The following is a 55,175-nucleotide window of genomic DNA, read 5'->3' as shown; positions in this document are numbered from 1 at the left end:
CGTGGGCCAGCATCAGCCCCGTCGGCCCCGCGCCGGCCACGATCACGTCCGTCCCCACGTTGTTCATACCACTCCTTAACGACGTTAAATTGACCGGCGCCCAGCGTGCCCTTAACATTGTTAAATTGTCAAGGAGCTTCCGCGGGAAAGAGGGGTAAAAGTGGGTCTGACCAGGCAGGACATCGTCCACGCCGGGCTTCGGCTGCTCAATGACGTCGGGCTCAACGGGCTGACGCTCCGCCTGATCGCCCAGGATCTCGGCGTCAAGGCGCCCGCGCTGTACTGGCATATGAAGAACAAGCAGGAGCTGCTCGACGAGATGGCGACGCGGATGTACGCGGACGCGATGCCGGGCCGTGTGCCGGAAGGTATGGGGGAACGGGAGTCTCTCGACCTGGCGGCGCGGGCTTTGCGCCGGATGATGCTCGCTTACCGTGACGGAGCGAAGGTCTTCGCCGGCACATTTCTGACCGACGACAGCCTGTTCGGTGACAATCCGCTGCAGGTACGGGTCGACGCGGGGCTCGAACCGTACCTGGCCGGACGAGCGTTGTTCACCGTCTACAGCTTTGTCATCGGGTTCACCATCGAAGAGCAGGCCGTTTATCCGGTTCCGGGCGAACGGGACCCCCGTTACGACGCGACACCCTCGCCGTGGGTCTTCGACGAGGACGTCGAAGGCAGGTTCGACGACGGGCTGGCCATGGTGCTCAACGGCGTCTTCGCTTGGCTGGATGACAAAGTCGCGTCATAAAGGCTGGTCAAAGGCCCTTTGTAGAGTTAGGGGTACCCCCGTGAAACCCGGTCGGAGTCCCGTGTAATCTATTAACACAACGACGCGGGGTGGAGCAGCTCGGTAGCTCGCTGGGCTCATAACCCAGAGGTCGCAGGTTCAAATCCTGTCCCCGCTACTTCGAAAACGAAGCGCGGATCTGCGGAAATCGCAGATCCGCGCTTCTTCGTTTTCCGGTTTCGTGGCTCGTGCGCCCTCCGGGGCGATCACTCCCTGTTGTTGGTCGGGGCGGGGGACGCGTACCGCTGTCCGTGGCGAAGGCCGGTTGCGTAGCGTGTTCGGTCCATTGTGGACAGGCGTAGTGCGTTGGGCCGAATGAGCGCATATCACTAGCCACAATGGACAGATGTGTTGACCACAGTGGACACAGGTTCCGAAAAGTGGGACCGTAGAGGACGTGTCCGAATTGAATGCAACAGCCGCCGCACTGCTCGGTCTTCTCCACGACGGTCCCGCCACGGGCGGGCAACTGGTCGCGGGGGCGGGTGAGCGTTTCGGCGCCTTCTTCAGCGTGACTCGCAGCCAGGTGTACCGGGAGCTCCCCGCCTTGTCGAAGGAGGGCCTCGTCCGCCTCGGCAAGCAGGGGCCGCGGTCGAGCCAGCAGTACCTCATCACCGCTGCGGGCAAGAAGGCGTTCAAGACGTGGCTGTCCTCCGAAGCCGGTCCTGACCACCTCCGTAGCCCGTTGATCCTGCGTCTCGTGCACGCCGGTTCGTTGACGGTGAAGCAGCGCTCGACCCTGCTCGACTCGGCCCGTGCGAGCTACACCCAGCAGCTCGACGAGGCGAAGGCCGCCACCAAGGCCGCCGACGGCCCGTACGCCAAGGCGGTCGCCGAGTTCGCTCAGGCGCAGGCCAAAGCCGCACTGAAACTGCTGGATTCCATCCCCCAGTCCTGACCCGGACAGGTGCCCACGACCGGTTCCCCGCAACCGGTCGTGGGTTTTGCCGTAACCTTGGCCGACGTGAGTGATGAGTTCGATGCGGCACTGAAGGACCTGGCCGGCAAGCTGACGCAGATCGAGTCGGTGATGGACCTGGATGCGCTGCGTGCCCAGGTGGCGGAGCTGGAGGAACAGGCATCCAGCCCGAACCTCTGGGACGACCCCGAAGCGGCGCAGAAGGTCACCAGCCAGTTGTCCCACCGGCAGAGTGAGCTGCGACGCATTTCCGAGCTGCGGCAGCGGCTCGACGACCTGGGTGTCCTCTATGAACTGGCCGAGGCCGAGGGCGACTCCGCCAGCGTGGCCGAGTCCGAGTCCGAGCTCACGGCGCTCACCAAGGACATCGACGGGCTCGAGGTCCGCACCCTCCTGTCGGGTGAATACGACCCGCGGAACGCCGTGGTCACCATCCGGTCCGAAGCGGGTGGCGTGGACGCCGCCGACTGGGCCGAGATGCTGCTCCGGATGTACCTGCGGTGGGCGGAACGCCACAACTACCCGACGGATGTCTACGACATCTCCTACGCCGAAGAAGCGGGTATCAAGTCCGCCACCTTCAAGGTGAGCGCCCCGTACGTCTACGGCACGCTCTCGGTCGAGCAGGGCACGCACCGGCTGGTGCGCATTTCGCCGTTCGACAACCAGAGCCGTCGCCAGACCTCCTTCGCGCACGTCGAGGTGATGCCCGAGGTCGAGGAGGTCGACCACGTCGACATCCCCGAGAAGGACATCCGTGTCGACGTATACCGCTCGTCCGGGCCCGGTGGCCAGAGCGTGAACACGACGGACTCCGCGGTGCGGATCACGCATATCCCGACCGGTGTGGTCGTTTCGTGCCAGAACGAAAAGTCGCAGCTGCAGAACAAGGCGGCCGCGATGAAGGTTCTCCAGGCGCGGCTGCTGCAGCGGAAGAAGGAGGAGGAGCGCGCCGAGATGGACGCGCTCAAGGACGGCGGCTCCAGCTGGGGCAACCAGATGCGCTCCTACGTGCTGCACCCGTACCAGATGGTCAAGGACCTGCGGACCGAGTTCGAGGTCGGCAACCCGTCGTCCGTGCTCGACGGTGAGATCGACGGCTTCCTGGAGGCGGGCATCCGCTGGCGCAAGCAGTCCGGAGCCGCGTAACAACCCTGCGTGAGAGAGCAAGGGACCTTTGCTACCACTTTCCGAAAGAGAGTGATAGCAAAGGTCCCTTGCTCGCTTGGCCGCCGGGACCGGGCTACCCGGGCTTAACGACGGGCATGGGTAGTATGCCGAACCGTGATCCGGCTCGAAGAGGTTTCCAAGGTCTACAAGACCTCGACCCGTCCCGCCCTTGAGCGGGTGTCGGTCGAGATCGACAAAGGCGAGTTCGTCTTCCTGATCGGTCCCTCGGGATCCGGGAAGTCGACCTTCCTGCGTCTCCTGCTGCGCGAAGAGGTGCCGAGCAAGGGTCGCGTCATGGTCTCCAACTTCGACGTCGCCAAGCTCGCCCGTCGCCGGGTGCCGCGGCTGCGGCAGACCATCGGCTGCGTCTTCCAGGACTTCCGTCTGCTGTCGAACAAGACCGTCGCCGAGAACGTCGCCTTCGCGCTCGAAGTCATCGGCAAGCCGCGCCCCACGATCCGCAAGGTCGTGCCCGAGGTGCTCGAACTCGTCGGCCTCGACGGCAAGGCCGACCGCCTCCCCAACGAACTCTCCGGCGGTGAGCAGCAGCGCGTCGCGATCGCCCGCGCGTTCGTGAACCGCCCGCTCGTGCTGCTCGCCGACGAGCCGACCGGGAACCTGGACCCCGACACCAGCCAGGACATCATGTTGCTGCTGGAACGGATCAACCGCACCGGCACGACGGTGCTGATGGCCACCCACGACCATTCGATCGTGGACTCGATGCGGCGAAGGGTCGTCGAGCTCCAGCTCGGCAAGGTCATCCGTGACGACGCCCGAGGCGTCTACGGCATCGGCCGCTGACCGGCCCCGCCCTCCTCCGTAACCCACGACTTCCAAGGGACATCAACCCCGATGCGCGCCAGTTTCGTCTTCAGCGAGGTAGTCACCGGCTTGCGCCGGAACGTCACGATGACCATCGCGATGATCCTCACCACCGCGGTCTCCCTCGCCATGCTCGGCTTCGGTCTGCTGGCCGTCGGCACGATCGACAAGATGAAGGCCAACTTCCTCGCCGACGTCGAGGTTTCGGTCTATCTGGTCAACGACATCAGCGCGGGTGACCCGAACTGCTCGCAGTCCGCCTGCCAGACGCTGCGTCAGGAGCTGCAGGGCAACGAAGGCGTCGAGTCGGTCGTCTTCGAGAACCGCGAGCAGTCCTACGAGCGGTTCAAGAAGATGTTCGAGAGCCAGCCGGAACTGCTCGCGCTGACCGGGCCGGAGGCGCTGCCCGCGTCGCTGCACGTCAAGCTGAAGAACCCCGAGCGCAGCCAGGCGATCATCCAGGAGTACACCGGCAAACCCGGCGTCTCCAAGGTCGACGACCAGCAGAAGGCGCTGGACCGCGTGTTCAACGCGCTCAACGGTGTCCGGAACCTGGCCTTCGGGGCCGCGCTGATCATGGCCATCGCGGCGCTGCTGCTGATCGCCAACACGATCCAGGTGTCGGCGTTCACCCGGCGCACCGAGGTCGGCATCATGCGGCTGGTCGGCGCGACCCGGTGGTACACGCAGCTGCCGTTCCTCCTGGAGGCGGTGGTCGCCGGCCTGGTCGGTGCCATCATCGGTATCGTCTTCCTGGTGCTCACCAAGGTGCTGTTGCTCGACTTGGTGCTCACCGGTGACGTGTTCCCCGCGGTCGGCATGCTCGAATTGCTGTTCCCGGTGGCGCCGATCCTGCTCGCCGTTTCGATCGTCATTTCGGCGATCACCGGCTACGTGACGCTACGCCTGTACGTGCGCCACTAGCCGCCCCGATAACCACCTGCCCGAACACAGAAACTCACGTAGAGTCGCCGTCATGCCCAAGGAACGTGGACACAAGGTGATCGTGTCGAACCGCAAGGCTCGCCACGATTACTCCATCCTCGACACCTACGAAGCCGGTCTCGTGCTCGTCGGTACCGAGGTGAAGAGCCTGCGTGAAGGACGGGCATCGCTGGCCGACGCGTTCGCCACGGTGGACGACGGCGAGGTCTGGCTCCGCAACGTGCACATCCCGGAGTACGTGCAGGGCACGTGGACGAACCACACGCCGCGGCGCACCCGGAAACTGCTGCTGCACCGCCAGGAGATCGAGAAGCTCATCGGCAAGACCAAGGAGAGCGGCCTTTCGCTGGTCCCGCTGTCGATGTACTTCAAGGACGGCAAGGTCAAGGTCGAGATCGCGTTGGCGAAGGGCAAGAAGTCCTACGACAAGCGGCAGGACATCGCCAAACGGGACGCGCAGCGCACCATCAGCCGGGCCATGGGCCGGGCGCTCAAGGGCCGGTACAACGATTGATCCACGGGCCCGCGTCGGACGCCGAGATCCCCGGGTGGATCTCTGCGCTGGGCATCGACGGGCTCGTGGACCTGCACCTGCACTTCCTGCCGAAGCAGGTCATGGACAAGGTGTGGGCCTATTTCGACCAGGCCGAGGAGCACTACGGCATGGCCTGGCCGGTGCATTACCGCACGCCGGAGGAAGAACGCGTCGAAACCCTGCGCTCGTTCGGCGTGCGCAGGTTCGCGCCGCTGGTCTATCCGCACAAGCCGGGCATGGCCGAGTGGCTGACCTCGTGGGCGCTGGAGTTCGCGGAGCGTGTGCCGGAGGCGGTGCCGACCGGCACGTTCTACCCGGAGCCCGGCGCGCTGTCCGTTGTGGACGGTGCGCTGCGCGCGGGCGCACGGTGTTTCAAGGCGCACGTCCAGGTCGGCGCGTACGACCCGCGTGACGAGCTGCTCGACGGCGTCTGGGGCGCGCTGGCCGACGCGGGTGTCCCGGTGGTCGTCCACTGTGGACACGGACCGTTGAAGGGTGCCTACACGGGGCTACGGCTGTTCGAAGAGATCCTGGTGCGGCATCCCAGGCTGACGCTGGTACTCGCGCACGCCGGGATGCCGGAGATCGACTTCGCTTTCGAGCTGGCCGGGAAGTATCCGCGCGTGTACCTCGACACCACGATGGTCGGGGTGGAGTTCACCCAGCGCGGTAACCCGCTCCCGCCGGACTGGACGGACCTGCTCGCGGAGTTCCCCGATCGCGTCGTGCTCGGCACCGATTTCCCCAACATCCCGTACTCGTACGCCACACAGCTGCAGGCGATCGCCGGCTGGGCCGCCGACGATCGCCTGGGTGAGCCGTTCCTGCGGGCGGTGCTGCACGACACCCCCGCGAAACTGCTCAGCGTTTGAGCTGTGCCACCTCGGTGACCGAGACGGCGCGGCCGAGCAGCCGCGTTCCCAGCTCCGAAACCGGGATCTGCTTGCCGGCCAGCAGGAATCCACCCGTCGCCAGCGCCACCCACGGCACCGGGCCCTGCACGAGACCATCGCTCAGCGGGGCGAAACCGTGCGCGGCGAGGCCGAGCAGACCACCGGCGATCGCCAGCCCGGCCACCACGAGCTGAGGCGTGTGGGCGGTCGACGCGGGGCCGGAACCCTGCGTTTCGAAGCGGGCGAACATCCGCAGCAGACCGAACAGCACGAGCCCGCAGGCGCCGAGCCAGGCCGGGAGCATCGTCAGCCACAGCACGGAACCTGGTTCGGGGGTTTCGTAACCGAGGCCGTAGACCGCGACACCGGAGACGACGATCAGCGCCGGCATGTGCCACAGGTAAACGCTCATGAACCGCGGGCCGATCCACTTCAAGGCTGCGTCGAAGCTCGGTCGCGTGGCCAAGGCGTTCAGCTGAGGTTTGAAGGCCAGCAGCAGCCCGATCTGGCCGATCGCGAGGAAGGCCAGCAGCACGGTCGGCGGGCTCATGTTCGACACCGGGGCGCCTGGCATGCCGATCATGCTCGCCGGGTACGGGCCGAAGGCGACCATCAGCGCGGTGATACCGAAACCGGCTGCGGACATGCCCAGCGCGGCGTTGCGGCCGAGCGATCCGAGACGTCCTCGCGTGTAATGGAAACCGAGCTGATGCACGGCCATCCAGACGAAGACGGCGTTCGCGAAACCGATCAGGCCGAGGTCGTTGAAGCGGGCGACATCGACGAGGACGGCGGCGGCGAGCATCACGAGCGGGACCTTCAGACCCCAGCGGCGATGTGCCGCGGCCAGCATCGGGGTGAGCAGCACGGTGAGCACGTACACGGCCAGGAACCACAGCAGCTGCGCGGCGATCGCGCCGCCGACCTGCAGCGGCTGCTCCGGAACACCCATGCCGCGCAGGATGTCCGGGACGAACAGCCAGACCGCCACCAGCGGCAGCACCGGGATCATCAGCCGCTTGAGGCGGGCCGCGAGCCAGGAGCGAGAGCTTTCCGCGCGGCTCAGCGAGATCAGGTTCGCCGCGCCGCCGGCGAAGAAGACGAGCGGCATGACCTGGCTGAGCCAGGTGATGACCCACCAGCCGGGCGTCGCGAGGGCGTTCCCGGTGGAGAGCCGGCCGTCGGCGTAGGAGAGCACCGGCATACCCCAGTGCTGGACGACGACCGCGAGGATCGCGACCGCTCGGACGATGTCCAGGAACCTGTCCCGGCCCTGTTTCCCGCTTGTGTGCATGGAAAGAAGCCTGCTGCTTCGGGGCCGCGAAAACAGTGGTGCGGGCCGCCGTATCGCTCTTCGGGGTTTTCGCCCTCGGAAGGTGGAGTTTTCCCTACCCCACGCCGTCGGTCTCGGGCTCGGGGAGCGGGGCGGGGCACAGCCGGAATTCCCAGCGGTCGTCTTCGGCGCGGCCGAGTTCGTACCGGGTTTCGATCTTCGGCCCGTCGTGCAGATGGACGTGTTTGACGACTGTGCCGACGATCGGTTCCGTGTCACCGAGTTCCTGGACGCGGCCGTCGAGGGGCCCGCCGAAGAAGCGGACGCTGCGGGAGGTCCGGTCGGTCATGGGGCCTCCTCGGCTCGGCTCGTTCCCTCCCCAACAGTCTGCCCATGTTAGGTGAGTGACGGCTTCGCCACCAAGAGCTACTTCAGCGTCCTAAGTAGGTGAGCACCGCGCGGACCCGGCGGTGTTCCACCGAACTCGCTTCGAGACCGAGCTTCGAGAAGATGTTGCCGATGTGCTTCTCGACCGCGCCGTGCGAGACGACGAGCGAGTTCGCGATCGCGGTGTTCGACAGGCCCTGTGCCATCAGGCCCAGCACCTCGGACTCGCGGGCGGTGAGCGCGTCGAGCGGGTTCTTGCGGCCGCGTGCCATCAACTGCGCGATGACGTCCGGATCGATGGCCGTGCCGCCGCCGGCGACCCGTTTGACCGCGTCGAGGAAGTCGCCGACGTCGGCGACGCGTTCCTTGAGCAGGTACCCGACTCCGCCCGCGCCGCCGGACAACAGCTCGACGGCGTAACTCTCTTCCACGTACTGGGAAAGCACGAGCACCGGAAGGCCGGGAACGACCTCACGGGCGCCCAGCGCCGCGCGCAGGCCCTCGTCGGTGAACGTGGGCGGCATCCGCACGTCGACGATCGCGAGGTCCGGCCGGTGCTCCTTGACCGCGACAAGCAGGTCTTCGCCGTTGTCCACGGCGGCGACCGTCTCGATGTCCTCGTCGGCGAGCAGTCGGATCACCCCCGCGCGCAACAGAACCGCGTCTTCGGCGATGACAACCCGCATGCTGCCCCCAGCGTCGTGAGTGAATGGCAGAGCCTATTCACTCACGAGCGGGTCACCATTGGCACGGCAGGTCCGCGCGAATCACCGTCGGGCCACCGGGCGGGCTGACGACGGTGATCACGCCGTCGATCGTGGCCGCGCGGTCGGCGAGCCCGGCGAGGCCGCCACCTGGCCGGACTTCGGCGCCGCCGTGCCCGTTGTCGGTGATCTCGACGATGACCATCGAATCGGTGCGCCACACCTTCACGCCCGCTTCGGTCGCGCCCGAGTGCTTCGCGATGTTCGTCAGTGTCTCGCCGACGATGAAGTACGCCGTCGTCTCGACCGCGGCGGGCGGTCGCGGCTCGACGTCCACCTCGACGTCGACGTGGATCGGCGATTTCGCGGCCTGCGCGGACAAGGCGGCGTCGAGGCCGCGGTCGCCGAGCACCGCCGGGTAGATCCCGCGGGCGAGATCGCGCAGTTCCGACACCGCGAGCTTGGCGTCGAGGTGCGCTTCGTCGATCAGCTCGCGCACGGCGTTCGGGTCCTGGTCGAACTTCGACTTCGCGCGGCCGAGGCTCATCGCGACGGCGACCAGACGCTGCTGGGCGCCGTCGTGCAGGTCGCGCTCGATGCGGCGGCGTTCGGCCTCGGCGGCGTCGACACCGCGAGCCCGCGACGCCTGCAGCCGCTCGGCCTTCTGTTCCAGTTTCCGGGTGCGGTTCGGTCCGAGGAGGGAGTACGCCAGGTTGCCGTGCAGCCACCCGATCCACGGGGTGACCCAGATCGCCATCGGCAGCAACACGACCGACGCGATCGCGATGGGCAGTTCCAGGCAGGCCAGCGGGAACGCCGCCATCAGGTAGGCGAGGTCACGCCAGGTCGTCGCGTCGGTCAGGCGGGTCAGCCAGCGCTTGACCAGCGAAAGCCCTTCGAGGGGGAGGCGCTCGACCGGCTCCAGCGGGGTTTCGAGCATCGTCCGCGCCCAGCCGCGCTCCCGGTCGGCGGACCAGCGGATGAAGCTGGTCGTGGCCATCAGGATCGGGAAACCGATCCACACCACCGCGGTCCCGATACCGACCGCCAGGCCGACGACGATGAGGATGAACTGGAGCAGCCGGAAGAAGAAGCTGACGAACATGTAGGCGATCGATCGCATCGGCCGCGGCCGCGGGATCCCCACCTGCTGTACCTGCTGGTCGATCGTCATCCGTGAACCTCGCCCCAAGAATTTTCCAGACGGCGGCGCTGGGCGTAGGTCGGCCCGAGCAACGCCGTCGCCAGCCGGGCATGCATCCCGGCCAGCGCCTTCGTCAACGCTACCGAGAGGGCGACGCAGAGGACTCCGAGCGCCGCCCAAGGCAGTGCCGAGACCGTCGAATCGACGGTGAACCACGCGTTCTCCCAGGTCGGGAAGCGGTACTCGCCGCCGGGCAGGAAGCGGTAGTAGATGGGTAGGCCCGCGAGGCCGAGACTGGTCGACCAGAACACCGTGACCAGGACGAACTCGATGATCCCGAGCGGGAAGAGCAGGAAGAAGTAGCCGAGGTCGCGCCAGGTCGAGCCGTCCTTCAGCCGCGCCTTCCAGCGCACGGACTGGCCGGCGACGGGCAGTGGGAGGTACGGCAGGTCGATGTAGCGGTCGAGCAGCGCGTACACCCTGGCGCGCTCCATCCGGGCCGCGCCGCGGACCGTCAGGATCACGAGCGCGAGGATCGGCAACCCGATCCAGACGACCGCCGTGCCGATGCCCGCCGAGATGAAGGACACCAGAAGCGCGAAGGCCAGGACGCCCATCGGCAGGTTCATCAGCAGGTAGACCAGCGAGCCGCCGAACGACGGATCGGACCTGCTCAGCTCCCGCTCGGCCGCCAGCGAACTCATGGTCGTGCTCCTCTCCTGTTCGAGGAGTCAAGCATCGCGCTCAGGGACGTCCGCTGACATGGTGCTCGCGGGCATCTCCCAGGTAGGGCTAGCCCCACCTGCGGGAACAACCCGGTTGCCGACCGCGTTATGCTGTACAGGTTGTATCCCACCAAGGGGGTGAACGGTTTCGACTTTGGACGTTGAATCAGGAGAAGCGTGCCGGTGCAGGCGAGAGACCACCGTAAGCGTCATCGCAAACCAATAAGCGCCGAGCCTAAGAGCCAGCGCGAGTTCGCTCTTGCTGCCTAAGCAGTAGAGCAACTCTGTCGGTCCGGGGTCGCCTCCGACCCGGTCACCGGCATCAGCTAGGAGGCTTACCGTCACACTCGGCTACGGGGTGTGGTTGGGAAACAAACAGTGGCTGGGCTCGTCACTTCAGCTTGTTCGCGTGACTGAAGGGGCCAAGTAGAGACATAGCGGACTGCGCACGGAGAAGCCCTGATGATTCGCCAGAGGACCCGGGTTCAATTCCCGGCACCTCCACCGTTGGAGTGGCGAGTGCTCGTGACGAGCACTCGCCATTCGTCGTTTTGACGGCGGTGCGACATGGACGGAGCGGGCATTCGTTTCTGGCGGAAGGCGTCGAGGTCGATCGGCTCTACGACGTGGAGCTCGAAGTGCTCGAACGGCACGGCTTCGATCCTGCGCTCGCGGGCGGATGTGCCCGATCAGGCGGGCTCGATTCGTGAGAACCCCATAGCCTCGGAGCCATGCGTCTTCATGTGCATCAGTGGGGATCCGGGCCGCGTGTCGTTCTCGTGCACGGCGTGCTGCTCGGCGGCCGCGAGGCGTGGCGGGCTCAGCGCCCGTTGACCGAGCGGTGGACGTTGCTCGCGCCGGACCGCCTCGGTCATGGGAAATCGCCGGACGGTGTGCAGGATTTCGAGGTCGACGCCGAATTGATCGCGGAGCAGGTGCTGGACGAACCCGCGCATCTGGTCGGGCTGTCCTACGGCGCGATCGTCGCGATGCTGGCCGCCGCGCGGCGGCCGGAGATGGTCCGGACGCTCACCGTGGTCGAGCCGCCCGCGGCCGGGATCGTCCGCGGTGACGAGGTCGCCGACGCGTGGGACGCCGAACTGCGACGATTTCTCGACGGGCCGCTCGAAGATCCTCGCGAGGTGTTCGAGACGTTCTTCCCGCTCGCCGGCGTTCCGCTGCCCATCCCGGACCCGGTGCCGGAGACGCTGCGGCGCGGGGCCCGCGCGCTGGTCGGGATGCGTCCACCGGGTGACGCGGAACTGCCGCTCGACGCGCTGGGCGAAGCGGATATCCCGATGCTCGTGGTCACCGGCGGTCATCGGCCGGAGTACGAGATCATCGCCGACGCGATCGTGGACAGGGCCGGCGCCCGGCGTGAAATCGTGCGTGGGATGGGGCATTTGGTGCCCGACACGGGTGCGCCGTTCAATGAGCTTTTGGAAGGGTTTCTGAAGCACGGAGAGTAGCTGAAGCAAGGTCGATTTCATCTCGATTCACCCGCAATGGCGATCTTGTTCCGGCGAAGTGTCATGCTGTGTGTCCGACCATGGCTCTCTTTCGAAACGACCCCGTGTCGCCGGAGAGCCGGAAGAAGGTGGCAGATGACCTGGGCCAGGCATTCCAGTCGTCCCGACCCCGCTGAAGACCAGAGCCGGATGGCCGGCGTGCGTGCGGAGGAAGAAGTCCGCCTCACCCTGCAGAACGGCAGAGCCGCACGAACCGTCGCAGGGCACGCCTCGGACGCCATCGACTGCGCGGAACTGCTGGCGATGCTCGGACTCGAGGGAGTCCAGAAGAAGCACGCTCAGCGCACCTGACCCCCGATCCGGGTGGTCAATTCGGCCGCGGTCGGACGGACCTCTTCGGCGAGATCGGGCCAAGTCTCCTCGCATCCCTCGGCCCCCGGGCAGAGGTGGCGGAGAGTCACGCTTATCGCGGCCATCGGCCGGCCGCCGTGGTCGAAGACCGGGCAGGCCACCGAGGCGAATCCTTCGGTGACGTGACCGTCTTCGACCGCCCAGCCGAGCCTGCCCTCCGCGTTCAGCGTGCGGCGGAGTTCGGCGAGGGTGCGCGGGCCGCGACCGGTGCGCAGGACGAACGCCGACGCGGCCGGGAAGAGCGCGCGCACATGCGGTGAGGGCAGGTGCCGCAGGATCGCCCTGCCCGATGCCGTGAGCTGGCCCGGCAGCCGCACGCCGACCTCGGTCACCAGGGTTTCCGGGCGCGTGGGGCGCTCTTTGACCAGGTAGAGCGACTCGTTGCCGTGCAGCACGCCCAGATGTGCGGTGTGGCCGACGCGGTCGGCGAGTTTGCGCAGCAGCGGGACCGCGAGCCGTTCCAGCGGGTCGTGCCGCAGGTAGGCCGAGCCGAGTTCGAACGCGGCGATGCCGAGGCCGTAGCGACGCTCGGCGGGCAGGTGCGCCACGAAACCGGCGGCTTCCAGCTCGGCGAGCAGGTGATACGTCGTCGAACGCGGGAGGCCGAGTTCGCGCGCGATCGCGGCCGCCGACACCGGGCCCGGGCGCGCGGCGAGGGCGCGGAGGATGCCGAGGCCGCGTCGCAGGGCCGGTACTTCGCTGCTCTCGCCCATGTGCGACCTCCTGTTTGGCTCGGTGGGGGAGCAAGGGACCTTTGCTACCACTTACCTCAATGTCGAGAGAAGTGGTAGCAAAGGTCCCCTGCTCTCTTTTCGCAGGTGGGAGCTGTGGCTGTGTGGATTTCGGGTCGTCCAACGCACCGAAATCCACACGGTCCGTACTCATCGCTACGCGGGGTAGGGGGTGTGTGGATATAGGGACGCTCAACGTCCCTATATCCACACACCCCCCGCCCCGGCGGCGAACGCGGTAGCAAAGGTCCCTTGCTCTCGTCGTGCGGAGACTGTGTGGATTTTGGGACGTCAGATGTCCCGAAATCCACACAGTCAGGCTGCGCAGCTGCGCAACACGGAGAAATGTCACCCAAGGTATCGGCGCCAATACGCTCCGCATGTGGTAGCAAAGGTCCCTTGCTCCCACCCTCCGTGTCTTGGATACCAGACACAACCACCGGTTGGCGCCGCCCACCAGCGGGCATGGCGTTGTCCAATGGGGCTATGCCGGAAACCGTACTTCTGGGGTCCGAACCGCTTCGGCCCGAACAGGTCGTCGCGGTCGCCCGTGACCACTCGCCCGTCGCGGTCAGCGAAGCGGCCGAGAAGAACCTTGCCGCGACGCGTCAGCACATCGATGACCTCGCGCACGCCGAGACGCCGACGTACGGCGTTTCGACGGGCTTCGGGGCGCTCGCCACCAGGCACATCCCGCTCGAAAGCCGCACCGCGCTCCAGCGGTCGCTGATCCGGTCGCACGCGGCCGGCGCGGGCCCGGTCGTGGAGACCGAGGTCGTCCGCGCGCTGATGCTGCTGCGCCTCCGCACGCTCACCAGTGGGTACACCGGCATCCGCCCGCAGACCGCGCAAGCGCTTGCGGACCTGCTCAACGCCGGGATCACCCCGCTCGTTCACGAGTACGGCTCCCTCGGCTGCTCCGGCGACCTCGCGCCCCTCGCCGCCGTCGCGCTCGCGTTGATGGGAGAAGGCGAAGTCGAATACAACGGCGAAGTCGTCCAGGCCGCGGTAGCGCTGAAGAACGCCGGGATCGAGCCGGTCGTTCTCGCGGAGAAGGAGGGCCTCGCCCTCACGAACGGGACCGACGGCATGCTCGGCATGCTCCTGCTGGCCGCCGCCGACCTGCGCAAGCTGCTCGACACCGCCGACATCACCGCGGCGATGAGCGTCGAAGCGCTCCTCGGCACCGACCGCGCCTTCGCGGCCGACCTTCAGGCGCTGCGCCCCCACCCGGGCCAGGCGCTGAGCGCCCTCCGCATGTGGACGGCGCTGCAGGACTCGAAGATCGTCGAGAGCCACCGCGGCCCCGATTGCAATCGCGTCCAGGACGCGTACTCGCTCCGCTGCGCGCCTCAGGTGCACGGCGGCGCGCGGGACAGCCTCACGCACGCCGAACTCGTCGCCGGGCGTGAGCTCCAGTCCGCGGTCGACAACCCGGTCGTGTTGTCCGACGGCCGCGTCGAGTCGAACGGCAACTTCCATGGTGCCCCGGTCGCGTACGTGCTCGACTTCCTCGCCATCCCGCTCGCGGACGTCGCGAGCATCGCCGAACGCCGCACGGACCGCATGCTCGACAAGGCTCGTTCGCACGGCCTGCCGCCGTTCCTCGCCTTCGACCCCGGCGTCGATTCCGGCCACATGATCGCCCAGTACACGCAGGCGGCCGTGGTCAGCGAACTCAAGCGTCTCGCGGTGCCGGCCTCGGTCGACTCGATCCCGAGCAGCGCCATGCAGGAGGACCACGTCTCCATGGGCTGGTCCGCCGCGCGCAAGCTGCGCAAGGCCGTCGAGGGCCTCAACACCGTCCTCGCCATCGAACTGCTCACCGCCGCGCGGGCACTCGACATGCGCGCGCCCCTGGACCCGTCGCCGGTCACCGGCCGGGTCCGGGATCTCGTCCGTACCAAGGTCGAGGGCCCCGGCCCCGACCGTCATCTGGCGCCGGAGATCGCCGCCGCCGAAGAACTCGTCGCGTCGGGTGCCGTCCTCGCCGCGGCCCAACTGGAGGTCTGAGCCCATGACCCGCACGGTCCGTGCCGCCCGAGGCACCACGCTCACCGCGAAGAACTGGCAGACCGAAGCCGCGCTGCGGATGTTCCACAACAACCTCGACCCCGAGGTCGCCGAGCGCCCCGAGGATCTGGTGGTCTACGGCGGCACCGGCAAGGCCGCCCGCAACTGGGCCAGTTTCGACGCGATCACCCGCGAACTGACCACTTTGGACAATGACGAGACGCTGCTCGTCCAGTCCGGCAAGCCGGTCGGCGTGTTCCGCACGCACGAATGGGCGCCGCGCGTGCTCATCGCGAACTCCAACCTCGTCGGGGACTGGGCGACGTGGCCGGAGTTCCGCCGCCTGGAGGCGCAGGGCCTGACCATGTACGGCCAGATGACCGCGGGATCCTGGATCTACATCGGCACGCAGGGAATCCTGCAGGGCACCTACGAGACTTTCGCCGCCGTCGCGAAGAAGCGGTTCGGCGGCAGCCTCAAGGGCACGCTCACCGTCACCGCCGGTCTCGGCGGCATGGGCGGCGCGCAGCCGCTCGCGGTCACGATGAACGACGGTGTCGCGCTCGTCATCGAGTGCGACCCGCAGCGCGCTCATCGCCGTGTCGAGACCCGCTACCTCGACGAGGTCGCCGACGACCTCGACGACGCGATCCGCCGGGTGGAGGCCGCCAAGAAGGAGAAGCGCGCGCTGTCCGTCGGCGTGGTCGGCAACGCCGCCGAGGTGCTGCCCGAACTGCTGCGCCGCGGTGTCGAGGTCGACATCGTCACCGACCAGACCTCCGCGCACGACCCGCTTTCCTATCTGCCCAAGGGCGTCGGCGTCGACGAGTGGCAGGACTACGCGGACAAGAAGCCCGACGAGTTCACCGAACGCGCCCGCGAGTCGATGGCGGAGCACGTCGAGGCGATGCTCGGCTTCCTCGACAAGGGCGCCGAGGTCTTCGACTACGGCAACTCGCTGCGAGGCGAGGCGAAGCTCGGCGGTTGCGAGCGCGCTTTCGATTTCCCGGGATTCGTGCCCGCCTACATCCGCCCGCTGTTCTGCGAGGGCAACGGCCCGTTCCGCTGGGCGGCGCTGTCCGGCGACCCCGAGGACATCGCGGCGACCGACCGCGCGATGCTGGAACTGTTCCCGGAGAACGAATCCCTCGCGCGCTGGATCCGGCTCGCCGGGGAACGCGTCGCCTTCCAGGGGCTTCCGTCGCGGATCTGCTGGCTCGGCTACGGCGAGCGGCACCTCGCGGGCCTGCGGTTCAACGAGATGGTCGCCAGCGGCGAGCTGAAGGCGCCGGTCGTCATCGGCCGTGACCACCTCGACTCGGGCAGTGTGGCTTCGCCGTACCGCGAGACCGAGGGCATGGCGGACGGTTCCGACGCGATCGCCGACTGGCCGCTGCTGAACGCGCTGGTCAACACCTCGTCGGGCGCCAGCTGGGTGTCGATCCACCACGGCGGCGGCGTCGGCATGGGCCGCTCCATCCACGCGGGCCAGGTCAGCGTGGCGGACGGAACCCTGCTGGCGGCGCAGAAACTCGAACGTGTGCTCACCAACGACCCGGGCATGGGTGTCATCCGGCACGTCGACGCGGGCTACGACCGTGCCGCCGACGTCGCCGACGAGCGCGGCGTGCGCGTGCCCATGCGGGACGCCGAGTGACCGCGTCCTCGCTGCTGGAGGAGATTTCGGACGTCGGCCGCGACCCGAAGCGCGGCGGCTACTCCCGCCACGCCTTCGACGCGGCCGAAACCGAACTGCGCGCGTGGTTCGTCGAGCGTGCCGGGCGGCTGGGACTGGGCGTCGAGACCGACCGCAACGGCAACATCTGGGCCTGGTGGGGCACACCCGGCCCGGACGCGGTCGTCACCGGGAGCCATCTCGACTCGGTGCCCGGCGGTGGCGCCTTCGACGGCCCGCTCGGGGTCGCGAGCGCGCTCGACGCGGTGGAGATCTTGCAGGCCAAGGGATTCCGCCCAGCCAAGCCGTTCGCCGTCGTGGTCTTCGCGGAAGAGGAGGGCGGCCGTTTCGGCGTGCCGTGCCTCGGCTCGCGCCTGCTGACCGGGACCATCGACGCCGACAAGGCACGCGGCCTGCGCGACCCGGACGGCGTCACGTTCGCGGAAGCGGCGGCGAAATCCGGTCTCGATCCCGATCGGGTCGGCCGCGATTCCGAGCGGCTCGGGCTGATCGGGCGGTTCCTGGAGCTGCACGTCGAACAGGGGCGCGGGCTGATCGACCTCGGCTCGCCGGTCGCCGTCGGCAACACGGTGATCGCGCACGGCCGGTGGCGATTCTCCTTCCAGGGACAGGGAAACCACGCCGGTGCGACGCTGCTCGGCGATCGTCGTGACCCGATGATCCCGGCGGCGGAGACCGTTCTCGCCGTGCGGAAACTGGCGAAGGTGACCGCGGACGCGAGGGCCACTGTCGGCAGGCTCGTGCCGACGCCCGGCGGGACGAACGTCATCGCGTCCACTGTGGACCTTTGGCTGGACGCGCGGGTGCCGGGCACGGATACACCCGAGCTGGTCGCGGAGATCGCGAAGCTGGCCGAAGAGGCGGCCGGGCAGGAGGGCTGCCGGGTCGAGGTCACCAGGGAGTCGTACTCGGACGACGTGGTCTTCGACGACGCGCTGCGCCGAGACCTGGGCACCTGGCTGGGCGGGCCGCCGGAACTGCCGACCGGGGCCGGGCACGACGCGGCGATCCTCGCCGGGTTCGTCCCGTCCGGGATGCTTTATGTGCGTAACCCCACCGGGATCAGCCATTCCCCGGAGGAGTTCTCCGAAGCGGAGGACGTCGACCACGGTGCCCGCGCGCTCGCGGAGGTCCTGGAGAAACTGTCGACATGACGACATATTGGTGTGAACGTGCCTGGCTGCCGGACGGGATCGCCGATGCCGTCCGGATCGAGGTCGACGGCGGCAAGATCGCTTCCGTGACGGCGAACGCGCCCCGTGAGGGGGCCGTCCTGAGTGGACTGACCTTGCCAGGCTTCGCGAACGGGCACTCGCACGCGTTCCACCGTGCGCTGCGCGGGCGGACGCACCACGACCGCGGGACCTTCTGGACGTGGCGCGAGCGGATGTACTCGCTCGCGTCCCGGCTGGACCCGGACTCGTATTACCGTCTGGCGCGCGGGGTCTACGCCGAGATGGTGCTGGCCGGCTACACGAGTGTCGGCGAGTTCCACTACCTGCACCACGCACCGGGCGGAAAGCCTTACGCCGCCCCGAACGCGATGGGCGAGGCGCTGCGGCAGGCCGCCAGGGACGCCGGGATCCGGCTGACCTTGCTCGACACGTGCTACCTCGCGGGCGGGATCGGCATCGAACCCGACGAGGTGCAGCGGCGGTTCTCCGATGGGACGGCCACCAAGTGGGCGCAACGAGCCGGTGAATTGCGGGAGGACGGGACGTTCCGGGTCGGGGGCGCGATTCACTCGGTACGCGCCGTTCCCGAGGACGAATTGTCCGAAGTGGACAACGGGACGCCAGAGAATCGTCCGCTGCACATCCATCTTTCCGAGCAGCGGGCCGAGAACGAGCAGTGCATGGCGGCCTATCACTGGACTCCGACGGGCCTGCTCTGGGACAATGGAGTGCTCACCGATCGCCTCACCGCGGTGCACGCGACGCACCTGACACCGGGCGACATCAAATGGCTCGGCGAGGCCGAGAGCCGGGCCTGTTTCTGCCCGACGACCGAGCGGGATCTCGGCGACGGCATCGGCCCCGCGCGGACGCTGCTGGACGCGGGGGTGCGGCTCTCGCTCGGCAGCGACAGCAACGCGGTCGTCGACGCGTTCGAGGAGACCAGGGCGCTGGAACTGAACGAGCGGCTCGCCAGCGAGAAGCGCGGCCGGTTCACCGCGGAGGAACTGCTCGCGGCCGCGACGGATCACGGCGCGGTCGGCTGGGACGAGGTCGGCGAGCTGGCTCCGGGCGCGGGCGCGGACCTGGTCACGGTGGGGCTCGGTTCGGTGCGGACTGCCGGGATCGAGCCGTCCGGCGTGGTCTTCGCCGCTTCCGGTGCGGACGTCCGAGACGTCGTCGTCGCCGGGCGTGAGATCGTCCGCGACGGCGTGCATCAGCTGATCGACCGGCCGGAAACGGTCTTGGCCAAGGAGATCGAGGCATTGTGGCAGTCCTGATCACGGGAATCGGCGAGCTCACGACGAACGACGCCGAATTGGGCAAGCTCCGCGACGCGGCCGTCGTCATCGATGGCGAAGCGATCGCGTGGGTCGGTTCGGCGGCGGGCGCGCCCGACGCGGACGAGCGGGTCGACGTCGAGGGCCGTGCGGTGCTGCCCGGTTGGGTGGACAGCCACACGCACCTCGTGTTCGCCGGGGACCGCACCGCCGAGTTCGAGGCGCGGATGGCCGGGAAGGCGTACAGCGCCGGGGGGATCGCGGTCACCGTCGACGCGACGCGGTCGGCTTCCGACGAGCGGCTGGCGGCGAACCTGCGGCGTCACGTCGACGAAGCGGCGAGGCAGGGCACGACCTGCCTGGAGACGAAGACCGGATACGGGCTCAACGTCGAAGACGAGGCTCGTTCCGCGCGGATCGCCGCCGAAGTGGCCGACGAGGTGACGTTCCTCGGCGCGCATCTGGTGCCGCCGGGCGCGGACGCTGAGTCCTATGTGGACCTGGTGTGCGGTGACATGCTCGACGCCGTGGCGCCGCTCGTGCGCTGGGCCGACGTGTTCTGCGAGACCGGCGCTTTCGACGAGGCGCAGTCCGGGCGTGTCCTGAAGGCGGCGCGGGAGCGCGGGCTCGGGCTGCGGGTGCACGGAAACCAGCTGGGGGAGGGGCCGGGTGTGCGGCTCGCTGTCGAGCTGGGAGCGGCGAGTGTCGACCACTGCACGTACCTGAGCGAAGCGGACGTCGAGGCCCTCGCTGCTTCGGAGACCGTCGCGACTTTGCTGCCGGCGTGTGACCTGTCGACCCGGCAGCCGCTGGCGCCCGCGCGGCGGCTTCTGGACGCGGGGGCGACGGTCGCGCTGGCGAGCAACGCGAACCCGGGCAGCTCGTACACGACGTCGATGGCGTTCTGCGTGACGACCGCGGTGCTCCAGATGCGGATGACGATCGACGAGGCGGTGTGGTCGGCGACGGCGGGCGGTGCTCGCGCCCTGCGGCGCGACGACGTGGGCTTCGTGCGGCCGGGGGCGCGGGCCGATCTTCACGTGCTGGAGGCGCCCTCGACGACGCACCTCGCCTACCGGCCGGGAGTTCCGCTCACGTCGTCGGTGTGGCGTCGGGGGATCCGCTTGTGAGCGCGTGTTCGAACTTGCGGTTCGGCCCGAGAATCCAGACCTTCTTGGGATCGAGGTAGCCGATCAGGTCGATCAGGGCGTTGTAGACGGTGGTGAGCCGTGCGGCGCCTTCCTCGGGGTACTTCAGGATCTTGGTGGTTTCTTCGAGCAGCGGTGCGAACCAGCCGGCGAATTCGGCGTCGTCCCGGTACCTGCGCCGGAACTGCACGTAGCCGAGACATCGAGGGCGATCCGGGCTGTCCGGATCGATCATCAATTCGCCGATCGCCTGCTGTTCACCGCCGAGCAGCAGGAACACACGCGCGTCGCTTTGCTCGGTGTGACCGGACAGCGCCCCTTTGACCTCGCCGAGACGGCGCATCAGCCGCCGGTTCCGGCCGCGGCTCCCCATGTCCAGGAAATGGGCCTCCTGCTGCAGGATCTGCACCCAGCCGAGGTAGGCGGAAAGCCGGTAAAGGCTCTCATAGCGGTTGTATTCGTCTTGGCGCTCGGTGCCTGGCGCCGCCTGATGGACTTCTTCGCCGGACAGCAGGCGAATCGCGTTCCGCAGCCGCGCGGCCAGCGACGCCGCCGACTGCAGCAGTGGATCCCGGTACCGGCTGACCAGGTCCCGGCGTAGCTGCTCGCGGTCGGAGCGGCGCCGGCGCGCCTCGAATATCCCGCCGAGCACCGCCGTCAGCACCGCGCCGGTCACCGAGACCACCGCGGAGATCACCGAAACGTTGTTCATGTCGTATCACCCCGGCGTGGAGCGTACTGAGAACCGCGCTATCGGATGGTCTCTTCGACGCGGATCCGCAGCTTCGGCGGGAGTTCGCCGAGCAGGTGGGACCACTGCTCGATCCGTTTCTCGCTCAGGTGGGTGAGCAGGTCGAGCACCGGCGCCCACAGGTCCTCGTCGGCGGCCGCGACCCCCAGGAGACCGCGGAACCGGGCCTCGGACAGCAGCCCGAGGACGTGATCGATCCGGCTCTTGTCGTCGAGGACGAACGCGATCCGGATCAGCGCCTCGTCGCCGATGACGGCCAGCGCCCGGCGCACCGTCGGATCGGGCAGGTGGCCGACGAACCGGCCGACGGTGATCCAGTCCTCGCGGCGCACCAGTTCGCCCGCCACCTCGACGACGGTGTCGAGCGGGATCCGCGCGATGATCGCGCTCGCCCGGCGCGGGTCCAGTTCGGCCGCGACGTCGGCCAGGAACGGCGGCTTCAGCCGCTTCGCGACGTCGACGCCCCGGGAGACATCGACCAGCCCGGCGATCCGCGCGCACAGAAGCGGGCCGAAGACCCTCTCGGCGATCTTCGCGAGGATCGGGCTGGGGACGAGCTTGCTCGCCATCGCCATCCGCTCCAGGGCCGCGAGGTTGGCGTCGAACAGCGTGTCCGTGACCTGCTCGCGGAACGCCTGGAGTTCGGCCGCGTCCACGTTCTCCAAGTACGAGAGCCGCTCCGGGGTGGTGCCGAGGACGCGCGCGAGTTTGAGGATCTCCGCCTGGGAGGCGAAGTTTTCGGTGGTCACAGGCCCACCACCTTGCGAACGGTGCCACGCAGAAGCGCGGGTACGTACTTCAGGCCCTCTTCGCCCGCTTCGGCCAAGGCCTTGGCCTGGCGGTGGCGCGCGTCGCGCAACGCGTCGGAGAGGTCCTGTTTCTCGTGGTCGGCCAGCGCTTCGATGCCTGCCGGGACAGGACCGCCTAGCTGACCGGTGAGTGTGCGCTCGGCCATGGTCGATCATCATGCCTCATCGGGCCGGGGAAGCAGGGGACCTTTACTTTCGTCCATGGCGGACCGCTCGTCACGGCTTGTAGCGTCCAGGTCTGTGATGGACGGAGAGGAGCCCGTGCGGCGCGGGCGGCGACTGTTGCTGGACGTCGCGCTGTGGCTCGGGCTCTGCGGCTGGGTGGTCATCGACGCCGGATCCAGCACGAAGCACTGGGAACTGCTTTTCGGGCTCGTCGCGACCACGGCCGCGATCGCGGTGGCTCGCCGGTACCCGCTGGTCTCACTCGCCATCGCCATGGTCGCGAGCTTCATCGTGCTGGGCAGTTTCGGTGGCCGTGTGCCGATCTGGGAGGGCTTCGTCCTCGTCGCGGTGAGTTACCTCGCCGGCTATCGGCAGCCGGTCGCGAAGCCGATGCTGCGCCTGTTCGCCGTCGTTTCGGTGCTGGCGGTGCCGGTCGCGCTGCTGTGGAGCAAGGACGGGTTCGCGTCGTGGGGTGCGCTGCTCGGCGTCCTGGTCTTCGCTGGAGTGACGCCCTGGCTGCTGGGCAGGTACGTCCGGCAGCGCGAGGACATGGCGCGCGACGGCTGGCGCCGTGCCGAGGAGATGGAGAGCCGTCAGCGGCTCATCGCCGACCGTGCGCGGCTGCGCGAGCGCACCCGGATCGCCAGCGACATGCACGATTCGCTGGGGCATGAGCTGAGCCTGATCGCGGTGCGCGCGGCGGCGCTGGAGGTCGCGGGCGGACTCGACGAGCCACAGCGGCAGGCCGCGGGCGAGCTGCGGCAGAGCGCCGCGACGGCGACCGAACGGCTACGCGAGATCATCGGCGTCCTGCGCGAGGACGACGCGCCGACCGAGCCGGTGCACGAGAGCATCGACGAGCTCCTCGACCGGACCAGGGCTTCGGGTGTGCTGATCGAATCCTTTGTGGACGAACCGGTCGACGGTGAGCCGCCGATGGTCGACCGTGCGGCGTATCGCGTGGTCCAGGAATCGGTCACGAACGTGGTGAAACACGCGCCGGGCGCCGCGGTCACCGTCCGGGTCGTGCGGTCCGAAGGGCGGACGGACGTCGTGGTCACCAACGCCGCGCCGCCGGCGGGACCGTTGCCGGGCAGGACGTCGGGCAAACGCGGGCTCATCGGCCTGCGCGAACGGGTCCGGCTGGTCGGCGGGACCCTGCGGGCGGGCCCCCGTGACGGCGGATTCGAGGTCGGCGCGACCCTGCCGCACGACGCGGCACCGGCTGAGGAGTCGCCGGAGAGCCAGGCGGCGATGGACGCCGAGGTGGGGCAGTCGACGTCGGCTCGGGAGCTGGAACGGGCCCGCCGGGACGTCCGGCGCAGCCTGATCCAGGCGATCGTCGTGCCGATCGGGCTTTTCGGCCTGGTGGTCGGGATCAGCGGGGCCGTGTTCGTCGTCAAGTGGTACGGCTCCGAACTCGCCGATGGTGACTACGACCGCATCCATGTCGGCCAGTCCAAGGCGGAGATCGCTTCCCTGCTGCCCGGTGCTCAGCGGGCCGCGCGACCGCGCACGGTGGAGCCTCCCGTGCCGCCGGGGGCGACATGCGAGTACTACGGCACCGAGCGCAGCGTGTTCAACTTGAACTACGAGGCCTACAGGCTGTGCTTCGCCGACGGGAAACTCGTGGCGAAGGACGTGATCAGTGAAGACGAGCAAAGGGGGGACCCGGATGATCCGGGTGGTGCTGGCCGATGACGAGGCGATGATCCGCGCCGGCGTGTCGGCGATCCTGGCCGCGGACGCCGGGATCGAGGTGGTCGCGGAAGCCGAGGACGGGCGCGCCGCCGTCGAGCAGACCCGCGCGACCAGGCCGGACGTCGTGCTCCTCGACATCCGCATGCCGGTCATGGACGGGCTCAAGGCGGCCGAAGAGATCCGGCGGCTGCTGCCCGAGGTCGGCGTCATCATGCTGACCACGTTCGGCGAAGACGCCTACATCGAACGCGCGCTCGGCCTCGGCGCGAGCGGTTTCCTGCTGAAATCCGGCGATCCCCGTGAACTGCTCGGCGGAATCCACGCGGTCGCGGGCGGCGCGGCGTTCCTTTCGCCGAAGGTCGCGCAGCGGGTCATCGCCCGCTTCTCCGGCAACCAGGTGTCCCGCGCCGAAGAGGCGAAGGCGCTGATCGGAAAACTGACCCCGCGTGAGCAGGAAGTGTTGGCGCTGCTGGGTTCCGGACTGTCCAATGCGGACATCGCCGCGAAACTGTTCGTCGTCGAGGGCACGGTGAAGGCCTACGTGAGCACGATCCTCAACCGGCTCGGCGCGCGGAACCGGGTGCAGGCGGCGATCACCGCGTACGAGGCGGGGCTGGTCGGCGGGGGACGGGAGGAGTCCAGCCGCTGACGCCGGCGCCGATGCGGGCGGTGAGCGCGCCGGGGAGCAGCCGGAACACGCCGTTGCGAACGGCCACGGCGAGCGGATTGCGCAACTGTGGCCCGACTTTTCCCGCCTGGACCGAGGCCTTCACGACGCTTTGGCTGCGTGGGCGGCGCTGCTCGTCGTAACTCTTCAGCGCCGCGTCGACGTCTTCGGTGGTGCTGAGCGCGGCTGCGAGGACGACGGCGTCTTCGATCGCCTGGCAGCCGCCCTGGCCGAGGAACGGCGGCATCGCGTGGGCCGCGTCGCCGAGCAGCGCGACGCGGCCTTTCACGTATGAGGGCAGGGGAGTGCCGAGCAGGTAGAGATCGTGGTGGAGCAGTGTCTCGGGCGCGGTCGCTTCGATGAGTTCGGGAATGGGGTCGTGCCAGCCGCCGAAGCGGTTTCGCAGATACGACTTCGGGTCCTCGTGCCGGATGCCCGCTTCGGCGACGTAGCTCGCCCACCAGTAGACGCTGTCGTCGTGCAACGGGATGACGCCGATCTCGGCGCCGTCGTCCCAGCTCGTGCTGAGCTCGATCTTCCGGTCGACGGTGGTCACCGCGCGGAACGCCGTGCTGCCGCTGTAGACCGGTTCGGGGTGCCGCGGCCACAGCTGTCCGCGGGCCGTGCTGTGGATGCCGTCCGCGGCGACGATGACGTCGGCGTCGAGGTCGTCGAGGCGGGTGACCTCGGTGCCGGTGCGGACGCAGCCGTCCGGCAGGGCGTCGCGGAGCGCGCCGATGAGATCCGCGCGGTGAACGGCGGCGAGCGGGCGGCCGTGATGACGGCGGAACGCCTCGGCGTCCCATCGGGTGATGCGGCGGCCGTCGCGGTCGTGGAGACCGCCTGACGACTGTTCTTGTTTTTCGGCGAGGTGGACGCCCAGCGTCTCCAGTGAACGCAGGGCGTTCGGCCACAGGGAGATACCCGCGCCGACGGCGGTGAGTTCCGGTGCTCGTTCGAGGACGGTGACCTCCCAGCCGATGCCGTGCAGCCCGATGGCGGCGCTCAGTCCGCCGATTCCCCCGCCGATCACGATCGCTTTGCGCATGTCGACCTCCTCTACATCTGTAGAGTACTACTACACTTGTAGAGTGCGAAAGGCGACGATCGGGGACGCGGCCATCGAGGTGATCGCGGCCGAGGGGATGCGGGGGCTGACGCATCGCGCGGTCGACCGCTTCGCCGGGCTGCCGCCGGGTTCGACCTCGTACTACGCGCGGACACGGGCGGCGCTGCTGGAACTGGCGATCTCGCGGATGGTCGAACTCGACGAGGTCACCGTCGACCCGCCGCCTGGACGACTTGCCGAGTACGTGGCGGGGTTCGCCCACGCGGCGATCACCGGCGGGCGGACGCGGATGCTCGCGCGATACGAGTTCGCGCTGGAGGCGACGCGGCGGCCGGAGCTGCGGGAGGCCTACGACCGGGGTGGGCTGGTGATTCGGCGGCGGTGCGCGGAGGTGCTCACGGCGTGCGGGTCGGCGGAGCCTGAGCGGCACTCGCGGGTGCTGGTCGCGTGGCTGGAGGGGACGGTCTTCGACGCGCTGGCCGGTACCGGTTCGCTGCGGCCGCCGGGGCTGGAGGAGCTGACGCGGGGGGCGCGGGAGGTTTTGGCGGGGCTCGGGGTGGCGGGGTAGCAAGGGACCTTTGCTACCACTGGGGCCGCTGACCTGCGGAAAGTCAGCGGGGGACCTTTGCTGTCGCTCGCGGGGGCGGTATCCGGTGACCGTGTGGATTTTGGGACATCTGACGTCCCAAAATCCACACGGTCACCGGTGCCCACCTGCGGAAAGAGAGCAAGGGACCTTTGCTACCACTTGGGGCGTCGGCCCGGCGGTCCTGGAACGAGGTGTCGCGAAAGCCACTTTCGGGACGTCTGATGTCCTGAAAGTGGCTTTCGCGACATGCCCGGGCACCCAAGTGGTAGCAAAGGTCCCTTGCTCCCCGTCAGGCGTCGCGCCGCTGCAGCACGGTGGAACCGGTGGCAAGACCGGCCGCAGCCCAAGCCGCACAGAGCGCGACGCCGACCCAAGGCGCGTAGGGCGCGACGCCGCCGAAGATCGGGTTCGGCTGCCCGGGGGTGACCATCGCGTTGACGCCCGCGAAGCCCGGGAAGTAGTTCACGAGGTCTTCCCAGCCCAGCGAACCGGCGAACATCGGGATCATCACCAGCAACACGAACACCGTCACGATCGTCCCCGCCGTCGAGCGCAGCGCCGTCCCCAGACCGAGGCAGAGAAGACCCAGCAGCGCGAAGTAGCCGCCCATCCCCGCCGCGGTCGCGAGGATTTCGCCCACCGAGGAATCGGGCGCGGGGATCAGCGGCGCCGAGACCGCCACACCGGCGAGCGCGTTCAGCGCGCCGTAGCCGAACAGCACCGGCAGCAGGACGGCCGACTTCGCCACGAGGACCCGGTTCCGCACCGGGACCCACTGCAGGGTCGAACGGATGCTGCCACTGGCGTATTCGCTCGTGATGAACAGCGTCGCCAGCGCGACCACGGCGAACTGCGTGAGGTAGAACGCCGCCCCGGTCACCACGGCGTGCGGGGCCATCGGGCGGTCACTGCCGTCTCGCAACGCGAAACCCAGAGCCGCCGAGTAGGCGAGCATCAGGAAGACGCCGCTGATCAGGCACCACCAGGTCGACCGGACCGACCAGAACTTGGTCCATTCCGAAGAGATCGTGTTCATCGTGCGCTCCACTGCTTGAAGAAACCGGTCAGCTCGGTACGGAAGAACTCCAGCGCCTTCCGCGAGTCGATCGAGCCGTACTGGTTTTCGATCTCGGTCGGCGGGAGCTGCGGTCGCAGCCCCAGCTGGTCGATCAGGATCGCCGCGTCGGTCACCGACGAATGGCCGCTGTTCTCGACCAGGTCCTGCTTCTTCGGGCCGGTGAGCCGCGGCCAGGTCTCGTCCCAGGACGCGCGGAAGTACTTCTCGCCGGTCGGGCTGGTCAGCAGCAGGAACGGCCGGTCGAGCGAGACACTGCCGTAGAACGGGCCGTCGACGTTCACTCCCGCCTTGATCCGCCGGTCGGCGACCATCGCGGCGGCGGTCGCCGAACCTCCGGCCGAGTGACCGGCCATCCCGATCTTCGTCGCGTCGATCGACCAGCGCCGGTCCTTCAGCAGCGTGTCGACGACGAACGTCGTGTCCACAGCGCGGTTCGCGATCGCGGCCGGCCACGGCTCGCCAGGGAGTCCACAAGCGACACACTGACGCAGCCCGTCGGGGAACTCCGTCGCCCAGGCTTCGTAGGCGTGGTCCACCCCGGCGACCACGAAACCTTGTGCGGCAAGGTGTTCGGCCACCGAGGTCAGCGTGATGCGGTTGTTGCCCGCGCCCGGCGAAAGCACCACCAGCGGACGCCGTCCCGGCAGGGAAGGCGCGTTCTCCCGCGAGTGGACCCGCACCTTGCTCAGCGCGTCCGGCGGCAGGTCAAGCTTCCGCCCGGCGACCGCGGCCGCCGACTCCGCCTCGGTCATGTACAGCGGCGCGCGCCCGATCGGCACGGCCGGGTACCAGACGTTGACCATCAGCTCGCGGCGCTTTTCGGGCACCCAAGGGTCGGCTCTCCGCTGATCGGTGAGATGCAGCGTGCGCAGCCCGATCGGGTACGGGCCGTCCGGCGCGGGCAGCGACAGCGCCGGTGCCGCCGACGCGACCGCCGGCACCCCCAGCAGGCCGGCGATCACCGCCACCACGATCATGAGTGATTTCATGCCGCGACTCCCGTTCCGTATTCGACCGACGACGCGGTCAGTTCCATGTACGCCTGTTCGAGCGAGGCGGTGCGTTCGGTCAGCCCGTGCACGCGGATCCCGAGTTCGTGCACCGCGTCGCCGACGAGATGAATGGGCAGGTCGTGCACGAGCAGCCGGTCCTGGTCGGCTTCCGTGGTCGCGCCGAGTGCGCGAAGGCGCTGGTCGAGGACACGCAGGTCGGCGGGAGCGGGCACCCGCACCACGACCGACGTCCGCGAATTGCCCGCGATGAACTCGTCGACCGGCGCGTCGGCGAGGAGCTTTCCCTTGCCGATGACGACCAGCCGGTCCGCGGTCAGCTGCATCTCGCTCATCAGGTGGCTCGACACGAACACCGTGCGACCCTCCTCCGCGAGCGAGCGCATCAGGTGCCGCACCCAGCGGACGCCGTCGGGGTCGAGGCCGTTCACCGGCTCGTCGAACATCAGCACCTTCGGGTCGCCCAGCAGGGCACCGGCGATCCCGAGACGTTGTCCCATGCCGAGGGAAAACGTTCCGGCGCGTTTGCCCGCGACGTCGGTGAGGCCCACCGTCGCGAGCACTTCGTCCACCCGGCTCGCCGGGATCCCGTTGCTGCGCGCCATCGCCAGGAGATGCTTGCCCGCGCTCCGGCCGGGATGCAGCGCCTTGGCCTCCAGCAACGCGCCGACCTCGCGCAGCGGGAATCGCAGGTCCTCGTACCTCTTGCCGTCGATGCGAACTTCGCCGGCGCTCGGCGCGTCGAGGCCGAGCGTCATCCGCATGGTCGTCGACTTGCCGGCGCCGTTGGGACCGAGGAAACCGGTCACCTTGCCCGGCTCGACGGCGAAGGTCAGCCTGTCGACCACCGTCTTCTCGCCATAGCGCTTCGTGAGTCCTCGAAGCGTGATCATCCGCGTCCTCCTTCGTGTCCCTGAATCCTCCGACGCGGGGACACCCGCGGACATTGCTCCGAAGTCATCGGCCACCCCTTACTTTCGGCAGGTGCCGGTCGGCACGAGTCCGCGCGGAAAGGCACAATCGGCGCCATGACCACCCGCGAACAACGGCGCGTGAATCCGCTCGACCTGGTGATGCTCGTCCTCGCCGTGTTCTCCGTCGGGCTGCTCGCCTACGTGACGTTCTTCCCGCATTCGGACGAGACGGCGCACCGCGTCTTCGTCATCGACACGACGGTGTGCGGGATCTTCGCGCTGGAATTCCTGTGGCGGTGGCGCCGCCATCGCTGGGAGAAGTGGTTCCCGCTGCGCAACTGGTACGAGATCCTCGGCATGATCCCCATCGCGCATCCGGCGCTGCGCGGCTTCCGGCTGTTGCGGATCATCGTGGTCCTGGTCCGGCTCGCCCGTACGGCGGACCGCGCGTTCGGGGAGCGGTTCACGCAGCGGCTGGTCGAACGGCTTTCCCGGCCGATCGTGCTGGCGATCAAGAAGCCGATCACGATCGCGGTGCTCGACGAGGTGGTGAAGGTGCTGGAAACCGGGAACTATCCGCAGAACCTCGCGCGCTCACTCGGCGAGAACCAGACGCTGTTGCGGGGGATCATCGCGGAGAAACTCAAGAACGACCCGCAGGCCGGGCGGCTTTCGAAACTGCCGTTCCACGACGAGGTGGTGCGTTCGGTGATCGACACCGCGATGCGCGTGATCCTCGAAGTGCTGACCGATCCGCGGATCGACGAATTCTTCGCGCATGTGGTGCGGGAGAACCGGGAGCAGATCCGCAGCGCCGTGCAGCTGGGGCTGAACGAACGTGAGGACGACGAAGAGCTGGCGGCACAGTTGCCGACCAAGCCTCAGCATCAGTTGATGGACTGACCTCAGGAGCCGCGGCGCGCGGTGCGCCGGGTGGGCGCGGCGGTCAGCGGATCCTCCGGCCACGGGTGTTTCGGGTAGCGTCCGCGAAGATCGGCGCGCACGGCCGCGTAACCGTTGCGCCAGAACGATTCCAGATCGGCGGTGACGGCGGCCGGCCGGCCTGCGGGGGAGAGCAGGTGCAGCACCACCGGAACACCCGCCAGCTCCGGCGTCGCGAGCCAGCCGAAGGTCTCCTGCAGTTTCACGGCCAGCACCGGCTGCTCGCCCGAATAGTCGACCCGGATCCGCGAACCCGACGGTACCTCCAGCCGATCCGGCGCCAGTTCGTCCAAACGCGACGCCTCGGGCCAGGGCAGCAATCCGCGCAGCGCGGCGCCCGCGTCCAGCGATGCCAGGTCCGACCGGCGGCGAGCCGAGCCGAGATCGAGCCAATTGTCCAAAGTGGATAGTAAATCCGCGTCGGAGACCGCGGGCCAAGGCGGGCCCAGCACCCGGTGCAGGAACGACAGCCGTTCGCGCAGCCGCCCGCCGTCCTCCGACCAGCGCAGCAGACCGAGCCCCTCGGTGCGCAAACCCTCCAGCAGCGCGGCGCGGATCGCGTCCGGCGCGGGCGAGCGCAACGGCTTCTCCGAAAGCACGATCGCCCCGAGCCGCCGCACCGATCGCGCGACGACGTCACCCGAAGACCAGCGCACTTCGTCCACTGAGGACACCAGATTCGGGGCGGCGCGTACGGCGAGGTCCTCGTCGGCGGGTGCCGCCAGCCGGATGATGCCCTGCGCGCGTCCGGGATCCCGGGTCGCTTCGGCCACGGCCAGCCATTCGACGTCGGCCAGCCCGCTGCCACGCGGGAGTTCGGCCGCCGTTCCCCCGGCCATCAGATACACCGGAGTCCCCGTGGCACGCCGCCGCGCGAGCCGCTCGGGATGCGCGAGCGCCACCACCAGCGCCGGATCGGACGCGTTGCCGCCGTCGGGCACCAGCCGGGAAAGCCGTCGCACGTCGCGTTTCCAGCGCTCGTCGCCGCGTACTCGGCGCAGCTCGGCTTCGAGGTCGGTCAGTGTGCCGCCGCTGTCCAGCAGCGCGACGACTTCGGCGGCCGAACGCGCGTTGGTCCGCGCCGCACCGTCCAGCAACGCCCTCGCCAGCCGCGGATGCAGGCCCAGTCCGGCCATCTTCCGCCCGCGCTCGGTGACCGTGCCGTCCTCCGCGGTCGCCCCGAGCGTGGTCAGCAACGCCCGCCCGGCGGCCAGCGCGCCTTCGCCGGGCGGGTCCCACCAGGCGAGGCCGGAACCGTCCGGAGTGGACCAGCAGGCGAGTTCGAGGGCGAACCGCGCCAGTTCCGCCGTGCGGATCTCGGGTTCGGGATAGGCGGGCAGCGACCCCTGCTCGTGCGCGGCCCAGCATCGGTACGCGCGTCCCGGCGCTTCACGTCCGGCGCGGCCGGCTCGCTGTTCGGCGACCGCGGCCGAAACGCGGACCGTCGCCAGTCCTGGCAGGCCGCGCCGGTGATCGACGCGGGAAACGCGGGAAAGCCCGCAGTCCACCACCGCGCGCACTCCCGGCACGGTCAGGCTGGACTCGGCGACCGAGGTCGAGAGCACCACCCTGCGACGGTCGCGCGGGCGCAGCGCGTCGTCCTGGCTCGCCGCCGAAAGCCGTCCGTGCAGGGGCAGCACGTCGGCGTCGAGGCCGTTGAGAAGCCCGCTCACCCTGGCGATCTCACCGGCACCGGGCAGGAAGGCGAGCACGTCACCGTCCCCTTCGGACAGTGCTTTGTGGATCACGCGGGCCACGGTCGCCTCGATCCGCTCGCCGCGCGCGGGCGGGGAGTACGAGACGTCGACCGGATAGGTCCTCGCGTGCGCGATGATCACCGGTGCGTCGCCGAGCAGGGCCGCCAGCCGTCCGGAGGCCACCGTGGCGGACGTCGCGAGCAGGCGCAGGTCGTCCCGTAGCCCGGCGCGCACGTCCAGCAGCAGCGCGAGCAAGAGATCCGCGTCGAGATGGCGTTCGTGGCATTCGTCGAGCAGGACGGTCGACACCCCGGCCAGTTCGGGATCGCCCTGCACGCGCCGGACCAGCAATCCCGAGGTGACGACTTCGATCCGCGTCGAAGACGACACCTTTCGATCTCCGCGGACCGAATAGCCGACCGTCTCACCGACCCGCTCGCCGAGCAGGGACGCCATCCTCGCCGCCGCGGCCCGTGCGGCGAGCCGCCTCGGTTCGGCGACGATCACCCGGCCTTCGCCGTTGTCCAGCGCGAGCGGCACCAAGGTGGTCTTGCCGGTGCCAGGGGGCGCGACGAGGACCGCGGTGCCGTGCGCGTCGAGCGCGGCTTCGAGTTCGGGCAGGACGGCGCGAACCGGCAGATCGGGAAGGGTCACTTCTCGGTGACCTGTGGCGGAGGCGGGATCCGGTAGCCGGACGGGCCGATGTTGCGGTTCAGCGATTCGAGCCATTCGCCGGACGAGATCATCTTCTGGATCGCCTTGGCCACCGCCGCCCGGCCCTCGGTGTCTTCCTTGCGCAGGCCGACGCCGTACTTCTCCTTCGAGAACGGCTTGCCGACGACCCTCAGCAGCTCCGGGTTCTGCGCCACGTAACCGGCGAGGATGACGTCGTCGGTGGTCACCGCGTCCACCTGCCCGGCGAGGAGGGCGGTGACGCAGTCCTGGTAGCGCGGGTATTCGACGAGCTGCACGGCCTGGGCGAACTTGTCGCGCACCTGTTCGGCGGACGTGGTGCCGCCCACGGCGCACAGCTTGCGGCCGTTGAGGTTCTCGGGGCCGGTGATGTCGGTCGACCGGAGGCGGACGAGGAGATCCTGGCCGGCGTCGAAATAGGGCCCGGCGAAGGCGACCACCTGTTTGCGTTTGTCGGTGATGGAGTAGGTCGCCACCATCAGATCCGTGATCCCCGAGGTGATGTCCGTCTCGCGGGACGACGGCCTGCTGTCGTGCCAGGTGATGTGATCCTCGTCGACACCCAGTTCGCTCGCGACGTACTTCGCCACGTCGACGTCGAAGCCGACGTAGCGGCCGTCCATCGTCCTTCGGGAAAGGCCCGGCTGGTCGAAGCGGATGCCGATGGTGAGTTTGTTGGACGCGACGGCGCGCGCGACGAGGGAATCCGACGGACCGGCCTCTTCGCCGCAGGCCGCCGCTGTGACCAGCATCAAGCAGGCCACCAGCAGGGCGCGTCCCCTCATTGGGTGCCTCCGTCCGCCGCCTCACATTGTTCTCAGGGTCGGCGGTTAGCCTAGGCCCGTGCGTAGACCGCCCCAAGTCGTACTCGACGCCGTGGGCACACTCGCCCGGCTCGGACTGGCCGCCGTCTGGTTGGTTTCCGGAGCGCTGAAGATCAGCGATCCGGGGCAGACCTACATCGCGGTCCAGGCCTTCGATGTCCTGCCGGACGGGCTCGTCCGCCCGGTCGCGATCGGGATGCCGCTCGTCGAACTGGCGCTCGGCCTGTTCCTGCTCGCCGGGTTCGTGACCCGGTGGGTGTCGGTGCTGTCGGTGCTGCTGCTCGCGGTGCTCATCGCCGCCATCGCCCAATCCTGGGCGCGCGGGCTGAGCATCGACTGCGGCTGCTTCGGCGGTGGCGGTCAGGTCGCCGCGGATCAGACGCAGTATCCGCAGGAGATCGCCAGGGACCTCGGATTCGCGCTCCTGGGTGTGTGGCTGATCGTGCGGCCGCGGACCTGGCTGTCGGTGGACGGCTGGCTCGGGAACTCCGGGGCCCCCGCCGACGACGACTATGTGGGTATCGCTGAAGGGAACGAATAATCGTGGGTGGAGCTGAGCGCAACGCTCGGAAACGCAAGCAGCAGCAGACGGCGGCGCGCTCGGTGGCACAGGCCAGGGGCACCGCGGGCGGCGACAGCAAGAAGGTCGTCGCGATCACCGTCGCGGTGGTCGTCCTCGCCGCGCTGGTGATCGGTGGTGTCATCTGGACGACGTCCAACAAGGACAGCACCGAGGGCAAGGTGATCGGGGCACAGCCGACCGCTTCGGCGCCCGGCGTCGTCGAGAAGCGCGACGGGGCCGCTGTGGTCGTCGGCAAGCCCGAGGCGAAGAAGACCATCGACATCTATGCCGACTTCCTCTGCCCGGTCTGCAAGCAGTTCGAAGAGTCGTTCAAGGGCCAGATCGAAGAGCAGGTGAACAACGGGACCCTGCAGGTCCGGTACCACATGCTGCCGATGCTCAACCAGCGCTCCGACCCGCCGGGCTACTCGCTGGACTCGGCCAACGCCTCCCTCGCGGCGGCCGACGCGGGCAAGTTCCTCGCCTTCCACGACGCGCTGTTCAAGGACCAGCCGGAGGAAGGCGGACGCGGCTTCGACAAGGCGCAGCTGATCAAGCTCGGCCAGGACGTCGGCATCACCGACCCGGCCTTCGCGCTCAAGGTCAACAGCGGCGCCTACGAGCAGGAGATCCAGGACGCGTACAAGAAGATCTCCACGGACCCGTCGCTGCAGCAGGACTTCGGCAACGGCCCCGGTTTCGGCACGCCGACCGTCACTTCGAACGGGCAGGTCGTGAAGCTCGAACAGGACTGGGTGCGGAAGGTCATCGGCTAGCTTTCCTCGTGAAGGCCCCCTTGCCTCGGCTGAGCCGCGGGAAGGGGGCCTTCACGTTGTTCGGGGGTGGTGGGCGGCTGGGTGGTAGCAAAGGTCCCTTGCTCCCTTTCCGCAGGTGGGCGCCGCATTCAGAGGACTAAACGCGTTGGTCGCGCGAAGCGGAGGCGACGGCGGCGAAGGCCTGTACGCGGGCTGTCTCGGCGGAGCGCGGCCAGACGAGGCCCCACTCGACGTCGGGTGAGCCGGCGAAGGGCACGAAGCGGATTCGCGGGTGGCTGAAGTACTCCCGCGCGTGCGCGGCGAGCGGGCAGATGCCGGCACCGGTGGCGATCGCGGCGAGCAGCTCTTGAAAGGTCGCGAAGGGGGTGCCCCGGCTCACGGGATGCCCGGCAGGCGTCAGCCATTGCCTCGGTTCCTCGATCCAGTACGGCTCCGGCGGATGCGCCGCGCGAAGGACGGTGTCGCGGGCGAGGTCGTCGAGGGTGACTGACTTCCGTCGCGCGAAAGGGTGTTTCGACGACACCGCGAGCACCATCGGCTCGGTGTACATGGCCGGTCCGGTCGTGAGATCGGGTTCGTCGACCGGAAGCAGCGTCACGAGCACGTCGATCTCACCCGATCGCAGCATCGCGAACGGGTCGGCGAAATCGGCCTCGCGAATGAGCAGCTCGGTGTCCGGATAGCGCTGCCGGAAACGGTCCAGCCGGTCTTCGGTCAGGTCGGCGACGCCCGGTGCCTCGAAGCCCAGCCGCAGCACGCCGCCGATCCCACGGCCGGCCGCGATCGCGCGATCGATGCCTTCATGCAGCGCGCGGTAGGCGGGGCCGAGGTCGTCCCGCAGCCGTTCGCCGATCGGCGTGAGCCGGACGCGTCGGCTGGTACGGGCGAACAGCGGTACGCCGATCCGGCGCTCCACTTGCTTGATCGTCTGGCTCACCCTCGCCTGCGAGACGTGCAGGCGTTCCGCGGTGCGGCCGAAATGCAGCTCGTCGGCCAGCGCCAGGAAGATCTCGATATCCCGCAGTTCCATAATCTCCAGGTTATCGATCCGGGCCGGTGCCGGTCATCGGGAACCGTATTTTCTGTAGGTCTAGACCACGCGCGCTTTGTCGTGAGTTAATTCAAGACTTGAAATAGCGGTGGCCGATCAACCTCGGCGACGGAAGTCCGGGCTGTTCCCGTTCGGGTTCGGCCTTCGCTATCGGCACGGGTGGTGAGGATGAGGAAATTCGCGGTCCGGCTCGCTCTGCTGTTCGTTTCGTGTCTCGCGCTGGCGTCGGCGCCGGTGACGGCACAGGCGGCACCCGCGTTCAAGGTGCTCGCGTTCTACAACGGCACCTACGACGCGGCGCACATCAGCTTCGTCAAGGAAGCCAACCAGTGGTTCCCGAAAATCGCTTCACAGAACAACTTCAGCTACACCGCGACCAACGACTGGAACCGGTTGAACTCGCTCCAGCCCTCGCAGTACCAGGTCGTGCTCTTCCTGGACGACCTGCCGCAGACCTCTGCGCAGCGTTCGGGCTTCGAGCGCTACATGAACGCGGGCGGCGCGTTCTTCGGCTTCCATGTGGCCGCGTTCAACACCAATCCGTCCACTTGGGACTGGTATCACAACAGGTTCCTCGGCACGGGTGCGTTCAAGTCCAACACCTGGGGTCCGACGACGGCGACGCTCAAGGTGGAGAACCGGCCGCATCCCTCGACCACGCGGCTGCCCGCGACGTTCACCTCGTCGGTGAGCGAGTGGTACGCCTGGAACAGCGACCTGCGCAAGAACCCGGACATCCGGATCCTCGCGTCGGTGGACCCGGTGAGCTTCCCGCTCGGTACCGACCCGAACCAGTCCTGGTACAGCGGGTACTACCCGATCCTCTGGACCAACGCCAAGTACAAGATGCTCTACGCGAACTTCGGCCACAACAAGATGAACTACGAGACGAACCAGCCGCTTTCGTCGACCTTCGCCAGCGAGGTGCAGAACCGCTTCGTCATCGACGGGCTGCTGTGGCTCGGCGGAAGGTGAACCGTACGAGGACGCGCAGGGCTCTCCCGCGGGTGCCGTGAAGGCCTCCTTCACTACTCTGAGGGTAGTGAAGGAGGCCTTCACGGACGGCCTGCGCGGTGTGCCCAGAGCCAGGTGGTAGCAAAGGTCCCTTGCTACTCCTCGATGGCGCCCCCGACCGCCCGCAGGTGCTGCCGGAACGTCAGCGAAGGCGACTTCGCCCGCTCTGCGAGGAAGTCGGCGAAGCGCACCTGTTCGCGAAGAGACTCTCCGGCGCGGATCCGGTCGGCCTGGCGCCGCTCCGTGTCGCGGATGCCTTCGGCGCGGTCCAGGACCTCGTCCGCCCGGTCGGCCGGGACGAACAGGACGCCGTCCTCGTCGCCGAACACGAGGTCTTCCCGCGTCACCGTCCATTCCCCGACGGCGGCCGAATCGAGCGCGCCGTCCGGGCGGGCGGAGACCGAGAGCGGGCCGGTCGGGATCGAGCCGAGGCTGAACACCGGCAGCCCGATCTTCTTGATGTCGGCGGTGTCGCGGTGCAGCCCCCAGATCACCACGCCGCTCAGCCCGGCCGCCTGCGCTTCGAGGACCGCGAGGTCCCCGACGCAGCTCTCGTCGAGCCTGCCGCCGTTGTCGACGACAAGGATGTCGCCGGGATTCGCGATTTCGTACGCCTCCAGGAAGACGTCGACGCTGCCGACGTGCCGCGCGGGGGTGACCCGCCCGGCCACGCGGGCGCCGGGCACGACCGAGTGCGTGCCGGTGGGCGCGCACCGGACCTGAACGCCGGCGCGGACGCAGCCGTCGGTCAGATGTGCGGTGGTCAGCAGGGAGAACCGCTGCCGAAGCTCTTCAGGATCCATATCTCGACCTTAGCCACTCGTGCCCTAAGTAACATCCGTGCAGACCTGTATGTAAGGGGTTGATAAATACAAACCTGTCTGTATCTTCAGTGGCAGCAGCGACCCGGCAACGACAAGGAGCGTCGTGGTGGCCAACAAGGTGTACGTCGTCGGCGTGGGCATGACGAAGTTCGAGAAACCCGGACGCCGCGAGGGCTGGGACTACCCGCAGATGGCCAAGGAGTCCGGGACCAAGGCACTCGCCGACGCCGGGATCTCCTTCGACGAGGTGCGGCAGGCCTACGTCGGCTACGTCTACGGCGAGTCGACCTCAGGGCAGCGGGCGGTCTACGAACTCGGCATGACCGGGATCCCGGTCGTCAACGTCAACAACAACTGTTCGACCGGGTCGACCGCGCTGTACCTCGCCGCGGAAGCGATCCGGGGCGGCCGTGCGGACTGTGCGCTCGCGCTCGGCTTCGAGAAGATGCAGCCCGGATCCCTCGGCTCGACCTACGACGACCGCGAGCAGCCGATGGGCAGGCATATCCAGGCGCTCGCGGAGATCTCCGAGGTGCTCTTCCCGCCCGCGCCGTGGATGTTCGGTGCGGCCGGCCGCGAGCATATGAAGACCTACGGCACGACCGCCGAGCACTTCGCCAAGATCGGCGAGAAGAACCACCGGCACTCGGTGAACAACCCGTACGCGCAGTTCCAGGAAAGCTATTCACTGCAGGACATCCTCGACTCGCGGATGATCTACGACCCGCTCACGAAGCTCCAGTGTTCGCCGACCTCGGACGGCTCCGGTGCGGCGATCCTCGCCAGTGAGTCCTTTGTGGACTCGCATGGGCTGGCCGGGCAGGCCGTGGAGATCGTCGGGCAGGCGATGACCACCGACTTCGCCAGCACCTTCGACGGAACCGCGAAGAACATCATCGGCTACGACATGAACGTCCAGGCCGCGCGCCAGGTGTACGACCAGGCGGGGCTCGGCGCGGAGGACTTCCAGGTCATCGAGCTGCACGACTGCTTCTCCGCCAACGAACTCCTGCTCTACGAAGCGCTCGGACTCTGCGCCGAAGGGGAAGCCGGGAAGCTCGTCGACTCCGGTGACACCACCTATGGCGGGAAATGGGTCGTCAACCCGTCCGGCGGGCTGATCTCCAAGGGGCATCCGCTCGGCGCCACCGGCCTCGCGCAGTGCGCCGAACTGACCTGGCAACTGCGCGGCACCGCCGACAAACGCCAGGTCGACGGCGTCCAGGCCGCGCTCCAGCACAACATCGGACTCGGCGGCGCCGCCGTCGTCACCGCCTACCAGCGCGCCGAGCGCTGATCCCGAAAGGAAGAACCATGGGCAAGATCAGTGCCTCCGTCGAACTCCCCGCCGCTCCCGACAAGGTGTGGGCGGAGTTCTCCGACCCCAACAACTTCGAGAAGTGGCTGACCATCCACACCAAGTGGAAGGGCGAGGTCCCGGCCGAATTCTCCAAGGGCGCGCAGGCTTCCGAGGTCGTCACGATGCTCGGGATGCCGAACACGATTACCTGGACCGTCGACGAGTTCGAGGCGCCGTCGAAGCTCGCGATCTCCGGCACCAGGATGGCAGGGGTGAAGGTCAAGTTCGAGCTGTCCGTGGAAGCGTCCGGAGCCGGTTCGCTCGCCAGCATCGACGCGGAGTTCGCCGGCCAGATGATCGTCGGCGCCCTCGGCAAGGCCGTCGAGAAGGACGGCAAGAAGAACCTCGACGCCTCCCTCGAGAACTTCAAGGCGCTGGTCTCATGACCGAGCGGTTCGACCCCGGCGGGCTCGGCAAGTGGACCGACGAGTCCCGGTTCGAGGTCACCCGCGAGCGGCTGATCGAGTACGCGAAGGCCACCAACGACCCGATCCCCGCGCACCTCGCCGGTGACGTCGCGAGCCCCGTGTTCGCGATCGTGCCGGTGTTCGAGTCGCTGATGGAACCCGCGCTCGAGGTCGTCCCGGTCGGCCTGTTCGGCCGGATCGTCCACGGGGAGCAGGAGTTCCGGTTCCACCGGCCGATCCGTCCCGGCGACAAACTCGTGTCACGAGCGCGGATGACCGGTTATGAGGGCCTGCCGAACGGCACCCGCGGCACGATCCACCTCGAATGCCGGACCGAGGACGGCGACCTGGTCAACGAGCAGTACGTGACGCTGTTCGTGCGCGGGTTCGACACCGGGGAGACACGCGGCGAACTCGGGCCGGAGCACAAGTTCGACGAAGACCTGCGCTCGCAGGCGCCGGTGGCGAAAGTGAACCAGCACGTCGACGACGACCAGACGTACCGGTACGCGCCCGCCGCCGGCGACCCCATGCCGATCCATCTCGACGAAGAGGTCGCGAAGGATTCGGGGCTGCCGGGGATCATCGCGCACGGCCTGTGCACCATGGCGTTCACTTCGTGGGCGCTGCTGACCGAAGTCGCCGGGTCCGATGTGGACAGACTGAAGCGGTTCGCCGTCCGGTTCGCCAAGCCGGTGCTGCCCGGCCAGGACCTGACGACGCAGATCTGGCGCGCGGGCGCCGGGAGCTACGCGTTCGAAACCACCGTCGGCGAAACCGTCGTGATCAAAGACGGTCTCGCGGAATTCGCGGAGTAGGAGCAAAGCCATGGGAGCACTCGACGGGCGGGTCGCCGTCATCACCGGCGCCGGCCGCGGGATCGGCCGCGAGCACGCGCTGCTGTTCGCGCGGGAGGGCGCGAGTGTCGTGGTCAACGACCTCGGCGGGGCGAACGACGGCAGTGGCAGCGACGCCGGGCCGGCACAGGAGGTCGTCGACGAGATCCACGCGGCGGGCGGGAAGGCCGTGGCGAACACGGCCAACGTCGCCGATTGGGCGGGCGCCGCCGAACTGGTGACGCAGGCGGTGGACCAGTTCGGCAGGCTCGACGTCGTCGTGAACAACGCGGGCATCCTGCGCGACGCGTTCATCGCCGGTCTTGAGGAGTCCCAATGGGATTCCGTGATCGCCGTGCACTTGAAGGGGCACGCGGCGGTGCTGCGGCACGCGGCCGCGTACTGGAAGGCCGCGAGCAAGGCCGGTGAACCGGTTGCGGGCTCGGTGATCAACACCGCCTCGGCGTCGGGGACCACGCTGCCGAACGCGGGGCAGGCGAACTATGGCGCGGCGAAGGCGGGCATCGCCGCGCTGACGCTGGTCGCCGCCGAGGAGCTGGAACGCTACGGCGTGCGGGTCAACGCGATCGCGCCGATCGCGCGCACCCGGCTCACCCTGGCGACGCCGGGTATGGGCGCGATCTTCGCGCAGGAGGTCGAAGAAGGGGAGTTCGACGCGTTTTCCCCGGCGAACATCTCGCCGCTGGTGGCCTACCTCGCGACCGAGAAATGCCCGATCACCGGCAAGGTGTTCGCGGTGCAGGGCGGCGCGATCTCCGAACTCGCGGGCTGGCACGACGTCAAGGTGATCGAAACCGAGGCGGCGTGGGAGATCGGCGACATCGCCGCGAGGCTCCCGTGATCGAGTGGTCCGAGACCGAACTGCTGATCAGGGACGCGATCCGGGAGTTCGTCGACAAGGAGATCCGGCCGCACCTCGACGCGCTGGAAAGCGGGACGCTGCCGCCGTACGACATCATCCGGAAGATGTTCGCGTCCTTCGGCATCGACGCGCTCGCGCGGGAATCGGTGTCGAAACTGCTGTCGAAGGAGCGCGGCTCCGGTGATGGCGGCGGTTTGGCCTTCGGCGGGCAGGAGGCGATGGCGCTCATCGCGGTGAGCGAACTGGCCGGGGTCAGCCTCGGTATCGTCGCCTCGCTCGGCGTGAGCATCGGGCTGACCGCGCAGACGATCCTGACCAAGGGTACGCAGGCGCAGAAGGAGCGCTGGCTGCCCGGGCTGGCGACGTTCGAGAAGGTCGGGGCGTGGGCGATCACCGAACCCGACTCCGGCTCGGACGCTTTCGGCGGCATGAAGACGTCGGTGCGGCGCGACGGCGACGAGTACGTCCTCAACGGACAGAAGACCTTCATCACCAACGGTCCGTACGCCGACACGATCATCGTGTACGCGAAACTCGACGACGGCTCGGACGTGCGGGATCGCAAGGTGCTGACGTTCGTGCTGGACAAGGGGATGCCCGGGCTCACGCAGGGCAAGCCGTTCAAGAAGATGGGCATGATGTCGTCGCCGACCGGCGAGCTGTTCTTCAGCGACGTCCGGCTCGGGCGGGACAGGCTGCTCGGCGGATCCGAGACCGGCCGCGACGGCGACAGCAAGGCCGAGGTGAAGTCCGGGTTCGCCGTCGAGCGGATCGGGGTCGCGGCGCTGGCACTCGGGATCATCAACGAATGCCACCGGCTTTGCGTGGACTACGCGAAGAACCGGAAGCTGTGGGGCCAGGAGATCGGGCGGTTCCAGCTGATCCAGCTCAAGCTGGCGAAGATGGAGGTCGCGCGGATCAACGTGCGGAACATGGTCTTCCAGCTGATCGAGACCCTGCGCGCGGGCAAGATGCCGACGCTGGCCGAGGCTTCGGCGATGAAGCTGTACTCGTCGGAGGCGGCCACCGAGGTCGCGATGGAGGCCGTGCAGCTGTTCGGCGGTAACGGGTACATGGCGGAGTACCGGGTGGAGCAGCTGGCGCGGGACGCGAAGTCGCTGATGATCTACGCGGGGAGCAACGAGATCCAGGTGACGCATATCGCGAAGGGCCTGCTGGGCCGCTGAGGGAGCAAGGGACCTTTGCTACCACTCGGGATCCGGCTGCCCGGCGGACGACACTCGTGACCGACCGGACGACACGTGTGATCAGACGGACGGCACACGTGACTGAAGGCGTAACTCGCGTGATGGGGGCCGGAACTCGCGTGATTGGAGGCGTAACTCACGAGGTACGCGAGTTACGGCTCCAATCACGCGTGGGGCGGGGTCAGTCGCGTTCGATCAGGTGGCCGACGACCTCCGGGCCGGGGTGCGCGTGGCCGGAGCCGTCGCGCCGGACGTCGATCTCCGGCAGTTCCACCGGGTCGCCGTTGCGGGCGGCGCCGGCCGGACGCGGGCCGATCCAGCCGACGATCAGCCGCGTTTCGCCCTTGAGGAACCGCTGCGCCCGGACACCGCCGGTCGCGCGGCCCTTGGCCGGGTACTCGCTGAACGGGGTCACCTTCACACTCGCGCCGGTCGCGGTGACGACCATCGGTTCGCCGTGTTCGGCGTCGTCGGTGCGGATCGCGCCGAAGAAGACCACTTCAGCATCGCCGCGTACGACGACGCCCGCCATGCCACCGCCCTTGAGACCCTGCGGCCGCACCAGCGAAGCGGCGTAGCGCAGCAATGACGCTTCGGACGTCAGGAACGCCAGCGTCTCGTTGCCGTCGGTGAGCCAGGTGGCGCCGACGACCTCATCGCCGTCCTTCAGGCTGATCACGTCGAACTCGTCGGAGCGGACCGGCCATTCCGGCGCGCACACCTTCACGACGCCTTGTTTCGTGCCGAGCGCGAGGCCCGGGGAGCCGGCGGCCTGTTCGCCGAGCGGGGCCAGGCCGATGACGCGCTCGCCCTTCTCCAGCGGTACGAGTTCCTTCGCGGCCATTCCACCGCGAAGCGACACGGTGCCCGCTTGCTCGGGCAGCACCGGCAGCGGCAGCACGTCGGTCTTGAACGCGCGGCCGCGGTTGGTCACCAGCAGCACCTGGCCGCGTGCGGTCGAATGGACGACCGCCGACACCGAGTCGTGTTTGACGCGGCCGTTGCGGCGCCGCACTTCCGACGCTTCCTCCGATTCCGCCGCCGTCCGCGCGACCAGCCCGGTGGCCGACAGGATCACCTGGCATGGGTCGTCGGCGACCTCCAGCGGACCCGACGGCTTCGACGCGGCGAGGACCTCCTTGAGATCGCCGTCGATCAGCGCGGTACGGCGCTCGGTCGGGTGGTCCTTGGCGATCTTGGCAAGCTCGGCCGAAACGACCTTCTTCAGCACCGACTCGTCGTCGAGGATCTTCGACAGCTCGGCGATCTCCTCGCGCAGCTTGTCCTGCTCGGCTTCGAGCTCGATCCGGTCGTACTTCGTGAGCCGCCGCAGCGGGGTGTCCAGGATGTAGGTCGCCTGGATCTCCGAGAGCTTGAACCGCTTCATCAGGCCGTCTTTCGCGGCCGCGGCGTTCTCGCTCTCGCGGATCAGCTTGATCACCTTGTCGATGTTGAGCAGGGCGATCAGCAGACCGTCGACCAGGTGCAGGCGCTCTTCGCGTTTGCGGCGCCGGTACCGCGTGCGGCGGGTGACGACCTCGTAGCGGTGGCTGAGGAAGACTTCCAGCAGCGCCTTGAGTCCCAGCGTCTGCGGCTGCCCGTCCACCAGCACCAGGTTGTTGATGCCGAACGACTGCTCCAGCGGCGTCAGCCGGTACAGATCCGCCAGCAGCGCCTGCGGGTTCACGCCGACCTTGCATTCGATGACCAGCCGCGTGCCGTTCTCGCGGTCGGTGAGGTCCTTGACGTCGGCGATACCGGTGAGGCGCTTGGACTTGTTGACCTCGTCGGTGATCTTCTCGATCACCTTCTCCGGGCCGACGCCGTACGGCAGCTCGGTGACGGTGATCGCCTGCCTGCCGCGGCTGCCCTCCAGCGGACCGGTCTCGGCGCTGGCGCGCATCCGCACGACGCCGCGGCCGGTCTCGTACGCGCGGCGCACCTCGTCCAGCCCCAGCAGCGAACCACCGGTCGGCAGGTCGGGACCCGGGACGTACTCCATCAACTTGTCGAGGGTGGCGTTCGGGTGGTTGATCAGCCACCGCGCCGCGCCGATGACCTCGGACAGGTTGTGCGGGATCATATTGGTCGCCATCCCGACCGCGATCCCGGAAGTGCCGTTGACCAGCAGGTTCGGGAAGGCGGCGGGCAGCACCGACGGCTCTTCGAGCGAACCGTCGTAGTTCGGCCGGAAGTCGACGGTGTCCTCGCCGAGCTCGCCGACCAGCAGCATCGCCTCCGGGGACAGCCGCGCCTCGGTGTACCGCGAGGCGGCCGGACCGTCGTCGGGGGAGCCGAAGTTGCCGTGCCCGTCGATCAGCGGGACGTTGAGCGAGAAGTCCTGCGCGAGCCGGACCATGGCGTCGTAGATCGCCGTTTCGCCGTGCGGGTGGTACTTACCCATCACGTCGCCGGTGACCCGCGCCGACTTCACGTACGCGTGTGTCGGCCGGTAGCCGTTCTCGTTCATCGAGTACATGATCCGGCGGTGCACCGGCTTCAGCCCGTCCCGCGCGTCCGGGAGCGCCCGCGAGTGAATGACCGAGTAGGCGTACTCCAGGTACGAATCCTCGATCTCCGTCTTCAGCGAGTTGTCGAAGACGTTCGCGCCGGGCTGGTCGAACGCTGACGGGTCGACCCTGGTGGTGGTGCCCTTACGGCGTGCCATTGCTCAAAGCTCCTTGAATAGCAACGAAATCAGGCGTCGATGGCTTCGCGGTCGACCCGGTCGGAGGATTCGACCAGCCAGTTGCGGCGCGGTTCGACCTTTTCGCCCATCAACAGTTCGAGCGCGGTCTCCGCGGCTTCGACGTCGTCGAGGGTGATGCGGCGGACCGAGCGGGTGGCCGGGTTCATCGTGGTGTCCCACAGTTCGTCGGCGTCCATCTCGCCGAGACCCTTGAACCGCGGCACCGGCGTGACGATCTGCTTGCCCGACCGTTCCAGCTCCGCGTACTTGGTCTCCATCTCCTTCTGGGTGAAGGTGAAGTGGGTTTCCGGGTTGCGGCCCTTGGTGACCAGTTTGTGCAGCGGCGGCATCGCGGCGTACAGCCTGCCGTCCTCGATGACCGGCCGCATGTACTTGGCGAACAGCGTGATCAGCAGCGTCCGGATATGCGAACCGTCGACATCCGCGTCGGCCATCAGGATCACCCGGCCGTAGCGCATGGTCGACAGATCGAAGGTCCGTCCGCTGCCCGCGCCGAGCACCTGGACGATGGAGGCGATCTCGGCGTTCTTCAAGGTGTCGCCGAGCGACGCCTTCTGGACGTTGAGGATCTTGCCGCGCAAGGGAAGCAGCGCCTGGTACTCCGAGACGCGCGCCATCCGCGCCGAACCGAGCGCGCTGTCACCCTCGACGAGGAACAGTTCACTGCGGGAGACGCCGGTGGTGCGGCAGTCGACCAGCTTCGGCGGCATGGCCGCGCCTTCGAGCGCGGTCTTGCGCCGGGCGGCGTCCTTCTGCTGCTTCTGGGTGAGCCGGACGCGTGCCGCGTCGACCACCTTCTGCAGCACGATCTTCGCCTCGGACTTGGTCTTGCGCTCCTCGGTCCAGGACCGGATGTGCTTGTCGACGATGCCCTGGATGACGCGGGTGATACCGGCGGTGGACAGCTCGTCCTTGGTCTGCGAGGTGAACTGCGGCTCCGGCAGCCGGACGTGGACGACCGCCGTCATACCTTCGAGCACGTCCTCGACGGTCGGCATGTCCTCCTTGGGCTTGAGCAGCCCGCGGGTTTTGGAAATGGCGTCCTGCAAGGCTTTCAGCACCGCGCGGTCGAACCCGCGGCGATGGGTGCCGCCGTGCACGTTGCGGATGGTGTTGGTGAAGCACTCCACCGTGCGCTCGTAGCCCGTGCCCCACCGCAACGCGACCTCGACCTCGGCGTGACGCTCCACATTGGACTGCATCACGCCGCTGGCGTCGGCGGCGTTCTCCTTGTACGTGCCCTCGCCGTTGATGATCAGCGTGCCGCAGACGGCCTTCTCGTCGGACGGGGCGAGGAAGTCGACCATGTCGGCGAGGCCGTTGGGGAAATGGAAGGTTTCTTCGCTGATCGAGTCGTCGACGGCGGTGCGCAGTACGTACGTGACGCCGGGGACCAGGAAGGCGGTGTTGCGCATCTTCGCGCGGACACCCTCGACGTCGAGCGCGGCGCCGCTCTCGAAGTAGCGCGAGTCGTACCAGTACCGGATCGACGTGCCGGAGCGCTCGCCGCGCTTCATCTTGCCGGTGATGTTCAGCCCGGACTTGCGGGTGAACTTGGCCTTCGGGCCGGGCCCGTCGAACACGCCGGGGACGCCGTGCGCGAACGACATCTGGTGGACCTTGCCGCTCTGCTTCACCGTGACGTCGAAGCGGTGCGACAGCGCGTTCACCGCCGAGGCGCCGACACCGTGCAGGCCACCGGAGGTCTTGTAGCCGGAGCCGCCGAACTTGCCGCCCGCGTGCAGCCTGGTCAGCACCAGCTCGACACCGGACAAACCGGATTTGGCGTGCGTGCCCGTGGGGATGCCGCGGCCGTCGTCGTCGACCTGGACGCTGCCGTCGGCGTGCAGGGTGACCACGATCTTCGTGGCGTGACCCGCCACACCCTCGTCGGTCGAGTTGTCCACGACCTCGGAGAACAGGTGGTTGATACCGCGGCTGTCGGTGGAGCCGATGTACATACCGGGGCGCTTGCGGACCGCTTCCAGACCCTCGAGATGCGTCAGGTCGTCGGCCCCGTACAGGGTCTCAGCAGTCACTGGGTACTTCTCCTGGAGTCGTGGCTCGCGAACTAGCTCGTGGAGGTGGTGTTCAACGCGACACCGTACTGGAGGATATCCGCCCCCTCCGACAGCTTCGTTCTCCCGAGCCCCCCGGTGTGGCGCATCACCCTGTCCCGATGGCCGGGTCACGGCTGGGGAAAGCGGCTTCCTCAGTGCTCGGATGAGGCGTTATCGTTTCCGGTGTCACAGGGTGACGGGGGGAACAAGGTGGCCGTCGGAACCGGTCCCACACGCGTCTCGACCGCACAACGCGTCGTGAGTCTCTGGTATTTCGTGGTGGTCGTCGGGTCGTTCGGCATGCTCGCGCTGCTACCGGTCGCGCACGCCGCGATCCGGCTGCGGCGAGGCATCCTCTGGCTGTTCGTGCTGGGCTACGGCGGCATCGCCGTCGCGATGACGTTCCTGCTGGAGCGGGCGGCGTCGGAGGGCGAGTCGGAAGCGATGCTCTCGTTCGCCTGGCTCTTCGGCACCATTCTGTTCGTCACCGTGACCTGCGTCCACCTCGCGCTGTTGCGGAAGAAGATCCTCTATCCGCCGCCGACGGCGTGGGTCGAGTCCGGCATGCACTGCGGGTTGTTCTCGATCGACATCTCCGGTTTCGGCCAGGTCGGACGCAGCAGCGAGATCTTCGTCCAGGTCCGGCGGATGCTCTTCGGCCTGCTCGCCACCGCCTTCGAGGCCAGCGGGATCGCCTGGGACGCCTGCCTGAAGCGGGACACCGGCGACGGCATGATCGTCGTGGTCCCGCCGCATTTCCCGAAGTTCCGCCTGGTGTACCCGCTGCTCTCCCGGCTGACCGCGGAACTGGCCCGGTACAACGTCGTCACCGAGCCCGGCCTGCGGATCCGCGTGCGGGTGGCGATCCACGCCGGCGAGATCGCGCTCGACGAGTACGGCGTGACGGGACGGCCGAAGGTGCTGCTCGCCCGGCTGCTGGACTCGCGCGTGCTGCGGGACGCGCTCGCCGAAGCGCCGGACGAGTCGCCGGTGGTGGTGCTCGTGTCGGACCGGTTCCACGAGGACGTCCAGGACCAGGGCGGCCCCGGTCTCGACACGATGAGCTACCGGCAGGTGCTCGTGCACGAGAAGGAGACCGAGGTCCGAGCCTGGTTGCACGTCCCGGAGCCGGTTCTCAGAGAGTCGCCGTGAGGACCTCCAGCGCGCTGTGCTGACGGGCGGCGTCGATCTTGTCGACCGGTCCCGCCCAGCGCAGGCCGTGCTGATCGAGCGACGTGCGGTTGGACGCGATCGTCGAGTTCGCTTGGCGCGTCAGGTAAGCGCGGTACGGCCTGCCCGTCAGTGCCCGGTCCAGCTCGCCGAGCCCCCTGGCGTACGCACCCTTGAACGACGGTCCGTCGGCGCCGCAATCACCGGACTCGCACGGGTCGCGCAGGATCCCGTTCGAGTGCAGGAGCGACGTCGTGGTGGAGGCGTCCGCGAGCCGCCGGGCCGTGGTGAGCAGGGCGGCGTCGCCGGTCGCGCGCTGGAGTTCGACCAGCGCGCCGAGGACGATTCCCTGGTTGTAACTCCAGACGGCCTGGCCGTTGTTGGCGCAGGCGGAGTTCAGGCCGTCGTTGACCAGCGCGCTCCCGTTGATCATGCCGCTCGCGCGGAACCAGTCCCAGACCTCGCGTGCCCGCCCGAGCTGGCGCGTGTCGCCGGGGAGCCGGTTGTGCAGTGAAGCGGCCACCTTGACGTACAGCTCGTTGGTGACGGCGTTCTTGTACGTCTTCGCGGTCGACCACCAGAGCCCGCCGCCGCAGGTCCCGTCGCGGTAGGAGTACATGTAGTCCGCCGCGATGACGGCGGTGTCGAGGTAGCGGCGGTCCTTCGTGAGGTCGTAGGCGCGGATCCAGGCGAGCGCCCACCAGCCCGTGTCGTCGATGTATTCGTTCGTGAAGTTGTCGCCGCGGTTGCGGTCGAAGGTGTTGCCGATGGCGTAGCGGTAGTTCTGCGAGCCGGTTCGCGTGCTGTAGTCGAGGATCGCGGTGAGCGCGTTCGCCGAGTTCCACCAGCCCGTGGTCTGCCAGAGGCCGGTGCCGTTGTCGTAGAACTGCATGAGCGCGGTGGCCGCGGCTTCGGTGCGGTCCTTGGCGGCGACGGTGGTGCGGAACCACTGCGTGCAGGCGATTTCCGGGCGGTTGCCCGCCTTTCCGCAGGCGCGCAGGGCGCCGAAGCGGTGGGTGGCGGGGTCGTCGACGTTGAACATCAGGGTGCGCCAGCCGCGTTGGCCGCCGGGGATCTTCGTGTCGCCGATCCGGCTGTCGCCCGCCCACGTGCGGCCGCCGTCGAAGGAGCGGTCGAGCCAGACTTCGTCGCCGGGGTCGCCGTTCGTGATGCTGCCCCAGCCCATGTCGTCGCCATCGGAGAGGTGCAGCGTGATGGCGCGCCCCCAGACGGACGCCGTGCCGGGTCTTCTTTCGCCGACGGCCAAGGCGGGGTCGCGGCCGTCGCAGTACTTGGCGCAGATCGTCGCCGCGACGGCGGGTTCGGGAGTGGTGGTGGCCGGCGTGAGAGTGAATGTCAACGTTGTCACAAGCAGGGAAGTGAGCCACATGGATTCGAGTGTGGGGGCGGTCACTTTCCGGGCCGATCAAGTCACCCTTTCGGCTTGCGCCGATGGTCTGGAATACTTCTTGCGCGCGTGAGGTTGAACGCTCAAGCAAAGTAACCCCGGCCCAGGGAGCAGGTCATGCAGTTCGGAATCTTCACGGTGGGCGATGTGACGACCGACCCGACCACCGGGGAGGCGCCCAGCGAGTACGAGCGGATCAAGGCGATGGTGCGGATCGCGCTCAAGGCCGAAGAAGTCGGCCTCGACGTCTTCGCGACCGGCGAGCACCACAACCCGCCCTTCGTGCCTTCTTCGCCGACGACGATGCTCGGCTACATCGCCGCGCAGACGTCGAAGATCATCCTTTCCACCTCGACCACGCTGATCACCACGAACGACCCGGTGAAGATCGCCGAGGACTTCGCGATGCTGCAGCATCTCGCCGACGGCCGCGTCGACCTGATGATGGGGCGCGGCAACACCGGCCCGGTGTACCCGTGGTTCGGGCAGGACATCCGGCAGGGGATCCCGCTCGCCATCGAGAACTACCACCTGCTGCACCGGTTGTGGCGCGAGGACGTGGTCAGCTGGTCCGGCAAGTTCCGGACGCCGCTGCAGGAGTTCACCTCGACCCCGCGACCGCTCGACGGTGTCCCGCCGTTCGTCTGGCACGGTTCGATCCGCAGCCCGGAGATCGCGGAACAGGCCGCCTACTACGGCGACGGGTTCTTCGCGAACCACATCTTCTGGCCGAAGGAGCACTTCCAGGCGCTGATCAACCTGTACCGCGAGCGGTACGAGCACTACGGGCACGGCAAGGCGGACCAGGCCATCGTCGGACTGGGCGGCCAGGTGTTCCTGCGGCCCAAGTCGCAGGACGCGGTGCGGGAGTTCCGGCCGTACTTCGACAACGCGCCGGTGTACGGGCACGGACCGTCGCTGGAGGAGTTCACCGAGCAGACGCCGCTGACCGTCGGCAGCCCGCAAGAGGTGATCGACAAGACGCTGACCTTCCGCGAGCACTTCGGCGACTACCAGCGTCAGCTGTTCCTGATGGACCATGCGGGACTGCCGTTGAAGACCGTGCTGGAACAGCTCGACCTGCTGGGCGAGCACGTGATCCCGGTGCTGCGCAAGGAACTCGACTCGCTTCGCCCGGCGCACGTGCCCGAGGCTCCCACGCACGCTTCTCTTTCGGAGGTCTTGGCATGACGACGATCGCGGTGGTGACCGCGGGTTTGAGCCAGCCGTCCTCGACGCGGCTGCTCGCCGACAAACTCGCGGCGGCGGTTTCCGTCGCGCTGCCGGACGTGAAGATCGAGGTGATCGAGCTCCGCGATCTGGCCGTCGACGTCACGAAGAACATGCTGACCGGGTTTCCTTCCCCGGCGCTGCGGGCGGCCATCGACACGGTGACCACCGCGGACGGCCTGATCGCCGTGACGCCGGTGTTCACCGCGTCGTACAGCGGGCTGTTCAAGTCGTTCTTCGACGTGCTGGACCAGAAAGTGCTCGACGGGAAGCCGGTGCTGATCGGGGCCACCGGCGGGACCGAACGGCACTCGCTGGTGCTCGACTTCGCGCTGCGTCCGCTCTTCGCCTACCTTCGCGCCGAGCCTGTCGCGACGGCGGTGTACGCGGCTTCGTCGGACTGGGCGTCTCCGGGCGATCTCGACAAGCGGGCGTCGCGGGCCGGGCGGGAGCTCGCCTCCCGGCTGTCTTCGGAGGAGGGGACGGCGGCGGCGCCGGAGAGCGGGTTCGTGCCGTTCGAGGAGCTGCTGCGCGCGGGGGAGTGAGCAAGGGACCTTTGCTACCACTCCGCAGGTCGGGGCCCTGTTCGCAGGCACTGATGTGGAGCGTTAGGACGGACCGGCCGGCGGTCGTCGAAGGGGCGCTCGGATCTCGGAGCTTGATCAACATGGGAGGCTCCCCGCGGCATGGCCGGATGTGGAGGATTTGGGACGTTGAGTGTCCCGAATCCTCCACGCTCGAATCACTCGACCAGTACAAGGGTTGGCGTGTCCTGGTGGTGACGATGTGGGAATCGGGACGTTGAGTGTCCCGATTCCCACATCGTCGATGGGTGCTCGGGTCTCGGAGCTTGATCAACGGAGGATTGGGGACACTGAACGTCCCCAATCCTCCCCACTCGTCGACATCGGCTCCACCACGACAGCGGGACGGGGCCAAGCCCAGCAGGCAGGCGAATACCGACCCCCATCGAAAACCGCACATATACACACCGACAGAGACGTCCCCGATGCCACGTCGGGGGCATCCTGTCGTTCAGGGGGTCGGCCAGATCGGCCGGATCTCGATGGTCGCGAACTTCGCGACCGGATGCTTCGACCCGATCTCGATCGCCTCGTCGAGATCGGCGCACTCGATCAGGTCGTAGCCGAGGATCTGTTCCTTCGTCTCCGCGAACGGCCCGTCCGAGACGAGCAGTTCGCCGTCGCGGTGGCGCACGGTGGTCGCGGTGGCCGCCGACCGGAGCCTGCTGCCGGACAACCGCACTCCGCGTGCGGTCATCTCGTCGACCCATTCCTGTGTCCGCTCGTCCAGCGGGTCGTCGCAGTCGTCCGCGCCGGGGAACGGCGTTCCGCAGATCAGCAACATGTAGCGCATCGGTCCTCCTTGGGCTGAACAGTTCATCACCCCGACGAACGGTCTCCTCCGAAACAGACCATCAGGACCAGCGCTTTCCCGTCTCGACCGGCACAATCGAGGGGAACGGACGACGGCGAGGAGACGACGGTGGGTATCGGAAAACCCGTGAAGCAGGTCCTGATCCTGATCGCGGGCATCATCCTGCTGGCGGTCGGTATCGCCCTTCTCGTGCTGCCCGGGCCCGGGCTGCTGCTGGTGCTGGCGGGGCTGCTCGTGCTGGCCTCGGAGTTCCCCGCGGTGGAGAAGTACGTCGATCCGATCCGCGACAGGGCGATGAAGGCGGCCGAGGACAGTGTCTCGTCTCCGCTGCGCATCGCGGGTTCGGTGCTGGCGGGGCTCGGGCTGCTGGCCGCGGGGGTCGTCTGGGGCCTCGTGCCCGGCCTGCCGCTCGGCGGCTGGAGCACGGGGTCGAGCCTGATCATTTCCGGGCTCATCCTGTTCGCGTTGCTGATCTGGAGCTACAAGCGGGTGCAAGCGCGGAGGGCCGCGAACGCCGAATAACAGCCGGGTGGTCTGGTACCGTGCGCCGCGTGGCCCCCGACTTCCAGCGCGCACGGCGGCCGGAACAGGTCGAGGCCAGGCGCGCGGCGATCCTCGGTGTGGCGCGCGAACTCCTGGCGGAGCGGCCCGTCTCCCGGATCAGCCTGCGGGAACTGAGCGATCGGGTAGGCCTGGCGAAGTCGAACGTGCTGCGGTACTTCGACAGCCGGGAGGCGATCTTCCTGGAAGTCCTCGACTCGGTCTGGGTCTCGTGGCTCGACGAACTCGAAGGCGAGCTAAGCGCCCTCGACGGCCCCGGCTACGAGCGAGTCGCGACGGTCATCGCGACGTCGATCTCGCGGCAGCGCCTGCTGTGCGAGCTGATCAGCACGATGGCCGCCGTACTGGAACGCAACATCTCCGTGGAGACCGCGCGGACGTTCAAGACGCGGGCCGGTGAACGGACCGAACGGCTCGCCGAAATCGTCCGCGCCCAAGTGGTGCTGGACGCCGAAACCGCCGGGTATTTCGCGAAGGCCGTCTTCATCCTCGTCGCGGGACTGTGGCCCTACGCGAACCCAGGCGAGGCCGTGGCGACGGTCCTGGCCGAACGCGGAGCGCCCGCCGGCCACGCGATGTTCGTCCACGGATTGACCGAAGGGCTGGCGAACCAGCTGGTCGGCCTGGCTGTTCGCGCAGGTCAGCGCCCCGAGTGGGAGCAAAGGTCCCTTGCTCCCTTCCCGCCTGCGCCGGGCCGGGGAGAACCTGCATAAGGTGAGTGGAACCCACTCGCACAAGGAGCGACCATGAGCCCAGGCGGCACCCTCACCCTCGGCGATCTCACCGTGAGCCGGATGGGCTACGGCGCCATGCGGCTGTCCGGCCCCGGCATCTGGGGGCCGCCGAGCGACCGCGACGCCGCGATCGCCGTCCTCCGCGAGGCGGTCGAGCTGGGCGTCACCCATATCGACACGAGCGACTTCTACGGTCCGCACACGACCAACGAGCTGATCCGCGAGGCGCTGCATCCGTACCCGGACGAGCTGCACATCGTCACGAAGGTCGGCGCGAAGCGGTCTCCGGACAAGGGCTGGCCGTCGGCGCTCTCGCGGGAGGAGCTGACCTCCGCGGTCCACGACAACCTGCGCAACCTCGGCCTCGACGTCCTCGACGTGGTCAACCTGCGGCTCGCGGGGGAGCACGGCGTCTTCCCGATCCCGGTCTCGATCACGGAGCCGTTCGAGGTGCTCGCCGAGCTTCAGCAGCAGGGCCTGATCCGGCACCTCGGCCTGAGCCATGTCTCGGCGGAGCAGGTCAAGGAAGCGCGTGCCATCGCGCCGGTCGTCTGCGTGCAGAACGAGTACAACGTCGCGAACCGCGCCAACGACGGGCTTCTCGACGCCCTCGCGGCCATCAATATCCCGTTCGTGCCGTACTTCCCGCTCGGCGGGTTCACGCCGCTGCAATCCGGCGTACTCGACGACTGCGCCCGGCGGGTCGGCGCGACGCCGATGCAGGTCGCGCTCGCGTGGCTGCTCCAGCGGTCGCCGAACATCCTGCTGATCCCGGGCACGTCGTCGCCGGCGCACCTGCGTGAGAACGTCGCCGCCGCGAAGCTCGAATTGCCCGCGGACGTCTTGGCGGACCTCGACGCCCTCGCCTGACCTCCCGCGTGAAGGCCCCCTTCCCTCTGCTCAGCCGAGGGAAGGGGGCCTTCACGCGCTTTCAGAGGACATCCCGGCGCCGCAGCAGCCAGCCGCCGAGACCGGCGAAGACCACCAGGTAGCCGGCCACCACCAGCGTCGCCTGCGAGGCGCTGACGAGTTCCCCGACCCCCGGCGTCGCGCCCGAAGCGCCGAGCGACGCCGCCAGCGAACCGGCGTTGGCTCCCGGCAGCGCCAGCTGGAGCGTCCCGACCCAGTCCACCAGCGGGGCCGCGACCCCGAACAGCAGGTTCTGCACCACCAGCAGCCACACCAGGCCGAGCCCGATCGGCAGCGCGACCCCGCGCATCGCGATGGCGAGCGCCGCGCCGAGCGCCGCCCAGGTCATCGCGATCAGCCACCCCGCGCCGATCCCCGTCAGCAGCGAGCCGAACGACGGCCAGTTCATCGGCTCGCCTTCCGACGAGGCGATGAGCGCGCTCGTGACCGCGCCGGTGGCGAAGCTCGTCACCACGACGGTCAGCGACGCGACGGCCAGCGCGAACAACTTTCCACTGTAGACGGTCAGCCGCGAAGGTCCTTGCGTCAGCACGGTCTTCCATGTGCTCCAGCCGTATTCGGTGCCGACTGCCAGCACCCCGAGCACGAGCAGGATCGCCCCGAGGAACACCGGCAGCCCGCCGATCGCGTTGCCGACCAGGTTGGACGGCAAGGTCGCGGCCAGCCCGCGATCCGTACCGGGGGCCCCGCTCGATGAACCCGCCGCGCCCGCGAGCGGCAGCAGGTAGGTGAACGTCAGGCCGAGTGCGACGGCGATCCCCAGCATGAACCAGTTCGCCGGGCGCCGGACGAGTTTCGCCAGCTCGGCGGTGCAGCTACCCCACATGATCCGCCACCTCTCCGGTGAGCTCGAAGAAGACCTGTTCCAGATCCCGTTCGCGGACGTGCAGTTCACGCACCGCGATCCC

The 55,175-nt window shown here is 68.3% G+C and carries 56 protein-coding genes, 1 tRNA gene and 1 other RNA gene (2 of these 58 cut by a window edge); 34 read left to right on the top strand and 24 right to left on the bottom strand.

What is annotated here, in order from left to right:
* Positions 1–67, bottom strand: partial view of an FAD-dependent monooxygenase gene (locus ACIBTM_RS44235; RefSeq protein WP_395883108.1) — the beginning only. 1,385 nt of this gene lie to the left of the window's left edge; the window shows 67 of its 1,452 coding nt (coding positions 1–67); it begins with the start codon at positions 65–67; its stop codon lies beyond the left edge, outside the window.
* A 93-nt stretch (positions 68–160) separates the two neighbouring features.
* Between ACIBTM_RS44235 and ACIBTM_RS44230 the strand changes: the two genes are divergently transcribed.
* The 8 genes from ACIBTM_RS44230 (at position 161) to ACIBTM_RS44195 (ending at position 6,059) form a co-directional block, all read left to right on the top strand.
* Positions 161–754 (top strand): TetR/AcrR family transcriptional regulator C-terminal domain-containing protein, encoded by a 594-nt coding sequence (locus tag ACIBTM_RS44230; protein ID WP_395883107.1) that lies wholly within the window; start codon positions 161–163, stop codon positions 752–754.
* 83 nt (positions 755–837) lie between these two features.
* Positions 838–911 (top strand) — tRNA-Met (locus tag ACIBTM_RS44225).
* Between the two features lie 279 nt (positions 912–1,190).
* Positions 1,191–1,691, top strand: coding sequence for a helix-turn-helix transcriptional regulator (locus tag ACIBTM_RS44220; RefSeq protein WP_350575404.1), 501 nt, complete (start codon positions 1,191–1,193; stop codon positions 1,689–1,691).
* Positions 1,692–1,757: 66 nt separating this feature from the next.
* Positions 1,758–2,861, top strand: coding sequence for a peptide chain release factor 2 (gene prfB, locus ACIBTM_RS44215; RefSeq protein WP_037345950.1), 1,104 nt, complete (start codon positions 1,758–1,760; stop codon positions 2,859–2,861).
* A 135-nt stretch (positions 2,862–2,996) separates the two neighbouring features.
* Entirely contained in the window at positions 2,997–3,686 is a 690-nt protein-coding gene (gene ftsE / locus ACIBTM_RS44210; RefSeq protein WP_005168409.1) for a cell division ATP-binding protein FtsE, read from the top strand.
* 51 nt (positions 3,687–3,737) lie between these two features.
* Positions 3,738–4,631 carry a permease-like cell division protein FtsX gene (gene ftsX / locus ACIBTM_RS44205; RefSeq protein ID WP_038518756.1) on the top strand — a complete coding sequence of 298 codons (894 nt, stop codon included), beginning with the start codon at positions 3,738–3,740 and terminating at the stop codon, positions 4,629–4,631.
* A 52-nt stretch (positions 4,632–4,683) separates the two neighbouring features.
* Positions 4,684–5,166 (top strand): SsrA-binding protein SmpB, encoded by a 483-nt coding sequence (smpB, locus tag ACIBTM_RS44200; protein ID WP_340684288.1) that lies wholly within the window; start codon positions 4,684–4,686, stop codon positions 5,164–5,166.
* On the top strand, positions 5,163–6,059 hold the full coding sequence (locus ACIBTM_RS44195) for an amidohydrolase family protein (protein ID WP_395883106.1): 897 nt from the start codon (positions 5,163–5,165) through the stop codon (positions 6,057–6,059). The genes smpB and ACIBTM_RS44195 overlap by 4 nt, the downstream gene beginning before the upstream one ends.
* On the opposite strand, the gene ACIBTM_RS44190 is transcribed toward ACIBTM_RS44195, so the two are convergent.
* The 5 genes from ACIBTM_RS44190 to ACIBTM_RS44170 form a co-directional block, all read right to left on the bottom strand.
* Complete coding sequence (locus tag ACIBTM_RS44190) at positions 6,049–7,374, bottom strand: acyltransferase (protein WP_395883105.1); 1,326 nt, start codon at positions 7,372–7,374, stop codon at positions 6,049–6,051. The genes ACIBTM_RS44195 and ACIBTM_RS44190 overlap by 11 nt on opposite strands.
* Positions 7,375–7,468: 94 nt before the next feature.
* Positions 7,469–7,702: a hypothetical protein gene (locus ACIBTM_RS44185; RefSeq protein ID WP_395883104.1), complete on the bottom strand. Its 234-nt coding sequence runs from the start codon at positions 7,700–7,702 to the stop codon at positions 7,469–7,471.
* An 82-nt stretch (positions 7,703–7,784) separates the two neighbouring features.
* On the bottom strand, positions 7,785–8,426 hold the full coding sequence (locus ACIBTM_RS44180) for a response regulator (RefSeq protein WP_395883103.1): 642 nt from the start codon (positions 8,424–8,426) through the stop codon (positions 7,785–7,787).
* Between the two features lie 52 nt (positions 8,427–8,478).
* Entirely contained in the window at positions 8,479–9,618 is a 1,140-nt protein-coding gene (locus tag ACIBTM_RS44175; protein ID WP_395883102.1) for a sensor histidine kinase, read from the bottom strand.
* Positions 9,615–10,292 carry a sensor domain-containing protein gene (locus tag ACIBTM_RS44170; protein WP_395883101.1) on the bottom strand — a complete coding sequence of 226 codons (678 nt, stop codon included), beginning with the start codon at positions 10,290–10,292 and terminating at the stop codon, positions 9,615–9,617. The genes ACIBTM_RS44175 and ACIBTM_RS44170 overlap by 4 nt, the downstream gene beginning before the upstream one ends.
* A gap of 155 nt (positions 10,293–10,447) precedes the next feature.
* Here ACIBTM_RS44170 and ssrA point away from each other — a divergent pair.
* From ssrA to ACIBTM_RS44155, 3 genes are all read left to right on the top strand, one after another.
* Positions 10,448–10,820: a transfer-messenger RNA gene (ssrA, locus tag ACIBTM_RS44165) on the top strand.
* A gap of 224 nt (positions 10,821–11,044) precedes the next feature.
* A complete protein-coding gene (locus ACIBTM_RS44160; RefSeq protein ID WP_395883100.1) occupies positions 11,045–11,782 on the top strand; it encodes an alpha/beta fold hydrolase in 738 nt (245 codons plus the stop codon).
* A gap of 135 nt (positions 11,783–11,917) precedes the next feature.
* Positions 11,918–12,133 (top strand): hypothetical protein, encoded by a 216-nt coding sequence (locus tag ACIBTM_RS44155; protein ID WP_037345970.1) that lies wholly within the window; start codon positions 11,918–11,920, stop codon positions 12,131–12,133.
* On the opposite strand, the gene ACIBTM_RS44150 is transcribed toward ACIBTM_RS44155, so the two are convergent.
* Positions 12,121–12,906: an IclR family transcriptional regulator gene (locus ACIBTM_RS44150; RefSeq protein WP_395883099.1), complete on the bottom strand. Its 786-nt coding sequence runs from the start codon at positions 12,904–12,906 to the stop codon at positions 12,121–12,123. The two genes, ACIBTM_RS44155 and ACIBTM_RS44150, sit on opposite strands and share 13 nt — an antisense overlap.
* Before the next feature lie 504 nt (positions 12,907–13,410).
* Between ACIBTM_RS44150 and hutH the strand changes: the two genes are divergently transcribed.
* The 5 genes from hutH to hutI are packed head-to-tail and all read left to right on the top strand — an operon-like array spanning position 13,411 to position 20,218.
* Positions 13,411–14,937 carry a histidine ammonia-lyase gene (hutH, locus tag ACIBTM_RS44145; RefSeq protein WP_395883098.1) on the top strand — a complete coding sequence of 509 codons (1,527 nt, stop codon included), beginning with the start codon at positions 13,411–13,413 and terminating at the stop codon, positions 14,935–14,937.
* Positions 14,938–14,941: 4 nt separating this feature from the next.
* On the top strand, positions 14,942–16,594 hold the full coding sequence (gene hutU, locus ACIBTM_RS44140) for a urocanate hydratase (RefSeq protein WP_395883097.1): 1,653 nt from the start codon (positions 14,942–14,944) through the stop codon (positions 16,592–16,594).
* A complete protein-coding gene (locus tag ACIBTM_RS44135) occupies positions 16,591–17,787 on the top strand; it encodes an allantoate amidohydrolase (protein ID WP_395883096.1) in 1,197 nt (398 codons plus the stop codon). The genes hutU and ACIBTM_RS44135 overlap by 4 nt, the downstream gene beginning before the upstream one ends.
* Positions 17,784–19,088, top strand: a complete 1,305-nt coding sequence (locus tag ACIBTM_RS44130) for a formimidoylglutamate deiminase (protein WP_395883095.1) — start codon at positions 17,784–17,786, stop codon at positions 19,086–19,088. The genes ACIBTM_RS44135 and ACIBTM_RS44130 overlap by 4 nt, the downstream gene beginning before the upstream one ends.
* On the top strand, positions 19,076–20,218 hold the full coding sequence (hutI, locus tag ACIBTM_RS44125; RefSeq protein WP_395883094.1) for an imidazolonepropionase: 1,143 nt from the start codon (positions 19,076–19,078) through the stop codon (positions 20,216–20,218). Before ACIBTM_RS44130 ends, hutI begins: the two co-directional genes overlap by 13 nt.
* Here the strand turns inward: hutI and ACIBTM_RS44120 are convergent.
* From ACIBTM_RS44120 to ACIBTM_RS44110, 3 genes are read right to left on the bottom strand one after another with little or no spacing between them, the layout of a single operon-like run.
* The gene (locus ACIBTM_RS44120) at positions 20,181–20,948 is read right to left on the bottom strand and encodes a hypothetical protein (protein WP_395883093.1); all 768 of its coding nucleotides are present in this window, start codon (positions 20,946–20,948) and stop codon (positions 20,181–20,183) included. The two genes, hutI and ACIBTM_RS44120, sit on opposite strands and share 38 nt — an antisense overlap.
* A 38-nt stretch (positions 20,949–20,986) precedes the next feature.
* The gene (locus ACIBTM_RS44115; protein ID WP_395883092.1) at positions 20,987–21,736 is read right to left on the bottom strand and encodes a hypothetical protein; all 750 of its coding nucleotides are present in this window, start codon (positions 21,734–21,736) and stop codon (positions 20,987–20,989) included.
* A complete protein-coding gene (locus ACIBTM_RS44110; RefSeq protein WP_034322109.1) occupies positions 21,733–21,942 on the bottom strand; it encodes a hypothetical protein in 210 nt (69 codons plus the stop codon). The genes ACIBTM_RS44115 and ACIBTM_RS44110 overlap by 4 nt, the downstream gene beginning before the upstream one ends.
* Before the next feature lie 97 nt (positions 21,943–22,039).
* On the opposite strand from ACIBTM_RS44110, the gene ACIBTM_RS44105 reads away from it, so the two are divergent.
* Both ACIBTM_RS44105 and ACIBTM_RS44100 read left to right on the top strand, forming a co-directional pair.
* Complete coding sequence (locus tag ACIBTM_RS44105; protein ID WP_395883091.1) at positions 22,040–23,662, top strand: histidine kinase; 1,623 nt, start codon at positions 22,040–22,042, stop codon at positions 23,660–23,662.
* On the top strand, positions 23,637–24,311 hold the full coding sequence (locus ACIBTM_RS44100; RefSeq protein WP_378372163.1) for a response regulator: 675 nt from the start codon (positions 23,637–23,639) through the stop codon (positions 24,309–24,311). The genes ACIBTM_RS44105 and ACIBTM_RS44100 overlap by 26 nt, the downstream gene beginning before the upstream one ends.
* Here the strand turns inward: ACIBTM_RS44100 and ACIBTM_RS44095 are convergent.
* The gene (locus tag ACIBTM_RS44095; RefSeq protein WP_395883090.1) at positions 24,256–25,377 is read right to left on the bottom strand and encodes an FAD-dependent monooxygenase; all 1,122 of its coding nucleotides are present in this window, start codon (positions 25,375–25,377) and stop codon (positions 24,256–24,258) included. The two genes, ACIBTM_RS44100 and ACIBTM_RS44095, sit on opposite strands and share 56 nt — an antisense overlap.
* A gap of 43 nt (positions 25,378–25,420) precedes the next feature.
* Between ACIBTM_RS44095 and ACIBTM_RS44090 the strand changes: the two genes are divergently transcribed.
* On the top strand, positions 25,421–25,966 hold the full coding sequence (locus ACIBTM_RS44090) for a TetR/AcrR family transcriptional regulator (RefSeq protein WP_395883089.1): 546 nt from the start codon (positions 25,421–25,423) through the stop codon (positions 25,964–25,966).
* Positions 25,967–26,276: 310 nt separating this feature from the next.
* On the opposite strand, the gene ACIBTM_RS44085 is transcribed toward ACIBTM_RS44090, so the two are convergent.
* Genes ACIBTM_RS44085 through ACIBTM_RS44075 form a run of 3 tightly spaced genes read right to left on the bottom strand, consistent with a single transcriptional unit; the run spans position 26,277 to position 28,968 of the window.
* Positions 26,277–27,023, bottom strand: coding sequence for an ABC transporter permease (locus ACIBTM_RS44085; protein ID WP_395883088.1), 747 nt, complete (start codon positions 27,021–27,023; stop codon positions 26,277–26,279).
* Complete coding sequence (locus tag ACIBTM_RS44080) at positions 27,020–28,054, bottom strand: alpha/beta hydrolase family protein (RefSeq protein ID WP_395883087.1); 1,035 nt, start codon at positions 28,052–28,054, stop codon at positions 27,020–27,022. The genes ACIBTM_RS44085 and ACIBTM_RS44080 overlap by 4 nt, the downstream gene beginning before the upstream one ends.
* Entirely contained in the window at positions 28,051–28,968 is a 918-nt protein-coding gene (locus ACIBTM_RS44075) for an ABC transporter ATP-binding protein (RefSeq protein ID WP_395883086.1), read from the bottom strand. Before ACIBTM_RS44075 ends, ACIBTM_RS44080 begins: the two co-directional genes overlap by 4 nt.
* A 135-nt stretch (positions 28,969–29,103) precedes the next feature.
* Between ACIBTM_RS44075 and ACIBTM_RS44070 the strand changes: the two genes are divergently transcribed.
* Positions 29,104–29,892 (top strand): ion transporter, encoded by a 789-nt coding sequence (locus tag ACIBTM_RS44070; RefSeq protein ID WP_395883085.1) that lies wholly within the window; start codon positions 29,104–29,106, stop codon positions 29,890–29,892.
* 2 nt (positions 29,893–29,894) lie between these two features.
* Here the strand turns inward: ACIBTM_RS44070 and hrpB are convergent, their stop codons facing one another.
* A complete protein-coding gene (gene hrpB, locus ACIBTM_RS44065; protein WP_395883084.1) occupies positions 29,895–32,282 on the bottom strand; it encodes an ATP-dependent helicase HrpB in 2,388 nt (795 codons plus the stop codon).
* The gene (locus tag ACIBTM_RS44060; RefSeq protein ID WP_395883083.1) at positions 32,279–33,106 is read right to left on the bottom strand and encodes a glutamate ABC transporter substrate-binding protein; all 828 of its coding nucleotides are present in this window, start codon (positions 33,104–33,106) and stop codon (positions 32,279–32,281) included. Before ACIBTM_RS44060 ends, hrpB begins: the two co-directional genes overlap by 4 nt.
* A gap of 91 nt (positions 33,107–33,197) precedes the next feature.
* Between ACIBTM_RS44060 and ACIBTM_RS44055 the strand changes: the two genes are divergently transcribed.
* Complete coding sequence (locus tag ACIBTM_RS44055) at positions 33,198–33,686, top strand: MauE/DoxX family redox-associated membrane protein (RefSeq protein WP_395883127.1); 489 nt, start codon at positions 33,198–33,200, stop codon at positions 33,684–33,686.
* Positions 33,687–33,688: 2 nt separating this feature from the next.
* Positions 33,689–34,483, top strand: coding sequence for a DsbA family protein (locus ACIBTM_RS44050; RefSeq protein ID WP_395883082.1), 795 nt, complete (start codon positions 33,689–33,691; stop codon positions 34,481–34,483).
* Positions 34,484–34,619: 136 nt separating this feature from the next.
* Here the strand turns inward: ACIBTM_RS44050 and ACIBTM_RS44045 are convergent, their stop codons facing one another.
* Entirely contained in the window at positions 34,620–35,513 is an 894-nt protein-coding gene (locus ACIBTM_RS44045) for a LysR family transcriptional regulator (protein ID WP_395883081.1), read from the bottom strand.
* A 189-nt stretch (positions 35,514–35,702) separates the two neighbouring features.
* On the opposite strand from ACIBTM_RS44045, the gene ACIBTM_RS44040 reads away from it, so the two are divergent.
* Complete coding sequence (locus tag ACIBTM_RS44040; protein ID WP_395883080.1) at positions 35,703–36,509, top strand: ThuA domain-containing protein; 807 nt, start codon at positions 35,703–35,705, stop codon at positions 36,507–36,509.
* A 134-nt stretch (positions 36,510–36,643) separates the two neighbouring features.
* Here ACIBTM_RS44040 and ACIBTM_RS44035 read toward each other — a convergent pair whose 3' ends face one another.
* Positions 36,644–37,351 (bottom strand): RraA family protein, encoded by a 708-nt coding sequence (locus tag ACIBTM_RS44035; RefSeq protein WP_395883079.1) that lies wholly within the window; start codon positions 37,349–37,351, stop codon positions 36,644–36,646.
* Between the two features lie 124 nt (positions 37,352–37,475).
* Between ACIBTM_RS44035 and ACIBTM_RS44030 the strand changes: the two genes are divergently transcribed.
* Genes ACIBTM_RS44030 through ACIBTM_RS44010 form a run of 5 tightly spaced genes read left to right on the top strand, consistent with a single transcriptional unit; the run spans position 37,476 to position 42,045 of the window.
* On the top strand, positions 37,476–38,669 hold the full coding sequence (locus tag ACIBTM_RS44030) for a lipid-transfer protein (protein WP_199755096.1): 1,194 nt from the start codon (positions 37,476–37,478) through the stop codon (positions 38,667–38,669).
* Positions 38,670–38,686: 17 nt separating this feature from the next.
* On the top strand, positions 38,687–39,118 hold the full coding sequence (locus tag ACIBTM_RS44025) for an SRPBCC family protein (protein ID WP_395883078.1): 432 nt from the start codon (positions 38,687–38,689) through the stop codon (positions 39,116–39,118).
* Positions 39,115–39,957 (top strand): MaoC/PaaZ C-terminal domain-containing protein, encoded by an 843-nt coding sequence (locus tag ACIBTM_RS44020; RefSeq protein ID WP_395883077.1) that lies wholly within the window; start codon positions 39,115–39,117, stop codon positions 39,955–39,957. The genes ACIBTM_RS44025 and ACIBTM_RS44020 overlap by 4 nt, the downstream gene beginning before the upstream one ends.
* 10 nt (positions 39,958–39,967) lie before the next feature.
* Positions 39,968–40,837: an SDR family oxidoreductase gene (locus ACIBTM_RS44015; protein WP_395883076.1), complete on the top strand. Its 870-nt coding sequence runs from the start codon at positions 39,968–39,970 to the stop codon at positions 40,835–40,837.
* On the top strand, positions 40,834–42,045 hold the full coding sequence (locus ACIBTM_RS44010) for an acyl-CoA dehydrogenase family protein (protein WP_395883075.1): 1,212 nt from the start codon (positions 40,834–40,836) through the stop codon (positions 42,043–42,045). The genes ACIBTM_RS44015 and ACIBTM_RS44010 overlap by 4 nt, the downstream gene beginning before the upstream one ends.
* Positions 42,046–42,247: 202 nt before the next feature.
* Here the strand turns inward: ACIBTM_RS44010 and ACIBTM_RS44005 are convergent, their stop codons facing one another.
* The gene (locus ACIBTM_RS44005) at positions 42,248–44,734 is read right to left on the bottom strand and encodes a DNA topoisomerase (ATP-hydrolyzing) subunit A (RefSeq protein ID WP_395883074.1); all 2,487 of its coding nucleotides are present in this window, start codon (positions 44,732–44,734) and stop codon (positions 42,248–42,250) included.
* Positions 44,735–44,763: 29 nt separating this feature from the next.
* Entirely contained in the window at positions 44,764–46,815 is a 2,052-nt protein-coding gene (locus tag ACIBTM_RS44000; protein WP_395883073.1) for a type IIA DNA topoisomerase subunit B, read from the bottom strand.
* 231 nt (positions 46,816–47,046) lie between these two features.
* On the opposite strand from ACIBTM_RS44000, the gene ACIBTM_RS43995 reads away from it, so the two are divergent.
* Positions 47,047–47,988, top strand: coding sequence for a hypothetical protein (locus ACIBTM_RS43995; RefSeq protein ID WP_395883072.1), 942 nt, complete (start codon positions 47,047–47,049; stop codon positions 47,986–47,988).
* Here ACIBTM_RS43995 and ACIBTM_RS43990 read toward each other — a convergent pair.
* Positions 47,972–49,396 (bottom strand): glycoside hydrolase family 76 protein, encoded by a 1,425-nt coding sequence (locus ACIBTM_RS43990; protein ID WP_395883071.1) that lies wholly within the window; start codon positions 49,394–49,396, stop codon positions 47,972–47,974. The two genes, ACIBTM_RS43995 and ACIBTM_RS43990, sit on opposite strands and share 17 nt — an antisense overlap.
* Positions 49,397–49,531: 135 nt before the next feature.
* Here ACIBTM_RS43990 and ACIBTM_RS43985 point away from each other — a divergent pair, with 135 nt between their 5' ends.
* Both ACIBTM_RS43985 and ACIBTM_RS43980 read left to right on the top strand, forming a co-directional pair.
* Complete coding sequence (locus tag ACIBTM_RS43985; protein ID WP_395883070.1) at positions 49,532–50,605, top strand: LLM class flavin-dependent oxidoreductase; 1,074 nt, start codon at positions 49,532–49,534, stop codon at positions 50,603–50,605.
* On the top strand, positions 50,602–51,189 hold the full coding sequence (locus ACIBTM_RS43980) for an FMN reductase (RefSeq protein WP_395883069.1): 588 nt from the start codon (positions 50,602–50,604) through the stop codon (positions 51,187–51,189). The genes ACIBTM_RS43985 and ACIBTM_RS43980 overlap by 4 nt, the downstream gene beginning before the upstream one ends.
* A 490-nt stretch (positions 51,190–51,679) precedes the next feature.
* On the opposite strand, the gene ACIBTM_RS43975 is transcribed toward ACIBTM_RS43980, so the two are convergent.
* Positions 51,680–52,021 carry a YciI family protein gene (locus tag ACIBTM_RS43975; RefSeq protein WP_395883068.1) on the bottom strand — a complete coding sequence of 114 codons (342 nt, stop codon included), beginning with the start codon at positions 52,019–52,021 and terminating at the stop codon, positions 51,680–51,682.
* Between the two features lie 129 nt (positions 52,022–52,150).
* On the opposite strand from ACIBTM_RS43975, the gene ACIBTM_RS43970 reads away from it, so the two are divergent.
* The 3 genes from ACIBTM_RS43970 to ACIBTM_RS43960 are packed head-to-tail and all read left to right on the top strand — an operon-like array spanning position 52,151 to position 54,207.
* Positions 52,151–52,564, top strand: a complete 414-nt coding sequence (locus ACIBTM_RS43970; RefSeq protein WP_395883067.1) for a PGPGW domain-containing protein — start codon at positions 52,151–52,153, stop codon at positions 52,562–52,564.
* 20 nt (positions 52,565–52,584) lie between these two features.
* Positions 52,585–53,316, top strand: a complete 732-nt coding sequence (locus ACIBTM_RS43965; protein ID WP_395883066.1) for a TetR family transcriptional regulator — start codon at positions 52,585–52,587, stop codon at positions 53,314–53,316.
* Between the two features lie 33 nt (positions 53,317–53,349).
* On the top strand, positions 53,350–54,207 hold the full coding sequence (locus ACIBTM_RS43960; RefSeq protein WP_395883065.1) for an aldo/keto reductase family oxidoreductase: 858 nt from the start codon (positions 53,350–53,352) through the stop codon (positions 54,205–54,207).
* 61 nt (positions 54,208–54,268) lie between these two features.
* Here the strand turns inward: ACIBTM_RS43960 and ACIBTM_RS43955 are convergent, their stop codons facing one another.
* A complete protein-coding gene (locus tag ACIBTM_RS43955) occupies positions 54,269–55,093 on the bottom strand; it encodes an ABC transporter permease (RefSeq protein ID WP_395883064.1) in 825 nt (274 codons plus the stop codon).
* Positions 55,083–55,175, bottom strand: partial view of an ABC transporter ATP-binding protein gene (locus ACIBTM_RS43950; RefSeq protein WP_395883063.1) — the 3' portion only. It continues 813 nt past the right edge of the window; 93 of the gene's 906 nt are visible here — the last part of the coding sequence; the start codon falls outside the window, past its right edge — the gene reads right to left on this strand; the stop codon is at positions 55,083–55,085. The genes ACIBTM_RS43955 and ACIBTM_RS43950 overlap by 11 nt, the downstream gene beginning before the upstream one ends.

It is taken from the genome of Amycolatopsis sp. NPDC049868, from assembly GCF_044461365.1.
Lineage (GTDB): Bacteria > Actinomycetota > Actinomycetes > Mycobacteriales > Pseudonocardiaceae > Amycolatopsis.
This window is presented reverse-complemented; position numbering and strand designations above follow the sequence as displayed.

Excerpts from the sequence above, each read along its gene's own strand:
- ftsX (WP_038518756.1), top strand. The coding sequence starts at position 3,738 with ATGCGCGCCAGTTTCGTCTTCAGCGAGGTAGTCACCGGCTTGCGCCGG.
- smpB (WP_340684288.1), top strand. The coding sequence starts at position 4,684 with ATGCCCAAGGAACGTGGACACAAGGTGATCGTGTCGAACCGCAAGGCT.
- ACIBTM_RS44190 (WP_395883105.1), bottom strand. The coding sequence starts at position 7,374 with ATGCACACAAGCGGGAAACAGGGCCGGGACAGGTTCCTGGACATCGTC.
- ACIBTM_RS44185 (WP_395883104.1), bottom strand. The coding sequence starts at position 7,702 with ATGACCGACCGGACCTCCCGCAGCGTCCGCTTCTTCGGCGGGCCCCTC.
- ACIBTM_RS44180 (WP_395883103.1), bottom strand. The coding sequence starts at position 8,426 with ATGCGGGTTGTCATCGCCGAAGACGCGGTTCTGTTGCGCGCGGGGGTG.
- ACIBTM_RS44175 (WP_395883102.1), bottom strand. The coding sequence starts at position 9,618 with ATGACGATCGACCAGCAGGTACAGCAGGTGGGGATCCCGCGGCCGCGG.
- ACIBTM_RS44170 (WP_395883101.1), bottom strand. The coding sequence starts at position 10,292 with ATGAGTTCGCTGGCGGCCGAGCGGGAGCTGAGCAGGTCCGATCCGTCG.
- ACIBTM_RS44160 (WP_395883100.1), top strand. The coding sequence starts at position 11,045 with ATGCGTCTTCATGTGCATCAGTGGGGATCCGGGCCGCGTGTCGTTCTC.
- ACIBTM_RS44155 (WP_037345970.1), top strand. The coding sequence starts at position 11,918 with ATGACCTGGGCCAGGCATTCCAGTCGTCCCGACCCCGCTGAAGACCAG.
- ACIBTM_RS44150 (WP_395883099.1), bottom strand. The coding sequence starts at position 12,906 with ATGGGCGAGAGCAGCGAAGTACCGGCCCTGCGACGCGGCCTCGGCATC.
- hutH (WP_395883098.1), top strand. The coding sequence starts at position 13,411 with ATGCCGGAAACCGTACTTCTGGGGTCCGAACCGCTTCGGCCCGAACAG.
- hutU (WP_395883097.1), top strand. The coding sequence starts at position 14,942 with ATGACCCGCACGGTCCGTGCCGCCCGAGGCACCACGCTCACCGCGAAG.
- ACIBTM_RS44130 (WP_395883095.1), top strand. The coding sequence starts at position 17,784 with ATGACGACATATTGGTGTGAACGTGCCTGGCTGCCGGACGGGATCGCC.
- ACIBTM_RS44120 (WP_395883093.1), bottom strand. The coding sequence starts at position 20,948 with ATGAACAACGTTTCGGTGATCTCCGCGGTGGTCTCGGTGACCGGCGCG.
- ACIBTM_RS44110 (WP_034322109.1), bottom strand. The coding sequence starts at position 21,942 with ATGGCCGAGCGCACACTCACCGGTCAGCTAGGCGGTCCTGTCCCGGCA.
- ACIBTM_RS44105 (WP_395883091.1), top strand. The coding sequence starts at position 22,040 with ATGGACGGAGAGGAGCCCGTGCGGCGCGGGCGGCGACTGTTGCTGGAC.
- ACIBTM_RS44100 (WP_378372163.1), top strand. The coding sequence starts at position 23,637 with ATGATCCGGGTGGTGCTGGCCGATGACGAGGCGATGATCCGCGCCGGC.
- ACIBTM_RS44095 (WP_395883090.1), bottom strand. The coding sequence starts at position 25,377 with ATGCGCAAAGCGATCGTGATCGGCGGGGGAATCGGCGGACTGAGCGCC.
- ACIBTM_RS44085 (WP_395883088.1), bottom strand. The coding sequence starts at position 27,023 with ATGAACACGATCTCTTCGGAATGGACCAAGTTCTGGTCGGTCCGGTCG.
- ACIBTM_RS44080 (WP_395883087.1), bottom strand. The coding sequence starts at position 28,054 with ATGAAATCACTCATGATCGTGGTGGCGGTGATCGCCGGCCTGCTGGGG.
- ACIBTM_RS44075 (WP_395883086.1), bottom strand. The coding sequence starts at position 28,968 with ATGATCACGCTTCGAGGACTCACGAAGCGCTATGGCGAGAAGACGGTG.
- ACIBTM_RS44070 (WP_395883085.1), top strand. The coding sequence starts at position 29,104 with ATGACCACCCGCGAACAACGGCGCGTGAATCCGCTCGACCTGGTGATG.
- ACIBTM_RS44060 (WP_395883083.1), bottom strand. The coding sequence starts at position 33,106 with ATGAGGGGACGCGCCCTGCTGGTGGCCTGCTTGATGCTGGTCACAGCG.
- ACIBTM_RS44045 (WP_395883081.1), bottom strand. The coding sequence starts at position 35,513 with ATGGAACTGCGGGATATCGAGATCTTCCTGGCGCTGGCCGACGAGCTG.
- ACIBTM_RS44040 (WP_395883080.1), top strand. The coding sequence starts at position 35,703 with ATGAGGAAATTCGCGGTCCGGCTCGCTCTGCTGTTCGTTTCGTGTCTC.
- ACIBTM_RS44035 (WP_395883079.1), bottom strand. The coding sequence starts at position 37,351 with ATGGATCCTGAAGAGCTTCGGCAGCGGTTCTCCCTGCTGACCACCGCA.
- ACIBTM_RS44025 (WP_395883078.1), top strand. The coding sequence starts at position 38,687 with ATGGGCAAGATCAGTGCCTCCGTCGAACTCCCCGCCGCTCCCGACAAG.
- ACIBTM_RS44020 (WP_395883077.1), top strand. The coding sequence starts at position 39,115 with ATGACCGAGCGGTTCGACCCCGGCGGGCTCGGCAAGTGGACCGACGAG.
- ACIBTM_RS44015 (WP_395883076.1), top strand. The coding sequence starts at position 39,968 with ATGGGAGCACTCGACGGGCGGGTCGCCGTCATCACCGGCGCCGGCCGC.
- ACIBTM_RS44005 (WP_395883074.1), bottom strand. The coding sequence starts at position 44,734 with ATGGCACGCCGTAAGGGCACCACCACCAGGGTCGACCCGTCAGCGTTC.
- ACIBTM_RS43990 (WP_395883071.1), bottom strand. The coding sequence starts at position 49,396 with ATGTGGCTCACTTCCCTGCTTGTGACAACGTTGACATTCACTCTCACG.
- ACIBTM_RS43985 (WP_395883070.1), top strand. The coding sequence starts at position 49,532 with ATGCAGTTCGGAATCTTCACGGTGGGCGATGTGACGACCGACCCGACC.
- ACIBTM_RS43980 (WP_395883069.1), top strand. The coding sequence starts at position 50,602 with ATGACGACGATCGCGGTGGTGACCGCGGGTTTGAGCCAGCCGTCCTCG.
- ACIBTM_RS43975 (WP_395883068.1), bottom strand. The coding sequence starts at position 52,021 with ATGCGCTACATGTTGCTGATCTGCGGAACGCCGTTCCCCGGCGCGGAC.
- ACIBTM_RS43960 (WP_395883065.1), top strand. The coding sequence starts at position 53,350 with ATGAGCCCAGGCGGCACCCTCACCCTCGGCGATCTCACCGTGAGCCGG.
- ACIBTM_RS43955 (WP_395883064.1), bottom strand. The coding sequence starts at position 55,093 with ATGTGGGGTAGCTGCACCGCCGAGCTGGCGAAACTCGTCCGGCGCCCG.